The sequence below is a fragment of the Aeribacillus sp. FSL K6-8210 genome (assembly GCF_037963925.1).
Taxonomy (GTDB): domain Bacteria; phylum Bacillota; class Bacilli; order Bacillales; family Aeribacillaceae; genus Aeribacillus; species Aeribacillus composti.
Window position 1 is genome coordinate 2816593 of sequence record NZ_CP150172.1, and the last position, 57671, is coordinate 2874263.

At 39.9% G+C, this 57671-nt stretch carries 56 protein-coding genes, 1 other RNA gene and 2 other annotated features (1 of these 59 running past the window's edge); of the genes, 7 read left to right on the forward strand and 50 right to left on the reverse strand.

The genetic code is table 11. From position 1 onward, the window contains the following. The 5 genes from NSQ41_RS13665 to NSQ41_RS13685 form a co-directional block, all read right to left on the reverse strand. Positions 1 to 834, reverse strand: the 5' end (the start) of a protein-coding gene (locus NSQ41_RS13665) for an ATP-dependent RecD-like DNA helicase (RefSeq protein WP_130158151.1). It extends 1542 nt beyond the left edge of the window; 834 of the gene's 2376 nt are visible here — the first part of the coding sequence; it begins with the start codon at positions 832 to 834; its stop codon lies off the left edge, out of view. 21 nt (positions 835 to 855) lie between these two features. Continuing rightward, on the reverse strand, positions 856 to 1509 hold the full coding sequence (locus NSQ41_RS13670) for a tetratricopeptide repeat protein (RefSeq protein WP_063388167.1): 654 nt from the start codon (positions 1507 to 1509) through the stop codon (positions 856 to 858). 81 nt (positions 1510 to 1590) lie between these two features. Then, positions 1591 to 2706: a tRNA 2-thiouridine(34) synthase MnmA gene (mnmA, locus tag NSQ41_RS13675; protein WP_339210153.1), complete on the reverse strand. Its 1116-nt coding sequence runs from the start codon at positions 2704 to 2706 to the stop codon at positions 1591 to 1593. Positions 2707 to 2721: 15 nt separating this feature from the next. Continuing rightward, entirely contained in the window at positions 2722 to 3867 is a 1146-nt protein-coding gene (locus NSQ41_RS13680) for a cysteine desulfurase family protein (RefSeq protein WP_130158149.1), read from the reverse strand. A gap of 18 nt (positions 3868 to 3885) precedes the next feature. Further along, on the reverse strand, positions 3886 to 4305 hold the full coding sequence (locus NSQ41_RS13685) for an Rrf2 family transcriptional regulator (RefSeq protein WP_063387987.1): 420 nt from the start codon (positions 4303 to 4305) through the stop codon (positions 3886 to 3888). A 135-nt stretch (positions 4306 to 4440) separates the two neighbouring features. Between NSQ41_RS13685 and NSQ41_RS13690 the strand changes: the two genes are divergently transcribed. After that, positions 4441 to 5718 carry a replication-associated recombination protein A gene (locus NSQ41_RS13690; RefSeq protein WP_063387986.1) on the forward strand — a complete coding sequence of 426 codons (1278 nt, stop codon included), beginning with the start codon at positions 4441 to 4443 and terminating at the stop codon, positions 5716 to 5718. Between the two features lie 132 nt (positions 5719 to 5850). Here NSQ41_RS13690 and NSQ41_RS13695 read toward each other — a convergent pair whose 3' ends face one another. The 5 genes from NSQ41_RS13695 to NSQ41_RS13715 all read right to left on the reverse strand — a co-directional run bounded on the left by NSQ41_RS13695 (position 5851) and on the right by NSQ41_RS13715 (position 10486). After that, complete coding sequence (locus NSQ41_RS13695; RefSeq protein WP_063387985.1) at positions 5851 to 6618, reverse strand: tRNA threonylcarbamoyladenosine dehydratase; 768 nt, start codon at positions 6616 to 6618, stop codon at positions 5851 to 5853. 42 nt (positions 6619 to 6660) lie between these two features. Continuing rightward, positions 6661 to 6853, reverse strand: a non-coding RNA gene (gene ssrS / locus NSQ41_RS13700) — 6S RNA. Positions 6854 to 6919: 66 nt separating this feature from the next. Continuing rightward, entirely contained in the window at positions 6920 to 8695 is a 1776-nt protein-coding gene (gene aspS, locus NSQ41_RS13705; protein ID WP_066250519.1) for an aspartate--tRNA ligase, read from the reverse strand. 15 nt (positions 8696 to 8710) lie between these two features. After that, the gene (gene hisS / locus NSQ41_RS13710; RefSeq protein ID WP_063387983.1) at positions 8711 to 9979 is read right to left on the reverse strand and encodes a histidine--tRNA ligase; all 1269 of its coding nucleotides are present in this window, start codon (positions 9977 to 9979) and stop codon (positions 8711 to 8713) included. 61 nt (positions 9980 to 10040) lie between these two features. After that, positions 10041 to 10259: a binding site (T-box leader), on the reverse strand. A gap of 59 nt (positions 10260 to 10318) precedes the next feature. Next, on the reverse strand, positions 10319 to 10486 hold the full coding sequence (locus NSQ41_RS13715; RefSeq protein ID WP_158640147.1) for a hypothetical protein: 168 nt from the start codon (positions 10484 to 10486) through the stop codon (positions 10319 to 10321). 138 nt (positions 10487 to 10624) lie between these two features. Between NSQ41_RS13715 and NSQ41_RS13720 the strand changes: the two genes are divergently transcribed. Beyond that, positions 10625 to 12310 (forward strand): SH3 domain-containing protein, encoded by a 1686-nt coding sequence (locus NSQ41_RS13720; protein WP_339196918.1) that lies wholly within the window; start codon positions 10625 to 10627, stop codon positions 12308 to 12310. A gap of 31 nt (positions 12311 to 12341) precedes the next feature. Here the strand turns inward: NSQ41_RS13720 and dtd are convergent, their stop codons facing one another. From dtd to NSQ41_RS13750, 6 genes are all read right to left on the reverse strand, one after another. After that, complete coding sequence (dtd, locus tag NSQ41_RS13725) at positions 12342 to 12782, reverse strand: D-aminoacyl-tRNA deacylase (protein ID WP_063387981.1); 441 nt, start codon at positions 12780 to 12782, stop codon at positions 12342 to 12344. 15 nt (positions 12783 to 12797) lie between these two features. Next, positions 12798 to 14981, reverse strand: a complete 2184-nt coding sequence (locus NSQ41_RS13730; RefSeq protein WP_063387980.1) for a bifunctional (p)ppGpp synthetase/guanosine-3',5'-bis(diphosphate) 3'-pyrophosphohydrolase — start codon at positions 14979 to 14981, stop codon at positions 12798 to 12800. A gap of 224 nt (positions 14982 to 15205) precedes the next feature. Continuing rightward, positions 15206 to 15718: an adenine phosphoribosyltransferase gene (locus NSQ41_RS13735; protein ID WP_063387979.1), complete on the reverse strand. Its 513-nt coding sequence runs from the start codon at positions 15716 to 15718 to the stop codon at positions 15206 to 15208. Positions 15719 to 15738: 20 nt separating this feature from the next. After that, positions 15739 to 18117, reverse strand: a complete 2379-nt coding sequence (gene recJ, locus NSQ41_RS13740) for a single-stranded-DNA-specific exonuclease RecJ (protein ID WP_094246271.1) — start codon at positions 18115 to 18117, stop codon at positions 15739 to 15741. Between the two features lie 522 nt (positions 18118 to 18639). Then, entirely contained in the window at positions 18640 to 20862 is a 2223-nt protein-coding gene (secDF, locus tag NSQ41_RS13745) for a protein translocase subunit SecDF (protein WP_339210156.1), read from the reverse strand. 45 nt (positions 20863 to 20907) lie between these two features. After that, entirely contained in the window at positions 20908 to 21201 is a 294-nt protein-coding gene (locus NSQ41_RS13750) for a post-transcriptional regulator (protein ID WP_066249531.1), read from the reverse strand. 99 nt (positions 21202 to 21300) lie between these two features. On the opposite strand from NSQ41_RS13750, the gene spoVB reads away from it, so the two are divergent. Both spoVB and NSQ41_RS13760 read left to right on the forward strand, forming a co-directional pair. After that, complete coding sequence (gene spoVB, locus NSQ41_RS13755; RefSeq protein ID WP_339193163.1) at positions 21301 to 22881, forward strand: stage V sporulation protein B; 1581 nt, start codon at positions 21301 to 21303, stop codon at positions 22879 to 22881. Between the two features lie 123 nt (positions 22882 to 23004). Then, complete coding sequence (locus NSQ41_RS13760) at positions 23005 to 23394, forward strand: TIGR04086 family membrane protein (RefSeq protein WP_066249537.1); 390 nt, start codon at positions 23005 to 23007, stop codon at positions 23392 to 23394. A gap of 44 nt (positions 23395 to 23438) precedes the next feature. Here NSQ41_RS13760 and yajC read toward each other — a convergent pair whose 3' ends face one another. From yajC to nadB, 14 genes are all read right to left on the reverse strand, one after another. Next, positions 23439 to 23708, reverse strand: a complete 270-nt coding sequence (gene yajC / locus NSQ41_RS13765; RefSeq protein ID WP_063387973.1) for a preprotein translocase subunit YajC — start codon at positions 23706 to 23708, stop codon at positions 23439 to 23441. Between the two features lie 21 nt (positions 23709 to 23729). Beyond that, positions 23730 to 24875 carry a tRNA guanosine(34) transglycosylase Tgt gene (gene tgt, locus NSQ41_RS13770; RefSeq protein WP_063387972.1) on the reverse strand — a complete coding sequence of 382 codons (1146 nt, stop codon included), beginning with the start codon at positions 24873 to 24875 and terminating at the stop codon, positions 23730 to 23732. Between the two features lie 39 nt (positions 24876 to 24914). Next, positions 24915 to 25943, reverse strand: coding sequence for a tRNA preQ1(34) S-adenosylmethionine ribosyltransferase-isomerase QueA (gene queA, locus NSQ41_RS13775; protein ID WP_063387971.1), 1029 nt, complete (start codon positions 25941 to 25943; stop codon positions 24915 to 24917). A 23-nt stretch (positions 25944 to 25966) separates the two neighbouring features. After that, complete coding sequence (locus tag NSQ41_RS13780) at positions 25967 to 26167, reverse strand: DUF2905 domain-containing protein (protein ID WP_063387970.1); 201 nt, start codon at positions 26165 to 26167, stop codon at positions 25967 to 25969. Beyond that, entirely contained in the window at positions 26164 to 27165 is a 1002-nt protein-coding gene (gene ruvB, locus NSQ41_RS13785) for a Holliday junction branch migration DNA helicase RuvB (RefSeq protein ID WP_339210158.1), read from the reverse strand. The genes NSQ41_RS13780 and ruvB overlap by 4 nt, the downstream gene beginning before the upstream one ends. A gap of 10 nt (positions 27166 to 27175) precedes the next feature. Then, positions 27176 to 27784 carry a Holliday junction branch migration protein RuvA gene (gene ruvA / locus NSQ41_RS13790; protein WP_066249544.1) on the reverse strand — a complete coding sequence of 203 codons (609 nt, stop codon included), beginning with the start codon at positions 27782 to 27784 and terminating at the stop codon, positions 27176 to 27178. A 100-nt stretch (positions 27785 to 27884) separates the two neighbouring features. Beyond that, positions 27885 to 28394, reverse strand: coding sequence for a BofC C-terminal domain-containing protein (locus NSQ41_RS13795; RefSeq protein ID WP_235600442.1), 510 nt, complete (start codon positions 28392 to 28394; stop codon positions 27885 to 27887). 236 nt (positions 28395 to 28630) lie between these two features. Further along, positions 28631 to 29356 (reverse strand): YebC/PmpR family DNA-binding transcriptional regulator, encoded by a 726-nt coding sequence (locus NSQ41_RS13800; RefSeq protein WP_144597700.1) that lies wholly within the window; start codon positions 29354 to 29356, stop codon positions 28631 to 28633. Between the two features lie 110 nt (positions 29357 to 29466). Further along, positions 29467 to 30135: a YhcN/YlaJ family sporulation lipoprotein gene (locus NSQ41_RS13805; protein ID WP_066249549.1), complete on the reverse strand. Its 669-nt coding sequence runs from the start codon at positions 30133 to 30135 to the stop codon at positions 29467 to 29469. Between the two features lie 95 nt (positions 30136 to 30230). Beyond that, entirely contained in the window at positions 30231 to 30971 is a 741-nt protein-coding gene (nadE, locus tag NSQ41_RS13810) for an NAD(+) synthase (RefSeq protein WP_066249550.1), read from the reverse strand. A 133-nt stretch (positions 30972 to 31104) separates the two neighbouring features. Next, the gene (safA, locus tag NSQ41_RS13815; protein WP_339193169.1) at positions 31105 to 32277 is read right to left on the reverse strand and encodes a SafA/ExsA family spore coat assembly protein; all 1173 of its coding nucleotides are present in this window, start codon (positions 32275 to 32277) and stop codon (positions 31105 to 31107) included. 298 nt (positions 32278 to 32575) lie between these two features. Beyond that, positions 32576 to 33688: a quinolinate synthase NadA gene (gene nadA, locus NSQ41_RS13820; RefSeq protein WP_327847806.1), complete on the reverse strand. Its 1113-nt coding sequence runs from the start codon at positions 33686 to 33688 to the stop codon at positions 32576 to 32578. Beyond that, positions 33685 to 34530, reverse strand: coding sequence for a carboxylating nicotinate-nucleotide diphosphorylase (nadC, locus tag NSQ41_RS13825; RefSeq protein WP_117016761.1), 846 nt, complete (start codon positions 34528 to 34530; stop codon positions 33685 to 33687). Before nadC ends, nadA begins: the two co-directional genes overlap by 4 nt. Then, positions 34527 to 36068: an L-aspartate oxidase gene (gene nadB, locus NSQ41_RS13830; protein ID WP_339193170.1), complete on the reverse strand. Its 1542-nt coding sequence runs from the start codon at positions 36066 to 36068 to the stop codon at positions 34527 to 34529. Before nadB ends, nadC begins: the two co-directional genes overlap by 4 nt. A gap of 121 nt (positions 36069 to 36189) precedes the next feature. Between nadB and NSQ41_RS13835 the strand changes: the two genes are divergently transcribed. Together NSQ41_RS13835 and NSQ41_RS13840 are read left to right on the forward strand one after the other, a co-directional pair. Further along, the gene (locus NSQ41_RS13835; RefSeq protein ID WP_082830307.1) at positions 36190 to 37311 is read left to right on the forward strand and encodes an IscS subfamily cysteine desulfurase; all 1122 of its coding nucleotides are present in this window, start codon (positions 36190 to 36192) and stop codon (positions 37309 to 37311) included. Between the two features lie 22 nt (positions 37312 to 37333). Beyond that, positions 37334 to 37873 (forward strand): transcription repressor NadR, encoded by a 540-nt coding sequence (locus NSQ41_RS13840; protein ID WP_063387960.1) that lies wholly within the window; start codon positions 37334 to 37336, stop codon positions 37871 to 37873. Between the two features lie 41 nt (positions 37874 to 37914). Here NSQ41_RS13840 and pheA read toward each other — a convergent pair whose 3' ends face one another. From pheA to NSQ41_RS13895, 11 genes are all read right to left on the reverse strand, one after another. Next, a complete protein-coding gene (gene pheA, locus NSQ41_RS13845; protein WP_063387959.1) occupies positions 37915 to 38769 on the reverse strand; it encodes a prephenate dehydratase in 855 nt (284 codons plus the stop codon). 22 nt (positions 38770 to 38791) lie between these two features. Continuing rightward, positions 38792 to 39235 (reverse strand): ACT domain-containing protein, encoded by a 444-nt coding sequence (locus NSQ41_RS13850; protein WP_063387958.1) that lies wholly within the window; start codon positions 39233 to 39235, stop codon positions 38792 to 38794. 67 nt (positions 39236 to 39302) lie between these two features. Further along, positions 39303 to 40598 (reverse strand): GTPase ObgE, encoded by a 1296-nt coding sequence (gene obgE, locus NSQ41_RS13855; protein ID WP_063387957.1) that lies wholly within the window; start codon positions 40596 to 40598, stop codon positions 39303 to 39305. Positions 40599 to 40626: 28 nt separating this feature from the next. Continuing rightward, entirely contained in the window at positions 40627 to 41175 is a 549-nt protein-coding gene (locus NSQ41_RS13860) for a Spo0B C-terminal domain-containing protein (protein ID WP_339210160.1), read from the reverse strand. Between the two features lie 120 nt (positions 41176 to 41295). Beyond that, a complete protein-coding gene (rpmA, locus tag NSQ41_RS13865; RefSeq protein WP_063387955.1) occupies positions 41296 to 41586 on the reverse strand; it encodes a 50S ribosomal protein L27 in 291 nt (96 codons plus the stop codon). A 12-nt stretch (positions 41587 to 41598) separates the two neighbouring features. Beyond that, complete coding sequence (locus NSQ41_RS13870; RefSeq protein ID WP_063387954.1) at positions 41599 to 41937, reverse strand: ribosomal-processing cysteine protease Prp; 339 nt, start codon at positions 41935 to 41937, stop codon at positions 41599 to 41601. 15 nt (positions 41938 to 41952) lie between these two features. Further along, entirely contained in the window at positions 41953 to 42261 is a 309-nt protein-coding gene (gene rplU, locus NSQ41_RS13875; RefSeq protein ID WP_063387953.1) for a 50S ribosomal protein L21, read from the reverse strand. A gap of 13 nt (positions 42262 to 42274) precedes the next feature. Further along, positions 42275 to 42350 (reverse strand) — a sequence feature (ribosomal protein L21 leader region). A 51-nt stretch (positions 42351 to 42401) separates the two neighbouring features. Next, positions 42402 to 43868 carry an Rne/Rng family ribonuclease gene (locus NSQ41_RS13880; protein ID WP_339210161.1) on the reverse strand — a complete coding sequence of 489 codons (1467 nt, stop codon included), beginning with the start codon at positions 43866 to 43868 and terminating at the stop codon, positions 42402 to 42404. Between the two features lie 59 nt (positions 43869 to 43927). Continuing rightward, positions 43928 to 44794, reverse strand: a complete 867-nt coding sequence (locus NSQ41_RS13885; protein WP_117016766.1) for a M50 family metallopeptidase — start codon at positions 44792 to 44794, stop codon at positions 43928 to 43930. Continuing rightward, a complete protein-coding gene (locus tag NSQ41_RS13890; RefSeq protein WP_063387950.1) occupies positions 44787 to 45581 on the reverse strand; it encodes a M23 family metallopeptidase in 795 nt (264 codons plus the stop codon). The genes NSQ41_RS13885 and NSQ41_RS13890 overlap by 8 nt, the downstream gene beginning before the upstream one ends. A 334-nt stretch (positions 45582 to 45915) precedes the next feature. Beyond that, entirely contained in the window at positions 45916 to 47154 is a 1239-nt protein-coding gene (locus NSQ41_RS13895) for an Nramp family divalent metal transporter (RefSeq protein WP_339196949.1), read from the reverse strand. 406 nt (positions 47155 to 47560) lie between these two features. Between NSQ41_RS13895 and NSQ41_RS13900 the strand changes: the two genes are divergently transcribed. After that, complete coding sequence (locus NSQ41_RS13900) at positions 47561 to 48112, forward strand: nitroreductase (RefSeq protein ID WP_339210163.1); 552 nt, start codon at positions 47561 to 47563, stop codon at positions 48110 to 48112. Positions 48113 to 48296: 184 nt separating this feature from the next. Here the strand turns inward: NSQ41_RS13900 and minD are convergent, their stop codons facing one another. The 9 genes from minD to NSQ41_RS13945 all read right to left on the reverse strand — a co-directional run bounded on the left by minD (position 48297) and on the right by NSQ41_RS13945 (position 57602). Continuing rightward, positions 48297 to 49100, reverse strand: a complete 804-nt coding sequence (minD, locus tag NSQ41_RS13905) for a septum site-determining protein MinD (RefSeq protein ID WP_339210164.1) — start codon at positions 49098 to 49100, stop codon at positions 48297 to 48299. Further along, positions 49093 to 49797, reverse strand: coding sequence for a septum site-determining protein MinC (gene minC, locus NSQ41_RS13910; RefSeq protein ID WP_082829524.1), 705 nt, complete (start codon positions 49795 to 49797; stop codon positions 49093 to 49095). Before minC ends, minD begins: the two co-directional genes overlap by 8 nt. Positions 49798 to 49855: 58 nt before the next feature. Next, positions 49856 to 50374 carry a rod shape-determining protein MreD gene (gene mreD / locus NSQ41_RS13915; protein WP_339210165.1) on the reverse strand — a complete coding sequence of 173 codons (519 nt, stop codon included), beginning with the start codon at positions 50372 to 50374 and terminating at the stop codon, positions 49856 to 49858. Beyond that, positions 50371 to 51255, reverse strand: coding sequence for a rod shape-determining protein MreC (mreC, locus tag NSQ41_RS13920; protein ID WP_063387943.1), 885 nt, complete (start codon positions 51253 to 51255; stop codon positions 50371 to 50373). The genes mreD and mreC overlap by 4 nt, the downstream gene beginning before the upstream one ends. 16 nt (positions 51256 to 51271) lie before the next feature. Continuing rightward, positions 51272 to 52294, reverse strand: coding sequence for a rod shape-determining protein (locus tag NSQ41_RS13925; RefSeq protein WP_063387942.1), 1023 nt, complete (start codon positions 52292 to 52294; stop codon positions 51272 to 51274). 1502 nt (positions 52295 to 53796) lie between these two features. Continuing rightward, a complete protein-coding gene (radC, locus tag NSQ41_RS13930; protein ID WP_094246291.1) occupies positions 53797 to 54474 on the reverse strand; it encodes a DNA repair protein RadC in 678 nt (225 codons plus the stop codon). Between the two features lie 18 nt (positions 54475 to 54492). Next, on the reverse strand, positions 54493 to 55059 hold the full coding sequence (locus NSQ41_RS13935; RefSeq protein ID WP_339210168.1) for a Maf family protein: 567 nt from the start codon (positions 55057 to 55059) through the stop codon (positions 54493 to 54495). A gap of 199 nt (positions 55060 to 55258) precedes the next feature. Then, complete coding sequence (locus NSQ41_RS13940) at positions 55259 to 56194, reverse strand: SPOR domain-containing protein (RefSeq protein WP_339210170.1); 936 nt, start codon at positions 56192 to 56194, stop codon at positions 55259 to 55261. Between the two features lie 124 nt (positions 56195 to 56318). Then, entirely contained in the window at positions 56319 to 57602 is a 1284-nt protein-coding gene (locus NSQ41_RS13945; RefSeq protein ID WP_339210171.1) for a folylpolyglutamate synthase/dihydrofolate synthase family protein, read from the reverse strand. Positions 57603 to 57671: the final 69 nt, after the last annotated feature.

Below are 57671 nucleotides of genomic sequence, written 5' to 3' on the forward strand. Positions count from 1 at the left end.
GATTCTTTCAATATCCTGATCAGATATGTCTTCTCCATTTTGGGTGAGCAATTTTTTCGCTTTTTCCATCAGCTGAACTTTTGTAACATATACATGTCCTTCTTTTACAGCATCTTGTTCAATAGTGAACAAACAAGCCGCCTTCAGCCGGTCGGGATGATTGCCGGAGATCCCAAGCTCTCTCCCAATTTCATCCGCTCGAATAAAGCCGATCCCTTCAATATCTTCCACCAATTGATATGGGTTTTTTTGAATGATTTTAAGCGTATCCTCCCGATACAGCTGATAAATTTTCATCCCAAGTGCAGGCCCAATGCCAAGCTGATTTAATCCGATTAAAACCCCTTCTAAACCTTGATGTTCCTTCAGAGTTTCAGCCAGTATTTTGGCTTTTTCCTTTGAAAGCTTCTTCACTCTTTTTAATGAATCGGGATCCTCCAAAATAATCGAAATCGCATGTTCGCCCAGTTCATTCACGATCGCTTCCGCTGTTTTTTTGCCGATTCCTTTAAAAAGCCCGCTTGATAAATATTGAATAACTCCTTCTTTCGTAGTTGGAAGCTCCTTTTGAAAACGCTCGGCTTGAAATTGTACGCCGAATTTTGGATGGTATTTTTTCGCGCCAAAAAACGTATAGCTGTCATGTAATTGGAGAAGAGGAAAAAAACCCGTCACGGTCACTTGATCTTGCTCAAACTGTTCATTCGTCTCTTCAATTTTCACTTTAATAACAGTATAAAAATTTTGCTCATTCTGGAACACAATATGTTTAATGACTCCGCGAACAAAAGGAGTACTTTCCTCATGAAACAAACTCTCCTGTTGACCGCCCATCCTCTTTCCTCCTAATTTCGTTTAAATCATTTCTTCTAACAGCCTTTTCCCGTTGCCCGCAAGCAAATGATCCGGTTGAATGGAAAGCGCCATATCAAACATTTTTAAAGCTTCTTCTCTATTTTCTTCAAATGCGTACGCAACACCTAAATTATAATAAGCATCTGCGTGATGTTGATCGAGGTCGATCGTTTTTTCAAACTCTTTTTTTGCTTCTTGAATGTGGCCTGCTTGTGCTAAACATAAACCATATTGAAAGTGAGCGCTGGCGTCTTGTTCATCCAGCTCAACCGCCCGCAAAAAATATGGAAGTGCAAGACGGGGCTGTTCAAGCTGGTAAAGAGACATTCCAAGCATAAAATAGACATCTTTATGAGCAAGCCCATACTTTTCCGCCTGATCAAAAAATGTTTTCGCTTTATGATAATCTCCCGCATTATAATGAACGGTTCCAATGCCGTAATACGCAGTAGCCGTCCCTTTATCAATCTCAATCGCCTTTTCATAAAATTTCAATGCTCTTTCTGCATCACCTGAAGAGGCAAGCAAATTCCCAAAATTTACGTATAACACAGGGTCGTTTGGATTTTCTTCCAATGCTTCTGCAAAATATTTCGCTGCTTCTTCCCATTTCCCTTCTTTTATTGCTTCTAAAGCCAGTTGATTTTTATGCATCCATTTCATCCTTTCACATCCAAAGGCAAAGAGGCTGCGCCAAGTTAACAAATCTCATTCCGATCGGTACAGCTTAACTCTTTAACCGACATACCACAGTTTTTCGCCGTTGCGAAATACTTTATCGATAATGCCGCCTCCCAGACATTCCTCTCCATTATAAAAAACGACAGCTTGTCCTGGTGTAACGGCACGGACCGGCTGTTCAAACGAAATTTGTGCAGTTTGATCACCGATCATTTTCACTTTTACTGGCTGATCAGGCTGGCGGTAGCGAAATTTTGCGGTGCAAACAAGCTCATCTGTTGGTTTTACACCGGTTATCCAGTTTACATTTGTTGCGATAATGGAGTCTGAATATAAATGTTCATTATGAAATCCTTGTTCAACATATAAAATATTATTTTTTAAATTTTTTCCAACCACAAACCAAGGATCGCCATTTCCTCCTATTCCGAGTCCATGGCGTTGACCGATCGTATAATACATAAGCCCGTCATGCTTCCCTTTTACCTCACCAGACAACGTCTCCATTTTGCCGGGTTGAGCAGGTAAATACTGGCTTAAAAATTCTTTAAAGTTCCGCTCGCCAATAAAGCAGATGCCTGTTGAATCTTTTTTCTTTGCTGTTGCCAAGTTTGCTTTTTTCGCAATTTCTCTAACTTCTTTTTTTTCAAGATGCCCGATGGGGAACATGACCTTTGACAGCTGCTTCTGATTCAGCTGATTCAAAAAATACGTTTGATCTTTGTTTGGATCCTTTCCTCTGAGCAATTTGTACACACCATCGCGGTATTTTACCCGTGCATAATGACCTGTTGCGATATAGTCCGCGCCTAAGTCAGCTGCATGCTCCAAAAAAGCTTTAAATTTAATTTCTTTATTGCACATGACATCGGGATTTGGCGTTCTTCCAGCTTTATATTCCTCTAAAAAGTAAGTGAACACTTTATCCCAATACTCTTTTTCGAAATTCACTGCATAATAAGGAATCCCAAGCTGATTGCATACACGGATTACATCATCATAATCTTGCGTTGCCGTACATACGCCATTTTCATCCGTATCATCCCAATTTTTCATAAAGACCCCGATGACTTCGTACCCTTGTTCTTTTAGGAGCAAAGCAGTTACAGATGAATCTACTCCGCCAGACATCCCGACTACGACTCTTGTTTCATGCGGCGCCTTTTCCATCTCTCTCACCTCTTTCTATTTTGACGTTAACCTTTTAACAATCTCGGCTGTTTTTTTGGCAGCCGATTCAATTTGTGCCTCCGTATTTCCTAAGCCGAAGCTGAATCGAACCGATGAAGTTATTTCTTTTGAATTTTTGCCAAACATTGAAACGAGCACATGCGACGGTTCAACTGATCCTGCTGTACAAGCTGAGCCGCTTGATGCCGCAATTCCCGCCAAATCGAGGTTGACAAGAAGCGATTCAACATTTGTTCCCGGAAAGAAAACGTTTAATATATGAGGCAGGCTGTTGTCAATCGAGCCGTTCACAGCGAAGGAAATGCCCTCTTGTTCAAACACATCGATCATTATTTGTTTAAAATGCACATATTGCTCTGTTTTTTCCTTTCTTGTTTGTTCTGCAATTTTTGCGCTTTCCGCAAACCCGATAATCGCTGGAACATTTTCCGTTCCGGCTCTTCTCTTCAATTCCTGCTCACCGCCATGCATGCGCGGAGTGAATTTCACCCCAGCTTTTGCATATAAAAAACCGATCCCTTTCGGCCCATTTATTTTATGACCGGAAACCGACAGCAGATCGACATTCAGCTCGCGAACATCAATTGGAACGAGTCCGTATGCTTGAACTGCATCGGTATGAAAATACGCTTGATGGTTTTGTAATAAGCTTCCTATTTCTGAAATAGGCTGTAAGGCACCTACTTCATTATTTCCATACATGACTGTGACAAGAATCGTTTCATCTTTTAAAGCTTTTTTAAGATCATCGACAGAAATAACTCCCGATTGATTGACAGGCAAATACGTAACGTGAAATCCGTTTTTTTCTAGATAGCGGCAAGATTGGAGGACAGCCGGATGCTCAATTTCTGTTGTGATAATATGGTTTCCTTTTTCTTTATTAGCAAGCGCTGTTCCAATCACCGCTAAATTATCTGCTTCTGTTCCTCCGCTTGTAAATATGATTTCTTTTGGATCGGCATGAATACTTTTGGCAAGGAGCTCTCGAGCCTCATCCACTTCTCGTCTGCTTTCTCTGCCAAAAGAATGGATGCTAGACGGATTGCCGAAATAATCCTTCATAAAGGTTGTCATTTTATCCAAAACTGCGGGATGGACTGGCGATGTTGCCGCATGATCCAAATATATCCGTTCCAAAGTTAATTCCTCCCGACTTTAAATGTAAAACATGTAAGCGTCCTGCTCATTATCTCCTGTATGGCTTGCTAAATCATCAAGTGTCGTGTTGTCAAGAACGTCCTTCACCGCATCGCGGATTTTTAACCATAGATGCCTTTGAGCAGGCGGTTCATCTTCAATTCCTTCAACAGGGGTGATCGGTCCTTCCAACACACGGATAACGTCACCAGCCGTTATTTTGGACGGATCGTTCGCTAAAATATATCCGCCATAAGCTCCGCGAATGCTTTTGACAAGTCCGGCATTGCGGAGAGGAGCAATTAATTGTTCCAAATAATGCTCTGATAAATCATGAGATTGTGCAATACTTTTCAAAGATGTCGGTCCTTCTCCGTACTTTCGCGCCAATTCAATCATAATCGTTAAACCATAGCGTCCTTTCGTTGAAATTCTCACGTTTCTACACTCCTATTTTTTAGTTTTTTTCAAGATTTTCACCATCTTGGTTCTACTTTAAACTTTAGACATTATAGCATATTATTTTATTAGTGGGTAAATGAGATGATATGATTTTTATTTGGGAGCGATAAAATGGAACCTTTAGCGTATAGAATGCGTCCAACCAAAATAGAAGATATTATTGGACAAGAACATTTAGTTGGAAAAGGAAAGATTATTGAACGAATGGTGCGAGCTAAATATTTAAGCTCGATGATTTTATACGGACCTCCTGGAATCGGAAAAACATCTATTGCAACAGCAATAGCAGGCAGCACTAACACGCCTTTTCGAAAGCTGAATGCGGTTGTCCACAATAAAAAAGATATGGAAATTGTTGTAGAAGAAGCAAAAATGTCAGGGCAAATCATTCTCATTTTAGATGAAGTGCACAGACTTGATAAAGGGAAACAAGATTTTTTGCTTCCATATTTAGAAAACGGCATGATTATTTTAATCGGTGCAACGACAAGCAATCCGTATCATGCCATTAACCCGGCGATTCGGAGCCGCTGTCAAATTTTCGAATTGCACCCTCTTTCTCCAGATGACATTATGATTGCCCTGAAAAGAGCTCTTACAGACCCAAGAGGACTGAGCGACTTTCCTGTTCAAATCAGCGACGAAGCTCTAAGACATTTTGCCGAAAGCTCCGGCGGAGATGTGCGTGCGGCGTTAAATGGATTAGAACTCGCCGTTTTATCAACAAAGGAAGATGAGAATGGGAACATTTGCATTACGGTTGAAATTGCTGAAGAGTGCATGCAAAAAAAGAGCTTTTCCCACGATAAAGACGGAGATCATCATTACGATGTTTTATCTGCTTTTCAAAAGTCTATTCGCGGGTCCGATGTAAACGCAGCGCTTCACTATTTGGCCAGATTAATTGAGGCAGGGGATCTTTCTTCGATTGCAAGGCGTTTAACGGTCATCGCCTATGAAGATATTGGCCTTGCAAATCCGCAAGCGGGACCTAGAACTCTTTCGGCTATAGAAGCAGCTGAGCGCATCGGTTTTCCCGAAGCACGCATCCCTTTGGCCAATGCGGTGATTGAACTATGTTTATCCCCTAAATCAAACTCTGCTTATAAAGCGATTGATGCAGCTTTAGCCGACATTCGCTCAGGCGTGACAGGCGAGGTCCCTTCCCACTTGCGGGATGCTCATTATAAAGGAGCAAAGCAGCTTGGCAGAGGAGTGAACTATTTATATCCGCACGATTATGAATCAGGCTGGGTAAACCAGCAATATTTGCCTGACCCCATCAAGCATAAAAAATATTACAAGCCAAAAAGAACGGGCAAATTCGAGCAGGCTTTAGCGCAAATATATGAAAATATCGAGAAAAAGAAAAAAGAAAAGGACGAATAGGAAGCTGCGGTCATGTCCGCGTCATCTTGGAAATATAAATAGGATTGTCCAAAATGTCAAAACCCCATGGAAAACGTAAATAAAAGGGGGCGTCAATAAGCCGAAAAACGGCTTATTTGACACCCCCATTTTTTAATCGTCGTCGCCGACACGATAAATTTTTATATCCTTCAGCAATTCATTAATCACATGACCAGCCATAATCAATCCGGCTACGGATGGCACAAAGGCATTTGATGACGGGGGCATTTTTGCTTTGCGGATCGTTGATTCGTTATTGCCGACTTCTTTTCTGACATCTTCTCTAATAACAACAGGGCGTTCATCAGAAAATACGACTTGAATTCCCTTTCGGATCCCTTCTTTTCGCAGTTTCGTTCGAATCACTTTGGCAATCGGATCTGTATGTGTTTTTGAAATATCTGCTACTCGGAAACGGGTTGGATCCGTTTTGTTGGCTGCCCCCATGCTTGAAATAATAGGAATATTCCGTTTCAGGCATTCCTTCATTAAATGAATTTTATAGCTGATCGTATCGCTGGCGTCAATCACATAGTCAGGGTTTAGCTTAAAAAAGTCTTCATACGTCTCTTCCGTGTAAAACATTTTTAATGCAATTACTTCACAATCCGGATTAATGTCAGCAATTCTTGCTTTCATTAAATCCACTTTCGGTTTTCCAACTGTCGACAAAAGCGCATGGATTTGCCGGTTAATATTCGTAATATCGACATCATCTTTATCGATCAAAATCAATCGCCCGATGCCTGATCGTGCAAGAGCTTCGACGGCAAAAGATCCAACTCCGCCAACCCCTAAAACGGCTACGGAGCTGTTTTTCAATTTATGTAAACCTTCTTTTCCAATCGCTAGTTCATTTCGGGAAAACTGATGAAGCAAAAAAAATCACTCCAATTTGTCAAAATTCAGTGTACAAACTAAAAAAGTCCCAATTGTGCCGTCGCCGTTTCCTTCGTTTTGAACCCGCTCTCAGCAGGTGGGTGCCCTGTTCTAAAGCTTTGTAAGTCCTCGTGCCATATGCATATGAGGCATTTACTCACTTTAGAAACTCCGGGCTCCCATTTAAATCGTTGTTCGGTCAAAACTAGGTGTACGACGCACACATCAGGACTTAAATTTTGAATAAAGAATATCATAATTAGCATGAGATTTCAAGATAAAAAACAAATAATGGAAATTATTACCTTGAGCTATGTTTCACTTCAAGATGCAGTTCATCCAATTGCTCTTTGCTTACTTGGCTTGGTGCCTCCGTTAACAAACAGCTCGCACTTGCTGTTTTCGGAAAGGCAATCGTATCCCGTAAATTTGTTCTTCCTGCCAAAAGCATTACAATCCGATCCAATCCTAGTGCAATTCCACCATGCGGCGGCGTACCGTATTCGAAGGCTTCCAGCAAAAATCCGAACTGTTCTCTTGCTTGTTCCTCTGTAAAACCAAGAAGTTTGAACATCTTTTCTTGAACGTCTTTTTCAAAAATCCGAATCGACCCTCCGCCAAGTTCATATCCATTTAACACTAAGTCATATGCTTGAGCCCGCATTTTGAGAGGGTCTTTCTCAAAGTACTCCAAGTCCTCACGAAACGGCATAGTAAACGGATGATGCAATGCATAATAGCGGCCGTCTTCTTCATTATATTCAACGAGCGGCCAATCCGTAATCCATAAAAATTCAAGTTTATCTTCTTCGATCAGCCCTAAATCTTTTCCTAGTTTTAATCTGAGAGCCCCCAACGAATCAGCAACAACATTCGGCTTGTCGGCAACAAACAGAAGCAAGTCTCCATTCTGTCCTTCAGCTGCTTGCAAAATACTATTTTGTTCATTTTCTGATAGAAATTTTGCAATTGGGCCTTTTACTTCATTTTCTTCTACTTTAAGCCAAGCCAAACCTTTCGCTCCATAATTGTGAACATACTCTTGGAGAGCATCTAGATCTTTGCGTGAAAATTCGTCTTTTTTTCCTTTTACATTGATTAGCTTTACTTGCCCTCCACCTGCAACTGCTTGACTGAAAACTTTGAAAGCGGAGTTTTTCACAATTTCAGATACATCAACAAGCTCCAGGCCGAATCGAACGTCCGGCTTGTCCGACCCAAAGCGCGCCATCGCCTCATCATATGGCATGCGTTGGAATGGAAGAGTAAGCTCGATTCCTTTCACTTCTTTTAACACATGAGCCATCATCTTTTCGGTTAGATTCATAATATCTTCTTGGCTCATAAAAGAAGTTTCTATATCTATTTGGGTAAATTCCGGCTGTCTGTCTGCGCGCAAATCCTCATCGCGGAAGCATCTTGCAATTTGATAATATTTATCAAATCCTGAAACCATTAGAAGCTGTTTGAATATTTGCGGCGATTGCGGGAGCGCATAAAATTCCCCCTCATGGACGCGAGAAGGGACAAGATAGTCCCGTGCTCCTTCCGGTGTGCTTTTTGTTAAAATGGGGGTTTCCACATCAATAAATCCATTTTCATCCAAAAAGTTGCGAATCGCTCTCGTAATTTGATGCCGCATTTTTAACGTTTCAAACATGACTGGACGGCGCAAATCTAAATAACGGTATTTTAAACGAACCTCTTCCGAAATGTCCGCTTTTTGATCCGCAAGTGAAAAAGGAGGAGTTTTGGCGCTGTTTAAAATGGTTACCGATTGAACAACCACTTCCACTTTTCCTGTTCGAATGTTCGGATTAATCGTCTCTTCCGATCTTTTCACCACTTCGCCTTCAATGTCCAATACATACTCGCTGCGGATTTTTTCAGCTATTTCTAACGCTTCCTTTGAAACTTCAGGATTAAAAACAATTTGGACAACTCCTGTCCGGTCGCGCAAGTCGATAAAAATAAGTCCTCCTAAATCGCGGCGTCTTTGCACCCATCCTTTTAAAACGACCTTTTCGCCGATTGCTTTTTCGGAAATTTCTCCACAATAATACGAACGTCCAAACATCCTACATACTCTCCTTTACTTTCTCTCTTTTATATACTCTGCAAGTCGTTCAAATGCCACCGCATCTTGTTCGCCTGTTGCCATGTTTTTTACGTTCGCCACGCCTTTTTCTAATTCCTCATCACCTATGATGATGACAAATTTGGCTTGAAGCCTGTCCGCTTGCTTCAGTTGTGCTTTCATTTTCTTATTTTCATAATCTTTGTCTGCAGAAATGCCGGCTTTCCGCATTTCCTGCAATAGAGATACCGACCGTTCCTTCGCCCGATCTCCCAGTGCCACAATATAACAATCTAGACCTTTTTCAATCGGAAGAGCGATGTTTTCAGCATCAATTGCTGCTAACAGGCGTTCAATGCTTAAAGCAAAGCCGATCCCCGGCGTGCTTGGCCCTCCGGCTTCTTCGACCAAGCCGTTATATCTTCCGCCGCCGCATAAAGTCGTAATCGCCCCAAACCCTTCCGCATTGCTCATGATTTCAAATGCTGTATGGTTATAATAATCCAATCCGCGGACGAGATTTGGATCGATTTCATACTCAATGCCAAGCTCCGTTAAATATTTTAACACTTGATCAAAATATTGCTTTGATTCATCGTTTAAAAAGTCAATGATGGAAGGGGCGCTTTTCATCAATTCATGCTCGCGGTCTTGTTTACAATCAAGTATTCTTAACGGATTTTGCTCAAGCCGCTTTTGGCAATCAGAGCAAAATTCTCCAATTCTCGGCTTAAAATGGTTGACTAAAGCAGCACGATGTGCAGCTCTGCTCTCTTGATCTCCCAAACTGTTAATGGCAAGCTTCAATTTTTTTAAGCCGAGCGATTGATAAAACGCCATCGCCAAAGAAATAACTTCAGCATCCAGCGCAGGGTCGTCCGAGCCGAGAGCCTCCACACCGAATTGAACAAATTGCCGAAAACGCCCTGATTGCGGTCTTTCATACCGAAACATCGGACCGATGTAAAAAAGCTTTACAGGCTGGTTCGGATCGGCGTACATTTTCTTTTCAACAAAAGCGCGGACGACTGCTGCAGTTCCTTCCGGTCTTAATGTTAAACTTCTTCCTTTCCTGTCGGAAAAAGTGTACATTTCTTTTTGGACAATATCGGTTGATTCGCCTACACCCCTTTGAAATAATTCCGTATGTTCAAAAATGGGGGTTCGAATTTCTTGAAAGCGATAAAGACGGCATATTTCCCTAGCTTTTTTCTCAACATATTGCCATCTTGAAGCCTCCGACGGCAAAATATCCTGTGTACCTCGCGGGATTTGAAAAGCCATTGTCGATTCTCCTCCACTTATAAAATAAATTCCATAAAAAAACCCGTCCCCTGACGATTCCCGTAGGGACGGGAGAGTCTCCCGTGGTGCCACCCTAATTGAAGCAATGCTTCCACTTAAAAGTTAACGCCTATTTACGTTTCCTCCTACTTTTACACCTTTCAGAGGAAAACCTCCGGAGTGTTCTTCACTAAGCGATCATGGGGAAAGGCTTTCAGCCTAAGGCCTTTCCTCTCTGTCCATGTGCATCCCAGCTACTTGTCTCCGTCATCGGTTGTTTATGTACGTTATTTTTAAATCTAGAATTTTATATTATCATACGAACAATACTGTGTCATGTCAAGAACGGCTGAGCCGATCACGGAGCTTTTTCGCCTCCTCTTGATTTAAACCATGCTCAAACGAAACCTCTATTAAAATATCCTGCATCGTACGATCACTGAAAGAAATACCAAACTGGTCATGAAAAATTGATGCGGAGAAAGAATGTTTTTCACTGGACCGCATATTTTTCCCCTTTCTTTTTCATCAGAATTTGCGTCTTAGTCTTCCCGCAAAAAAATGAAAAAATACTCAATGTAAAAAAGGAAATGCCGAAATAAAATAGAAATAGTTTTTTGCATGAATGTGAAAGGAGCATGGCCATTGCGAAAAAAATGCTTTTTAATCGTTCTGTTGCTTTCACTGCTTTTTACTTCTACCGCTCCAGTTTTTCATTCAGCCCAAGCGGATACGCAAAATGCAGTCATTAAGCAAGATAAAGTAAATGTCCGGACAGGTCCCGGTTTAAGCTATCCCGTAATGAAAAGCGTTCGGTACGGTGAAAAATACCCGATTGTCGCAAGGAAAGGAGATTGGGTGAAAATTCAATTAAAACAGGGCTCTTCCGGGTGGGTAGCCGATTGGCTTCTTTCAGTAGAAACCGAGCTTCAAAAAAAGGATTATGTCGTTTCTACGACTACCGGGTTAAGAATCCGTTCTGGCCCCGGGACAAACTATAAAGTTGTTGGACAGTTTCCTAAAGGGGAAAAAGCGCATGTGTTGATGAAACAGGGAAAATGGGTGAAAATTTCCTATAATGGCCGGCAAGGATGGGTCTCTTCTGCATATGTAGCTCCAGCAGCAAGCAAAACTCCTTCGAATCAGAAGCATAGCCTCGGTACGGTTACAGCCACTATATTAAATGTTCGTTCAAAACCAAATGCACAATCATCAATTACCGGCAAGCTGACAAAAAACATGAAAGTTGAAATCATTTCGGAACAAGGCAATTGGTATAACATTCGCTACAACAATGTGACGGGGTGGGTGTCGAAGCAATATATTACCAAAGCAGCAGCTAAAAGCAGCAGCACTTCCCCGCAAAAAGGAAGGATTACAGCCAGTTCGTTAAATGTTAGAAGCGGTCCGTCTTTACACTCAAAAATTGTCGGTACCATTAAAAAAGGAACAGAGGTAGAAATCATAGGTGCAAACGGAGATTGGTATCAAATTAGATATGCGAAAAACAAAACAGGCTGGGCATCCAAAAGATATATCGAAGCTGGCTCAAAGAAAACAAACGGCGCTCAATCAGTTGTCCTTTTATACGACGGAACAAATTTGCGCAGTGCACCTTCCACTTCTGCAAAAATTGTTCAAAGAGGAAACAAAGGGCAGACTTTTCCAATTGTAGGGATTTATAATAATTGGTATAAAATTCAGCTCCGAAACGGTCAAACAGCTTATGTAGCAAGCTGGGTCGTCACAACAACAAGCGAAAACAATTCCAATAAAGGGACAAGCATACCGTCAAACGGTAAAAAAGTCATTATCGATCCGGGCCACGGAGGCTATGACAGCGGGACGATCGGTGTCAGAGGGACGCTGGAAAAACATTTAACCTTAAAAACAGCTAAACTTGTGTACAACAAATTAAAAAGAGCAGGTGTAAATGCAGTTTTAACTAGAAGCGACGATACATATATCAGCCTGCAATCCCGTGTAGGAATTTCTGTAAAAAACAACGCAAACGCCTTTGTGAGCATCCATTATAATAGCTCAATCATTCCAAGCGCAAATGGAATCACAACTTTTTATTACAATTCTGCAAAGGATAAAGCATTAGCAAATGTAATTCACAAAGAGATGGTGAGGCATGTCAATTTAAGAAACCGCGGTGTTCAATTTGGAAATTATTTTGTGCTGCGTGAAAATAAACGTCCTGCTGCTTTGCTTGAACTAGGTTTTTTGAGCAATCCTATGGAAGAGTGGACAGTCAGCACAAACGCTTACCAAGAAAAAATCTCACAAGCGATTTATAAAGCGGTCGTCAAATATGTAAACTCATAAAAAAATCGTGAGCAGCTCGCTCACGATTTTTTTATTTGCTTTCGATAATCAATGTTACTGGGCCAACGTTTGTAAATTCAACAGCCATCATCGCTCCGAAAGAACCCGTTTCAACACGTACGCCTTTTTCTCTCAGTTTGTCGTTGAAAGATTCATATAGTTTTTCAGCAATATCCGGTTTGGCTGCTTGCATAAAATTTGGCCTTCTTCCTTTCCGGCAATCGCCGTACAGAGTAAATTGGGAGACGGATAAAACTTCGCCCCCAACATCTAAAAGAGATAAATTCATTTTCCCTTCTTCATCCTCAAATATGCGCAAATTGGCCACTTTATCCGCTAAAAACTCTGCATCTTTTTCCGTATCCTCGTGTGTAACACCGACTAGCACCATTAAACCGAACTCAATCGAACCAACAACTTGTCCATCTACTTTGACATTTGCATTCCTTGCTCGTTGTACTACAACTTTCATCATGTATTTCCTTTCTTAATTCATAATTCTCCGCACTGAATATACATCCGGTATTTGCTTGATCCGATCCACAACTTTTTGAAGATGGCTGACATTTTGAATCGAAATTCCTAAATGGATGTTCGCTACTTTGTTACGGTCCGTTCTTCCCGAAATTGTCGTAATGTTTGTCTTCGTCTCTGTTACAGACTGGAGCACTTCATTTAATAAGCCGCGCCGGTCAAAACCTAAAATCTCAATTTCCACATTGTATTCCTTCCGGCCGTCCAGCTGATTTTCCCATTCCACTTCAATTAACCTGTCTTTTGCATCCTCTTTATTGACATTTGGACAATCAGACCGGTGAACAGATACCCCTCTTCCTTTTGTAATAAATCCGACAATATCATCGCCAGGGACTGGGTTGCAGCAGCGGGAAAGCCTGATTAACAAATTATCAATACCCTTTACAGACACTCCTGCATCACGGCGCTTCGGCCGCCTTGCACCTTGTTGAACCACCTTTTCCATCAATTTTTCCTGCTCTTCTATATCCCGCTGTTTGCGAATTTTTTCGACTAGGCGGTTTGCAACCTGTAAAGCAGTAATGCCGTTGAAGCCAACCGCCGCATACATATCGTCCTCATTTGAAAAATTAAATTTTTCCGCGACACGTTTTATATTTTCCTGAGTAAGGACTTCTTTCACATCAAAATCCATCGCTTTAATTTCTTTTTCAATTAATTCTTTTCCTTTTTCAACATTCTCCTCTCGGCGCTGCTTTTTGAAAAATTGGCGAATTTTATTTTTCGCTTGAGAGGTCTGCGTCAATTTAAGCCAATCTTGGCTCGGACCGTAAGAATGCTTCGACGTCAATATTTCCACTATATCTCCGGTTTTTAATTTATAATCAAGAGGCACTATTTTTCCGTTTACTTTTGCTCCGATCGTCTTATTGCCTATTTCAGAATGAATTCTGTAGGCGAAATCAATCGGAATCGACCCGGCGGGAAGCTCAATGACATCTCCTTTTGGAGTAAATACAAACACCATGTCAGAGAACAGATCAACTTTCAATGCCTCCATAAATTCTTCGGCGTTGGAAGAATCGTTTTGAAACTCCAATATTTCTCTAAACCAGCTCAGTTTTTTATCAAAAGATGTAATGCTTTTTCCTTCTTTATAAGCCCAATGGGCGGCAATCCCGTATTCAGCGATCGCATGCATTTCGTATGTGCGAATTTGAACCTCAAGGGGATCCCCCTTCGGACCGATGACAGTCGTGTGAATGGATTGATACATGTTTGTTTTCGGCATTGCAATATAATCTTTAAATCTGCCAGGCATCGGCTTCCAGCATGTGTGAATGATGCCAAGCACTGCGTAGCAGTCTTTTATGCTGTTCACAATAATTCGCACAGCCAGCAAATCATAAATTTCGTTAAATTGTTTATTTTGGAGAACCATTTTACGATAAATGGAATAAATATGCTTCGGCCGACCGTACAGCTCTGCCTTTATCTTTACTTCTTCAATTCGCTTCTTTAAATCTTCAATTACCTCTTCAACATACTTTTCCCGTTCTGCACGTTTCTTTTTCATCAAATTGACAATTCGGTAGTATTGCTGCGGATTTAAATACCGCAAGGCTGTATCTTCAAGTTCCCATTTGATTTTTGAGATTCCGAGGCGATGGGCGAGAGGAGCAAATATTTCCAACGTTTCATTGGCGATTCTTCGCTGCTTTTCCTGCGGCAAATGTTTTAACGTACGCATATTGTGAAGACGGTCTGCCAGTTTAATTAAAATGACCCGAATGTCCTTCGCCATAGCGACAAACATTTTCCGGTGATTCTCCGCCTGCTGCTCTTCTTTTGATTTATATTTAATTTTTCCCAGCTTTGTTACTCCATCCACAAGCATAGCGACTTCATCGTTAAATTCTTGTCGAAGCTCGTCTAATGTCACATCCGTATCTTCCACAACATCATGTAAAAAGCCGCCAGCAATCGTTGTAGGATCCAGCTCCAAGTCTACTAGAATCCCGGCAACCTGCACCGGATGCATAATATATGGTTCGCCTGATTTGCGATATTGCCCATGATGGGCGTTTTTTGCAAACTCGTATGCTTTTTTTATAAACTCTATATCGTCAGGCGGAAGATACTTTTCCGCTTTTTCGAAGATCTGTTCAGCTGTCAACATTTGTTCGTTTGCCATGGGATCACCTTTAATTGTATATACGTTATTGTTTTTATTATTAAATAAAATTAACAAACATGTAAAGAGAAGAATACGATCCTTTTGAAAAGGGGTAAAAAAAATAGAGCTGCTGCGGCTATTTTACGAGTGGATGGAAAATATTACAACTTCTAAAGTTTTTCATTTTATTGTTTAAAAAAAAAGCACCCATTAAGAGTGCTTCATTTATAGATTTGCGCCGATTAATATTTAATCAATGCTAATATATCATAGCCTTCAAGCCTTTTTCTGCCCTCAAGATAAGACAATTCAATTAAAAAGGCAATGCCGGCAACCTCTCCGCCAAGCTGTTCCACTAATTTAATGGTAGCTTCAATCGTTCCTCCAGTCGCCAGCAAATCATCGGTTATTAACACTCGCTGGCCAGGCTTAATCGCATCTTTATGAATGGTTAATGCATCTTTTCCGTACTCAAGCCCGTATTCCACCTTGATCGTTTCGCGCGGAAGCTTGCCTTCTTTTCGAACAGGTGCAAAACCAACTCCGAGAGAGTAAGCAACTGGGCAGCCGATGATAAACCCTCTTGCTTCTGGACCGACAACAATATCAATCTTCTTTTCACGCGCATATTGAACAATTTGGTCTGTTGCATATTTAAATGCTTCCCCGTTGTCCATTAATGTTGTGATATCTTTAAAAGAAATGCCCGGTTTTGGAAAATCTTCAACAATTGTCACGTATTTTTTTAAATCCATCACTCGTCCTCCTCGGTTGTTTACCATTCATGAACTTGTAAAAATTTATCGGCATCTCGTTTCAAGACTGCCTTTTCAAACCATTCCTTCAGTTCTTGATAAGAAGAATAGAGAAGCTGCTGTTCCAGTTTCATTTGATCCAGCTTCTGCTGATATGTTCCGGATTCTGATAAATCCCGTTTTTTCACCTTTTTGTTTAATGTAATCACACCATTGTTTATTGTAACAAATTCAAGTTCAAAAAACACCTTTGTCATAAAAAAGATCGTTTCTTTTGTCCAGCCACGGTATTTGGCTAAATCTTCCCCATATTTTTTGTAATCGAAAGAATTTTTTTTCGTTAAGAATGCGTAATACCATTTAAAATGCTCTCTTGTCGGCATTGTTTGAAAAAAGTGGTCTGCGTGCTGATAAAAAATAGCATAAATTCTTTCAGGCATTCCTTGCTCAAATGCTGAAACAAGAAATTCGATTGCCGGGGGCATATCGAGAAATACAACATACTTATTGGAAACATCTATATTTTTGTAATCCTTTATTTCTGATATTATATGAATTTCATGAATGTACGGTTGATCTTTATATAATTTTATAGATTCTTCATGAAAGGCGATCAGCAATCGTTTTTCAGCAGGAAGTTTAGAGAGCAAAGCCTCCGTTCCTCTTGAACCTCGCCAATCAAAAAGCTGCCACGCTGGCACGGCAAGGTCTTGAAGCAATAGCTGCGGCTTTTTTACATAATTCCATTCGTTGATCGCAAGCTCACCGACAATAGAAACGTTTGCGAAAGGAGATATTTCTTCTGCCAATTCTCCCTGTCCAAAGCCGACGACATCTAATTCAAATTCCTTCTCCTCAATCTTCATTTTCAAATGATTTCCGTTTACCCCAATTTTTCTAACATCTGCCGCATTGACATTCTCTAGTAAAAAGAGCGGCTTCGGATTATCGACTCCGAAAGGGGCAAGCTTCTCCAGCTCTTCGACTGCTTTTATTGTGACATGCTCCAATGAACAGGCACATTCAATGTTTTTTACAGGAATAAAATCTTCATCTGAAAGCTGACTATTTGCAAGATCGATCATTTTTTGGCGCAACTCGTCAATATGCTCTGCTTTCAGCGTCATGCCAGCAGCCATCGTATGGCCTCCAAAATGAGGGAGAAGCTCCCTGCATTCCGATAAGTTTTTAAATAGATCAAACCCTTGAATGCTTCGCGCAGACCCTTTGGCAAGACCTGTCTCACGATCAATGCTCAACACGATGGCAGGACGGTAAAATTTTTCGACCAATCTGGAAGCAACGATTCCGATCACTCCAGAATTCCAGTTTTCTTTTGCGACGACTAAAACAGGATTGTCTTCGATTGGAAAATTTTTTTCAATTTCCTTAATCGCTTCGTCCGTTATCTCTTGTACAAGCTTCTGCCTTTGTTTATTTAATTGATCGATTTCCTTAGCAAGCATATCAGCTTTTTCTTCATCATCTGTCAACAACAATTCAACGGCAGGATCGGCTTCTTTCAGCCTCCCTGCCGCATTGATTCTCGGTCCTAAAACAAATCCTATCGTTTCCTCATTTACGGAAGATTTGTCCACTCCAGCAATGGAAAGAAGCGAATTTATGCCAGGTCTTGTCGTCGTTTTTAATTTTTCAATCCCTTTTTTCGCAAGAAGCCGATTTTCTCCGTATAGAGGTACTAAATCAGCAATTGTTCCAATGGCTGCGATCTCTATCAGAGATTCTGGAACCTTTCCATAAAGGGCATGGGCCATTTTAAAAGCAACGCCTACACCTGCCAGCTCCTTAAAAGGATATGTTGAATTTGGCAATTTCGGATGAATGATCGCATACGCATCAGGCAAAACAGGCCCCGGTTCATGATGGTCTGTGATAATGAGGTCGATTCCAAGCCTTTTGGCTAAATCCGCTTCATTGATTGCCGCGATGCCGGTATCAACTGTTATAATCAGCCTGCATCCTTTTTCATGAATCATTCGGAAAGCATGTTCGTTTGGCCCGTATCCTTCTGAAAATCGATTCGGTATGTAAAAATCGACGTTTGCCCCCAATTCCTTTAATGCCGTCAACAGGACGGCAGTGCTGGAAACGCCGTCCGCATCATAATCACCGTATACGACAATCTTTTCACCAGCGCGGATTGCTGCAAAAATACGCTCACATGCCCGCTCCATCCCATCCAACAAAAAAGGATCATGAAATGAAGGTTCCTTTATATGTAAAAACTCTTTTGCTTCTTCAACATTTTGAATGCCGCGATTCACAAGTAATCGAGCAGTCAAATATGTAATATTCAAAGAGTCGATTAATGCTCGAACAGCCTCTTCGTTGGACTCATCCCTATATAAACGATTCCAACGAAATTTAGATCTCAGCATGATTTCACCCCTCAACTTCTCCTATTATACAGAACGAAATGAAATGTTTTCAAACACTATTTTTAAGGTTATGTTTCTTCATAAGAAAGAGAGGGGCTGTCCGATGAGTTCCTAAAATGAAGGAGTTTGGAGAAATACATTGTGAAGGACAAAAATAATCGAATAAAATTTGTAAATGTCCTTCATAGAAGCAATGAAGTCCAACTGGAATAAATTGTATGCGCTGAATGTCCATCATAAAACTTTTGGAGAACGTAATGAAGAAAGAGAGCATAAGAAGGGGGATGTCTAATAAGTCGTTTTTACGGCTTATTGACGCTCCCATTAATGTTTTAGAAATGTTGATATATCGGTGTTTATGATTTTTTGTTTTCAATGGCGATTTGACTTTCAAAGACAGCCCCTAAACACAAGATAGGAAAAATAGTCTGTCCGATAAATCCCTAAAATGAAGGAGCCCCAAAAAGTCAGTTAACCCTGACTTTTTGGACAGCCCCTTCGAACTTTTACAGCGGCTGTTCACTAGTTTTCTTTTACAGAACGTTTTTCAATTTGCTTCCATTTCCAAACGAGCCAAAGCTGGCTGGCGATAAACAAAGAGGAATAAACGCCTGCGATCAATCCAACCAACAAAGCAATCGAGAAATTTAAAATGGACGAGCTTCCGAATAAAATGAGAGCGACAACAGCAAAGATCACGGTTAAAACGGTGTTAATCGATCTTGTAAAGGTTTGCCGCAAGCTTTTGTTGACAATTTCCGCAAGCTGCTCAAATGTTTTTATTTTTTTCGCTTTTCCCATGTTTTCTTTTATACGGTCAAACGTAACAATCGTATCGTTGATCGAGTAACCAATAATCGTCAACACGGCCGCGATAAATGTAATGTCTACTTCAAGACGGGTAATGCTGAAAAAGGAAACGATAAAAAAGGCATCGTGCAATAGGGCAAGCACAGCTGCAAGCGCCATATAAAATTCAAAGCGGATGGATACATATATGATAATCCCAATGGAAGCAATTGCAACACCGATGAGAGCATTTCGCGCCAGCTCTTTTCCGACTGTTGGCGAAACCGTGCTTATATTTGGCTCTATCCCATACAGCTCTGTGAAATGTTCTTTTACATTTGAAATCGTTTCTTTATCAAATGCGCCTACAAATCGTACAACTGCTGTGCTTTTATCATTACCAGATAATACAATTTCATCCGGCTTAAGCCCGATTGATTTGAATTCTTTTTCGATTGTATCAGCCGATAGCGGCTCATTTGTCGCTAGCTCGACCCGCGTTCCACTCGTAAAATCGATGCTTAGATTCAATTTAGCAACAAAGAGGATGATGATGCCTGCGACAATTAATACACTTGATAAAACGAAAAACTTTTTCCGATGTTTAACAAAATCAATATGATCAAAGCGAGTTGGGACATCGGTATCTTTATTCGTTTTCGTAATATCCAAAATATCGCTTTTCCTCACGCCAAACCAATGCGGCTTTTTGTCAAATGCCCGGCTCTCCACGAGCAATCCGAGCAGCAATCTGCTTAAATAAATCGCCGTAAGGAAGGATATAATAATGCTGACAATGAGCATTGTCGCAAAGCCTTTTACAGAGCTTGTTCCAAAAATAAACAAAACAACAGCTGCGAGTATTGTCGTAACATTGGCATCAAAAATGGTTAAAAGCGATCTTTTGTTTCCTGCTTTAAAAGCAGATCGGACACTTTTTCCAAGCTTTAATTCATCCTTTATTCGTTCGTCTGTAATAATGTTCGCGTCAACTGCCATCCCAACCCCTAAAATAAGGGCGGCGATCCCCGGCAATGTAAGCACCGCATGCATCCAATTGTACACAACTAAAATGAGGTATATGTATGAAACAAGCGTGATAGATGCGATCAATCCCGGCAAGCGATAGTAAAAGATCATGAACAGCATAATGAGGCCTACGCCGACGTAACCCGCATAAATGGTTGATTGCATCGCTTCTTCCCCATATTTTGCCCCGACAGAAGTTGAATAAATTTCGTGCAGCTTCACTGGCAATGCACCAGCATTCAGCAAACTTGCTAATTGCTGCGCTTCTTCTACCGTAAATTGTCCTTCAATCGTGACGGTAGTCGTATCAAACACTTCATTTACGTACGGATCGGACAAAAATTTCGGATTCGCTTTTGCTGCTTCTTTTTTATACGAGTCGCCTTCTTCCCAATCAAGCCATATGATCAGCTTATTTTCAGGCGCCATTTTTACTATTTTCTCTGTCACTTCTTTAAATTTTTTCGCATCCTTTAGCTCAACGACAACGTTCGGTTTACCGTTTTGGTCAAATGATTGCTTGGCACCGCCTTGCACTAAGTCTGAACCGTTTAGTAATTCTTTGTCATTGACATCACGAAAGGTCAGCTCTGCCTGCGTCGACAAAATTTTCCGAGCTTCAGTCTGATCCGTCACGCCTGCAAGCTGAACGCGAATTCGGTCATTCCCTTCTATTTGGATATTTGGTTCGCTCACTCCAAGAGCATTCGCCCTTTTGTCCAGCGCTTCAACTGCACTTAAAAGGGCTTGACGGTCAATTTTATCTCCTTTATTTACCGGCTTCACTTCATATAAAACTTCAAAGCCGCCTTTTAAATCAAGACCAAGCGTAATGCCTTCTACGATTGGTTTTGTCGTTGCGCCAGTCAAACCTAAAAGGGCGAAAACAATGATAAAAAATGATATAATTCGGCCTTTTTTTGCCATGTTGATCCTCCTCAAGCTTATATGCGAAACATCGCCTTATCATCTTTAGGTTAATTCTTTTAATATTTCTTGTCCTTCTTTACTATCTAACCATTTTGCATCTTTCATAAACTCAATGGTCGTATAATTCATGAAATCGGACACTTTCACTGACATAATCCCTTCTACTAACCGATGTACTCTGACACCCTCAATTTTTTTCCATTTTTTTCTTTTCAAAAAAGCCCACAATTCATCCTCTGTCATTTTATCGTATCCATACAGCCGGAATTCTTCGAGCTTGCTTTTCAAAAACGGCCTTAAATACTTGCGATAGGCATCTACCGAATAGTTCTCCACTTTTATGCTCCTTTCTTAAAAGGTTGTCATGCCTGTACTTCGAGTCTGCATATAGTAATTGTATATGATATCAAGTTTTTTGAGAAGGCAGGGAGAAAAATGCCGAAGCAAACCTTTTTAAAAGGAATGCTCATTTTAATGACGGCAGGCCTCATCACAAGAATTCTCGGTTTTATTAATCGAATTGTCATAGCCAGAATGATTGGAGAAGAAGGGGTTGGCCTCTACATGATGGCGATGCCTACGTTTGGCCTTGTCGCAGCAGCTACACAGCTCGGTTTGCCGGTTGCCATCTCCAAGCTGGTCGCGGAAGCGGATGCAAAAGGAGACAGCAAAAAGGAAAAAAAAATACTGGTTGTATCTTTAACAATTACGTGCAGTTTAAGCATTATCATCGCACCGCTTGTGTTGTTTTCCGCCTCATATATTTCTGAAACATTGCTTACAGACCCAAGAACATTCTTTCCTTTGATTTCCATCACTCCTGTAATTCCTATTATTGCTGTATCCTCTGTTTTGAGAGGCTACTTTCAAGGAAAACAAAACATGACGCCTGCGGCATTCTCCCAGGTGCTTGAGCAAGCGGTCAGAATCGCCTTTATTGCCGTTTGTACAAAAGCTATGCTGCCTTACGGAATCGAATATGCAGCCGCTGGCGCCTTTGTTGCGGCAGCAATTGGAGAACTTGCTTCCTTACTTTACTTACTAATAGCGTTCCGTTTCAAAAAGCAAATTCGAGTGAGAAAATCGTTTTTCCGTTCGTTAAAAAAGGGAAAAGAAACATTCAGTCAGCTCATGAAAATTGCCCTGCCGACAACCGGCAGCCGATTTATCGGCAACATTTCATGGTTTCTCGAACCGATCGTTGTTTCACACAGTTTACTGATCGCCGGCGTTCATTCATCTTTAGCTACAAAACAATATGGGGAATTGACGGGGTATGCGCTTCCTTTATTAATGCTTCCCTCTTTCATCACTTTTTCGCTGTCAACATCATTAGTGCCCGCATTAAGCGAAGCGATTGCCCAAAAAAGGATTCGATTAGCAGAATATCGGCTGAGGCAAGCTTTAAGGCTCTCGCTTGTTACAGGCGGACTAGCAGTTGTTATTTTATACGTGTACGCTGAACCGATCATGATCTTTATGTATGGAAATGCTCAATCTGCCATCTATGTGAAAGTTATGGCTCCTTTTTTCATCTTTTATTATTTCCAAGGTCCACTGCAAGCAGCATTGCAAGCATTAAATTTAGCAAAAGCAGCGATGACCAACAGTTTAATTGGTTCCATTTTAAAAACAGCGCTCATTTTTGTTTTCGCAACTAGGCCGCAGCTCGGCATTATCGGCGCAGCTCTTGCCATTATAAGCGGGTTTATGATCGTTACTCTTCTTCATTATGCAACGGTGCTGAAAGTGTTTAAGTTCACAATTTATTTAAGAGACTATGTTCTATCTTTTGCAGCCATTTTCTTAACAGGTTGGATCTCCTATCATATTTACGATATCTTATTGGAACAACTGCATTTGCTGCCAAAGTTAATGTATGCATGCATGATCACAACAGTTATTTACAGTCTGTTTCTTATCATCTTTCGACTAGTCGAAAAGGAAGAAGTAAAGCGAATTCCCCTAATCGGTCCGTATATAGCAATCTTTATTCCGATGCAGAAAAATCGTTAAAATCTATCCGTTTCATTCCTTTCACCCTGATCTGGCAATTTTAATTCTAAATCTTTTTTTTATGAATATGCTTGTATAAAAGTGATTACCCTTGTACGGGTGAACATGGGAGGAGATGAATGGATGATTGAAGCAAAGCGGTGGGGGAAAGCTGTATTTTACGGTGTTTTTACCATTTTGATCATTGCTTTGATTTCCAGTTTTCTTTTATCTATTTTATTACGATTTACTAGTTTAACAGAAGATTCGCTCTTTTGGGTCATCACATCTATAAGTTTTTTAGCCGTTTTTATCGGAGGTTTTATAGCTGGCGGAAAAGGTAAAGAAAAAGGGTGGCTTTTAGGCGGTGCGACAGCGGTTGCTTACACGGGAATTGTGTTGTTGTTTCAATTTTTAGGTTACGGAAAAACGCTTTCGCTAGAATCGCTATTATATCACGGTGGATTTTTAATCACTTCAATAGTTGGAGGAATGCTGGGAGTCAATATTTCGTCGCCAAAACGGCAGGCTTAAAAAGAAAAAGGCTGACATTTAAGTCAGCCCTGTTTTTTGTAGAACTATGATTGTTCTACGACTTCTCTCACAGCATTTCGGTCAAAAGTTAAGCGGGAGCCGTCTCCCGTACGGATGACGATTTTATCTTCATCCAATGAATCAACCGTCCCATGCAAACCGCCAATCGTTACGATTTTATCACCCTTCTTCAAGTTTGCCTGCATGTCACGGATTTGCTTTTGCCTTTTTTGCTGAGGTCTGATCAACAAAAAGTAAAAAATAGCAATCATCAGCACAAAAGGCAGCACTGTTGCTACAAAATTCTCCGACATTTCTTCACCCCTTTCTAAGCATTAAAAGTTTTTCGCATTTGGTTTATTGAATCCGTACCGTTCAAAAAATTCTTCTCGGAAATCTCCTAAACGGTCTTCACGGATTGATTCCCTAATCTGCTCCATTAATTTTATCAAAAAATAGAGATTATGGTAAGATGTTAATCGAATCCCAAATGTTTCATTGCTTTTAATTAAATGTCTGATATAAGCACGTGAATAATTTCGGCAAACGTAGCAATCACAAGATTCATCCAATGGACCGAAATCGCGCGCATATTTCGCATTTTTTACGACAAGCCGACCTGTTGATGTCATTAAGGTGCCGTTGCGCGCAATTCTAGTAGGAAGCACGCAATCAAACATATCAATGCCCCGAATCGCTCCATCTATCAGTGAATCTGGAGAACCGACCCCCATCAAATAACGAGGTTTGTCACTTGGCAATAAAGGCACGGTAAATTCTAGCACACGATTCATCACTTCTTTCGGTTCACCGACAGAAAGACCACCAACCGCATATCCCGAAAAATCAAGCGAGACAAGATCGCGTGCGCTTTGCTTCCGCAAGTTTTCATATTCGCCGCCTTGTACAATTCCAAACATCCCTTGTTCATTTTCTCTTTTATGAGCTGCTAGACAGCGTTCAGCCCATCTGGAGGTTCGTTCTACAGATTGTTTCATATAATCAAATGATGCCGGGTAAGGCGGGCATTCGTCAAATGCCATTATAATATCTGATCCGAGAGCATTTTGGATTTCAGTTGCTTTTTCTGGAGATAAAAACAGCTTGTCCCCGTTTAAATGATTGCGAAAATATACTCCCTCTTCTTCAATTCGCCGGAATTCGCTTAAGCTGAACACTTGAAATCCGCCGGAGTCGGTTAAAATCGCTCCATCCCAATTCATAAAAGAATGGAGACCTCCTGCCTCCTTAACGATATCTTCCCCTGGTCTGAGCCATAAATGGTATGTATTGCTCAAAATGATTTTTGCGCCAATTTCTTTTAATTCCTCCGGTGACATAGTTTTGACGGTCGCCAATGTTCCCACAGGCATAAACACCGGAGTTTCAAACGAACCGTGAGGTGTATGTACGATTCCAAGGCGGGCGCCTGTTTGTTTGCATGTTTTGATCAATTCATATCGAATAGGTGGCTTATTCAATGATAGCCCCTCCTTTATTCAGTGTACCTCTATTCTGTTTCAAATAATCAGCATGGCATCTCCAAAGCTGAAAAAACGGTATTTTTCCTTTATAGCCTCCTCATACGCGCGAAGAATTGTTTCTCTTCCAGCCAGCGCACTGACAAGCATGATCAGAGAAGACTTAGGAAGATGAAAATTTGTAACGAGTCCGTCTATTCCTTTAAAATTGTAGCCCGGATAAATAAAAATGTCTGTCCAACCGCTTTCTTCGACAAATTTGCCTCCATGTTTTCCAGCAATTGTTTCCAGCGTTCTTGTTGAAGTCGTACCGACTGCGATAATACGTCCTCCCTTTTCTCTTACTTCATTTAATAAGCGGGCCGTTCCCTCTGTCATTTGATAAAATTCCGCATGCATTTTATGTTCTGTAATGTTTGTGCTGCTGACTGGACGAAATGTCCCAAGCCCAACATGCAGCGTTATAAAAGCGATATGAATCCCTTTATTTTTTATATTTTCGAGTATTTCATCCGTGAAATGCAAACCTGCAGTCGGTGCAGCTGCTGAACCAATTTCTCGGGAATAAACGGTTTGATATCGTTCTTTATTATCAAGCTGCTCTTTAATGTATGGCGGCAATGGCATTTCCCCAAGCTGATCCAAAATTTCCAAAAAAATGCCTTCATATTGAAATTCAATGATTCTACCGCCGTGTTCAAGAGTTCCTACACATGTTCCTTTTAAAAGGCCGTTTCCGAAATTTAATGTTGTCCCTACTTTGACTCGCTTTGAAGGTTTTACAAGGGTTTCCCAAACATTCCCTTCTTTTTCTTTTAGCAATAAAACTTCCACTTTGGCCCCGGTTTCTTCTTTCACCCCGTACAATCTGGCCGGCATGACCCGCGTATCATTTAAAACAAGGCAATCACCCGGAGATACATACTCAATTAAGCTTTTAAATCTGCTGTGCGTAATATCTCCGCTTTTTTTATCAACAATCATTAATCTTGAAGCATCCCTCTCCTTCAACGGAGTTTGAGCAATCAGTTCCTCTGGCAATTCGAAGTCAAATAATTCGATATTCATCCTGTTCACCTAGCTTCTGTCCATTATTTAAACCGTCCTAAAAAAGAAAAAATGAACGTTAAAAGCAAACTAATGACAATGCATGTGACAATCGGAAAGAAGAAGGTGAAATTTCCTTTTTTTACTACGATATCTCCTGGCAGTCTTCCGACAACTTGCATAAATAAGCCGATAAAAAGCAAAATACCGCCAAGCACCATCAATAGCTTTGGAAATTCCGTCATCTTTTCGGCACCTCCATTTGAAAATGTTTATACACAAGATCTGTTACTATTCTTCCCCTCGGTGTTCGCCGAATAAAACCGATTTGCAATAAATACGGTTCATAAACATCTTCAATTGTGTGCGCTTCTTCACCGATTGTCGCTGAAATGGTCTCAATTCCAACGGGTCCTCCTTGGAATTTTTCAATGATCCCTAAAAGAAGTTTATGATCGATATGATCCAATCCAAGTTTATCCACTTGCAAACGCTCCAAGGCGTCTTCAGCAAGATGGGCGCTGATTTTTTCAAATCCGAGCACTTGCGCAAAATCCCTGACCCTTTTAAGAAGTCTGTTCGCAATTCTTGGCGTTCCCCGCGATCTTCTGGCTATTTCAACGGCTGCCTCCTCTTCAATCTCGATATTTAACAGATTGGCCGTTCGTTTGACTATCTTTGAGAGCTCGTGCTCTTGATAATATTCCAAGCGGCTTAACACACCAAATCGATCCCTTAAAGGAGCAGTTAATAAGCCAACTCTAGTTGTTGCACCAACAAGTGTAAACGGTGGCAGATCCAACCTGAGCGTGCGGGCGCTTGATCCTTTTCCAATGACGATATCTATACAAAAATCTTCCATCGCTGGGTACAAGACTTCTTCGATCGAACGATGCAGCCGGTGAATTTCATCAATAAATAAAACATCCCCCGGTTCTAAAGAAGTGAGAATAGCCGCTAATTCTCCCGGCCGTTCAATCGCGGGCCCTGAAGTATGGCGGATATTCGTCCCCATCTCATTTGCGATAATCGTTGCAAGTGTTGTTTTCCCGAGCCCTGGAGGTCCATATAAAAGAACATGATCCAACGTTTCTTCTCTAAGCTTTGCCGCTTCAATAAATATTTTTAAGTTTTCCTTAATCTTTGATTGACCGATATATTGATCGAAAGATTGAGGACGAAGGCTGAATTCAAAATCTTTTTCTCCCGCTTCAGCTTCGCCTGCAACAATTCTTTCCTCCATTGCTATCACCTTATTTCAAAAGCAGTTTCAATGCTTTTTTCACATATTGATCAGTTGAGAGCGATTCACCTTCCAATGACGGCTTGATTTTTGCTATCTCTTTCTCACTGTATCCTAAAACTTTCAGAGCATCGATCGCTTCCATAAGCGAATGATTGCTATGTTTTTGGTCTGTTTGCACCTGATTAGCTAACATGTTGGAAGACGGTTCTGAAACGAATTCGACGAGCTTCCCTTTTAAATCTAAGATGATTTGCCTCGCTGTTTTCTTTCCGACACCAGGAAATTTTACTAAAAATGCTTCATCTTCATTTTCAATGGCCTCCACTACTTGCTTTGCATCCCCATAAGCCAGGATCGCCAGAGCACCCTTCGGACCGATTCCTGTTACGTTTAAAAGCTTGGAAAAGAGAGTCTTTTCTTCACGGCTTGAAAATCCGTACAGAGCGAGGAGATCCTCCCTTACATATTGATATGTATAAACTGTCACTTCTTTTTTTATATGTTTTTGATAGCTGAAAGGATTGGGAGTGAAAATTTGAAAGCCGATTCCGTTCCGATCGATCACAATTGAATCTATTGATATATGATCTACAACTCCGCGGATAAACTCAATCACTGCGTTCACCTCTCATCACTTAACCTATTTTAACATAAAGAACTCGCTCCGTCAGGGATAGAACTGCAAAAATAAACCGATGCAAAAAGCATCGGTCCTTTTATTTGAATTCATCAGCAGAATAAGCTTTAAAGGTATTGATGACATTTAAATAATTCTCTTTATTTTTTACGGGAATTCCTCTTTTTAGTTGCAGGTGGCGATAGCTTTCCAGTTTTTTTATATCGATCTGGAAAAAAGACTGAATGACTTCATTGTCTGCGTCAGGCTTCCCGTTAAAAATCGACAAAGTCCCGTCTTCCATAATACCGAAAAAACCATTTGTTTTTAATAAAGGAGAGAGGTCATCAATTTGCTTTTGAAAGACAATTTCGTCGCCATCCTGACGAACAACCTGCCAATCTTGATATTTCGCAATTACATCTGCGATAGAATGATGATGTTCTGTTTTGACCTCTTCGCTCACTTCGCCATCAAGATAAACTCTTCTCAAGATGACTTCAACTGTCGAGGAATGATGATTCGCATTTGCGAAAGATGCTTCAGGATGGAAATGACAAAAAGCTAAGATCATCAAAGTATAACAAAAGAGGCAAAATACCTTTTTCACATGCCACCACTCCTGAACTTATAACACATTTGTTTTTATTTATTGTAGCCATCATGAGAAGTTTTAACCCTTAGTCCTGATTCTTCATCTTATTACATATTATGGCAACTACCTTGTATATCATGGCATGCTTGTATATTAATACGTTTCAATTAGAAAAAGTAAAATGGATAACTTAACAATTTCATTTTTTCGGCTGTTAGATTTTTTAATCGTTAATATCAATAAATTTTCAATCACTCATCTTCCTGCATATTATGGAAGACTTCTTGGACATCGTCGTCATCTTCAAGGACATCGATTAATTTGTACATTTTTTCAGCTGTTGTTTCATCTAGTTGCGTGTACGTTTGAGGAATCCATGTGATTTCCGCTGTTTCCAGTTTATATCCTTTTTCTTCTAAAGCGGTTTTTACATTATTCAAATTTTCAGGAGCGGTATAAATTTCAAACGCCTCACCAGACGCTTCTAATTCTTCTGCTCCAGCGTCAATTGCTTCAAGAAACAAGTCATCCTCTTCAATTCCGTTACCATCAATAACAATATATCCCTTTCGTTCGAACATATAGGATACACAACCAGTTTCTCCTAAGTTTCCTCCGTTTTTATTAAAGGCAGTGCGAACACTTGTTGCTGTACGGTTTTTATTGTCCGTCAGACATTTTACCATTACAGCGACACCGCCGGGGCCATATCCTTCATATGTAATTTCTTCATAGTTGGCTCCATCTTGGCTGCCGGTCGCTTTTTTAATTGCTCGTTCTATATTATCGTTCGGCATGTTGGCAGCTTTAGCCTTGTCAATGGCAAGTCTGAGGCTAGGATTCGCGTCAGGATCTCCTCCGCCTTGTTTAGCCGCAACATAAATTTCTTTTGCCAATTTCATAAAAATTTTGCCCCGCTTCGCATCTTGGGCATTTTTTCTTCTTTGAATATTTTTCCATTTAGAATGTCCTGCCATTCTAAAAATCCCCTCTCATAAACAAATCTCGATTTTTAATATAACATATTTTATTTAGCGGGAAAAATTGTTCTTCACAAAAGAAACAGGGAGGAGTTCTCCCTGTCTCGTTAGCGGTTATTTCCGTCAAAAGGCTCTGTTACTGCTTCTCCAATATCATTGAATAGACGTTGGATATCTTCCCCTACATCCGTACCGTTATTCAAGTTATTATTAATGTTTCGCACGCGAGTAAAAGTTTCCTCGTCTGTTACAATATGGATGCTTTTATTTCCAGCCAGTCTTGATACAACTCGTTTGGCTCGATTTTTTACGTTCTGTTCGTTTCGATCAGTTGTATTGATCGCTACTACAACCCTGTCATTTGTTACGAGCGTATCAACATCCTGCACGTTTTTCAGCCGGCTTACCTGATCAGAAATTCGTTCGGCTAATTGAGCATTATTCGAGCCCACATCTCGTAAATGATTATGATAATTGACATCGCTTCTTTGGAAGCCGTTGTTTCTTCTATCGTTGACTGTCAGCGAGCGGTCTCTATTGCGGTCATTTGCATCGCGGAGCATATCATTGTCATCCATTCCGCCGTCAAACATTTCAGTGATCGGTCCATCATTATCAACGTAATCAAAATTGCGATCCCGATCAGCTGAATAGTAGCCAATTGGTGCTGCACCATTTCGATCACGGTCATCCAATGCACCATTATTGTTGTTGCACGCCGCAAGACCAATTGTCATAAAAGAAAGGGCAATAGCTGCGGAAACTGATTTTCTCAATGAAAAAACCCCCTGAAAAACAATTTGAGCATAATAGCTCATCAATAGCTTGTTCTATCAGGGGAGGTTTATTGCTGTTAGTTCCCGGCAATTAATTAAAATTTTGGCGGTGCTGCCGCTAAATTTCGTTTATGCTCAGAACGTCTATGCAGCGCTTCAATGATTTCTTTATCTTTCTCAGGAATTTCCTCTCCCTTTAAAAATCTGTCAATCATATCATATGTTGTTCCCATTTCGTTTTCATCCGTTTGTCCTTCCCACAAACCGGCGCTTGGAGCTTTATTAATAATTTCATCCGGAACTCCTAAAATTTTTGCCATTTCCCTTACTTCGCCTTTTGTAAAATGTACAAGAGGAACAAGGTCTACACCGCCGTCTCCGTATTTCGTAAAATAGCCCGTATACCATTCAGCTGCATTATCTGTGCCAACAACCATGTAACGATAATTGTTTGCCACAGCGTATAATGTTGTCATTCTGAGCCGCGCGCGCGTATTCGCGTCGCCTAATCTTGCTGCTTCTTCATTCCAATCGTTTTTAGCTTGAATATTTTTTTGAATGGCGTGAAAAAGCGTTTCATGAGTTTCGGTCAAGTCGATCACCATATAATCAATGTTGCAGCTTTTTACTACTTTTAAAGCATCTTCTTGATCTTTCGGATTGCTTTTACATGGCATGATTAGGCCAAGCGAATGCTCAGGAAACGCTCGCTTAATGAGATGAGCAACTACGGCGGAATCTATTCCCCCGCTTATTCCGACAATTGCACCGTTTAATCCTGCGTTTTTTACTTGATTTTGAAGCCATTCGATTAATTTTGCAATTTTTTCCTGCATTATGTCATGCACCTTCCTTAGCATCATTTCTTTTTATTATCCATTGTATCATATTGTGTTTTACGAAAAATAAATCATGTCATGAAATTTTCAAAGAAAAAAGAGACGATTTTTATCATCGTCTCCAATAAAATTAATCTTCATCTTCTTCATCTTGCGGTGCAACGAACTGGTTATAATCATAGTAAGGCACAGCATAAGGGTAATGCGGTATTCCATATGGTACAAATGGAGCCGCTCGATATCCATAAGGTACAGGACCTCCGCAGCCGCAGTCATCCTGATGACTCGGAAAAGCTCCAGTATGAGGTATATTCTCTGCAAATTCTTGATTTTCCGCCGCCTCCGGGCTTACCCATTGACCGTGCGGCATTCCATAAGGTGCAGCATAAGGTGTCGGCGCCAATCCTGATCCTGGATATACAGGAGATACCGGATGGCATCCTAAGAATGGAAACGGTGGACAAAGAACAGGATATGGTACATATGGAACTACGGGTTGCGGACTGTATTGTATTGGTGAAACGTTTGGCGGAATGTTAGGTGCAACATTAGGCGGAATATTGGGCGGAATATTAGGTGCAACGTTTTCGTAACCATACGCTTCATCATATTCATCATCATCAAAATCTTCGCCATATTGTTGTGGGCTTACAAATTGATTCGGGGCAGGGTTCGGAATATTTGGCCAGACAGGCGCGTAATAAGGCTGCCATTGGGCTCCATAATATGGATTGACATTCGAAAATTGCGGATTCGTCATATCTTTGTTGTCCTCCTCTTTATTTTCTTCTCCTTTACCCAAAACTTCATGAAACACATTTTCAGGCTTTTTCGGAAGCTGCGGTTTGGAATCTTTTGAAGCATAGGGATGCGTTGGAGCCTTTTCCGCTTCTTCATGGATATTCATCATCGGCATATTGAGCATAAAATAATTGCTTACATCAGTTTTTTTCGGATAGTAAGGCTGATAAACTTTTGGAACGGGAGGCACATATGGCTTAGACGGCTTCTCCTTTGCTTCCGGTTCCTCAGTCTCAATAGGAGCAACAGGTTTTTCCTCTGCAAAAGGATGTTCCTTTGCTTCCTTTTTAAAAGCTACTTTTGGCACTTCTTTCTTTAATTCATGTTTCACTTCCTTTTTAATTGGCACATCGCCAGTTGGAATTTTTATTTTCATTCCTGGCATAATAAGATCAGGATTGCTCAATTGGGAATTCAACTTTTTTAACTCCTGGAAATCGACTCCATATTTTTGAGCAATTTTCCATAGTGTATCGCCTTTTTGAACAATGTGGATTTTCACTGTTTCCCCCTCCTGTGAAAACGTACTGCCTATACAACTTTCGAATCAAAACATTCATAAATCTTCTTCATCACAACTTATGCAAATTTTAGTGGGATTATGATTTAAAAATGAAGGCTAAGAAAAACGATCCTCTTTTTTAAAAGCCAATTGATATCGATATCAGTACACAGCTGCTGATTTATGCTGCAAAAATTACAAAAATAAAAAAACCCGGGGAGGGACCCCAGGCATTCAAATTGTTCTTCGTACTTTTGCTATCCCGCATGCATATGGGCGATTTCAATATTTTTCCTTTTTATGAGCTATGATCCAGCATGCGATTTAATGCAAGAACTGCATACTCTTTAATTGCTTCATCCACAATGATTTGATTAATTATTTTTCCTTTATCGATTGATTCCAGCGCCCAAACTAAGTGGGGCAGATCAATTCGATTCATTGTTAAACACGGACACATATATGGATTTAAAGAAACGATCTCTTTGTCGGGATTATTTTGTATTAACCGATTCACTAGATTCATTTCTGTTCCGATTGCCCACTTGCTTCCTTTCGGGGAGTTTTGAATCGTATCAATAATATATTTCGTGGATCCCGAATAATCGGCCATCTGAACAACCTCAAATGTACATTCAGGATGAACGATAATTTTCATATCGGGATATTTGCTGCGAATATGTTCAATATTTTTTACTGTAAATTTCTCATGCACTGAGCAATGGCCTTTCCATAAGATGATGGCGACATCTTCCCTTGTTCCATCATAATGCAGCTTTTGTTCAATCGGATCCCAGACAGCCATCTTATTAAGGGGAATACCCAGTTTAAAGGCAGTATTTCTCCCTAAGTGCTGATCAGGTAAAAACAAAATTCTCTTTTTTTGCTTCAGCGCCCAAGCCAGCATCGTTTCAGCATTTGAGGAGGTTACCGTTGCTCCGCCATTTTTACCGACAAAAGCTTTAATCTCTGCTGATGAATTGACATATGTTAATGGCAAAATCGTGTCGTCAAAAAGCTCTTGCAGCTTGCTCCAAGCGGCTTCTGTTTGTTTGATATTTGCCATATCCGCCATCGAACAGCCAGCTCTCATATCCGGAAGAATCACCTTTTGATAAGGCGATGTCAGCATGTCTGCTGTTTCTGCCATAAAATGAACACCACAAAAGACAATATATTCGGCATCTTTTGTTTCTTGCGCTATTTGTGCCAGCTTTAACGAATCTCCTGTTACATCTGCAAATTGGATCACTTCGTCTTTTTGATAATGATGACCTGGGATCATCAGTCTTGTTCCGAATTTCTTTTTAATTTCTATCACACGGTTTTCCAATTCTTCCACAGATCGATGTTTATAATCTTCAGGCATCATTTCTGTTTTTGAAGCATCCAACAATTCAAAAAGATTCATAGCTCATTCCTCCCCGAAAAAGATAAACTAATGTCTATTGAAGGTGCTGAATGGGTAATAAACCCAAGCGATATGAAATCAACATTTGTATCTTTGTAATCCGCTAAATTTTTTAACGTAATTCCGCCTGAAGCTTCTGTAATAATGTCAGGCGGAGTCATATCAACAAATTTTTTCACTTGTTCAGGCGGGCAATTGTCAAACATGATAATATCGGGATGTACTGAAATTGCTTCTTTCAATTGCTCTTCCGTTTCAACCTCCACCTCAATTTTTACCATGTGGCCGACTCGATTTCTTACCCTTTCAACTGCTTTTGTAATCGAACCGCAAAAGGCAATATGGTTGTCTTTAATCATCACCCCGTCATATAAACCAAATCTGTGATTATATCCTCCCCCTATGCGGACAGCATACTTTTCAAACATTCTAAGCCCAGGTGTTGTTTTTCTTGTATCACAAATTTTTGTATGCGTTGAATTTAACGTCAGCACCGCTTGTTTTGTCAAAGTTGCGATCCCGCTCATTCGCTGCAGCAAATTTAACACTACGCGCTCTCCTTGTAAGATGGAACGAATAGAACCTTTTATGACGGCAATCTCTTCCCCCGCTGTCAGCTCATGTCCATCTTTTACAAACATGTGAACTTCAAGGTTGGGGTTTAACATCGAAAAAGCGGTTTTCACCACGTTTTCTCCACAAAAAACTCCGCTTTGTTTTGCTTTTATGACGCCCGATCCTCGGTCGTTTTCTGAGAAAATCGCATCGCTGGACAAATCATTGTCTCCTATGTCTTCCATAAAAAATTGCTTCAATGCCTGCTCGAGTTTTATTTGATTCATGTTTCAACCGCCCCTATCCTTTGCTCGTTTGTTTGTACAATTCGTTTTTCCAGCCATTCAGGTTTTTCCCCTGGATAATCGATCCTGAAATGGCCGCCGCGGCTTTCCTTTCGTAAAAGAGCTCCTTTAGCTATTAAATATCCGGCTGTGATCATGTTAATCCGTTCGATTTCTTCAATTGAATAACTTATAGCATTTAATGGAAAATATTTGACATATCGCTTCAGCCATGAAACAGCCCATGCCAGTTCTCCATGCGTCCGTTCGATTCCAACCCATTTTGTCAATATTTTGCGTATTTCTCCTTTTTCTGGAACCTCTGTTTTTTCATGTTCGTTCCAATGGAAATCCCCAAAACTCTCCTGTGAAGACAGCCGCTGATCCAGTATAAATTTTGCAATCCTTTTTCCGAATACAAGACCTTCTAAAAGAGAATTTGATGCTAGACGATTTGCCCCGTGGACACCGGTACACGCCAATTCGCCTACAGCATAAAGCCGATCGATATTCGTTCTGCCGACTAAATCGGTTTCAATTCCGCCCATTAAAAAATGCATGCCAGGCACTACAGGAATTTTCTTCTCGCTCAAATTTACCCGATTTTGCCGACACATCTCAGCAATCGTCGGAAAACGTTCGGAAAAAAATTGAATTTCTGAAATATCCAAATACACTTGATGTCCATCCCGATATTTACGATAAATTGCGCGGGCAACAACATCTCGAGGAGCCAAATCACCTAATGGGTGAATTTCGCTCATAAATCTTTGCCCCGTTTCATCGATCAATACAGCGCCTTCACCCCTGACCGCTTCAGAAATCAATCCTCTGCATGTCCCGTTTATATAAAGCATTGTTGGATGAAACTGTGTAAACTCCATATCGATCAGCCTGCATCCAGCCCGAAAAGCAATGGCAAGTCCGTCTCCCGTTGCGTTCGGATGATTGGATGTCCATTCATAAGCTTGACCGCAGCCGCCGGTTGCCAAAATAATATGGGGGGCTGTATAGACATGTATATTTTCATCTGCTGTTTTGGTAATAATGCCAACTGCCCTTCCGTCCTTTACAACGACATCACAAACAAACTGATATTCATTGATTGTTATCCGGTTTGTTATTTTTTTCAAAAAATGCTCTACCATTTTCCTTCCCGTCGCATCTCCTCCTGCATGGAGAATGCGGCGAAAGGAGTGCGCCCCTTCATTTCCTAAATCCACATTTCCTTGCTCGTCCTTGTCAAATGGAAAGCCCTCATCCATAAGGGATGAAATAATTTCCTTTCCTTCTTGTACGAGCAGCTCAACTGCTTCCTTTTTATTGTGGTAGCGCCCAGCATATAATGTATCTTCATAATGAAGGCAGCTATGATCATTTTCATGTATGGCACATGCAATTCCACCTTGAGCTAAATGAGAATTAGAACTAGTTTTCATCGTTTTTGTAATCATTAATATGTTCATTTTTTCACATAATTCGCTTGCAACCGTTAATGCGGCAATACCGCTTCCGACGATGATGACATCATAATGGGTCATCAACAACCCCCCTTGTAAATTTACACATGTCTTGACACATATATTTACACAAAAATACAATATTGACAAGAGGAATTTTTCACAAAATTTTTAAGGCTTGAATAGAGAGGGGCGAAAACAATTGATATACTTTGATTTTGCAGCAACGACCCCCATGAGTGAAAAAGCGATTGCTTCATACACCGAAGCGGCAAAATTTGCTTACGGAAACTCAAGCAGTCTGCATGATATCGGCGGCAAAGCGTATGAACTATTGACAGCGTCAAGGAAAGCATTTGCAGCGTTATTAGGAGGAGATCCAAACGGTGTTTATTTTACTAGCGGCGGTTCTGAAGGCAACATACTGGCCATCCAATCATTATTAAATAGCACGCCAAACAAAAAGCATATTATTGCTTCTTCACTTGAACATGCATCCATTGACCATTATTTGTCTTTATTGCGTGCGAAAGGATATGACATTACATTTTTAAAGCATGATCAAAATGGAAATATTTTAATGGAGCATCTTGAAGAAGAAATCCGTGAAGATACGGCCCTTGTCACCATCCAGCACGGCAATTCCGAAATCGGAACAATTCAAAATATAAAGGAAATTGGCTTGTTTTTAAAAAAGAGGAAAATATACTTTCATACCGATTGTGTGCAAACGTTTGGAAAACTGTTGATTCCCGTCGATGAGATGAATGCTGATGCCTATACATTTTCTTCACATAAAATTTACGGTCCAAAGGGCGTAGGAGCAGTGTATATTCATCCAGCAGCAAGCTGGTCGCCAGTGATTCCCGGAACAACACATGAGGACGGATTTCGTCCAGGCACTGTCAACGTTCCAGGCATTTTTTCCTTTGTCACTGCCGCAAATGAGTTTTATAATCAAAGAGAGAAGCATTTTAACCATTTCATCAAGCTCAAGCAGCATTTGATCAGCCAATTAAAGACACAGCTGCCCACGATAACGATTGTCAATGAAACGAAAAAAGAGGTTCTCCCAAATATTGTTGGTGTTGTCACAAACAGTTTAGAAGGTCAATTTGTAATGCTCGAATTGAACCGAAAAGGATTTGCGGTCTCAACTGGAAGCGCCTGTCAAGCTGGAAATAGTCATCCTTCTAAAACCCTTCTTTCAATCGGCTTTGACAAAGATTCCGCTCATCAATTTATTCGTATTTCCTTTGGAATTACAAATACAATCTCGGAAGTCGATGAGCTTATCAATGCGATTCTATCCATCGTTCGATAAGAGTTTTGAAAGGTTGGTGTTTATGGAAAAAATATTAGGGGACAAGCGGAGGGAAGTGATTCTCGAATGGTTAAAAAATGAAAATCGGCCGATCACGGGAGGGGAATTGGCCTCACGGACGAATGTCAGCCGTCAAGTCATCGTTCAAGATATTTCTCTTTTAAAAGCACTCGGAGAACCGATTTTAGCCACAAGTCAGGGATATATGTATTTAAAAGAAAGAACGAATGAGGCAAAAAAAGCGAAACGTCTTATTGCCTGCAAGCACGCTCCGGAAAAAACAAAGGAGGAATTGAACATTATTGTTGATTACGGAGCGACCGTAAAAGATGTAATCGTTGAACATCCAGTGTACGGGGACTTGACCGCATCGATTATGGTAAGCAATCGAAAAGAAGTAGATGAGTTCATAAAAAAAATCGAAACAACAAACGCCTCTTATTTGTCGGAATTAACGAACGGCATTCATTTGCACACCATTCTTGCCGACAATGAAAAAACTTTAAATGAAGTTTGTGCAGCTCTTGATCAAGCAGGATTTTTAATTCGTGACGATCATTGATTAATCAAGCCAGGCATCCTGCAATGGATGCTCGGCTTTTTTTATAGTTTATAAGCCGGAAAGCTTCCGAGAATCTTGACGCCGCAGCCTAAAGCCTCCAGTTCTTGGATTGCCCCGGGTATTAAAACATCATCCATTTTTGATTCTATATCTATAATAAACAAGTAATCTCCTAATCCCGTTTTCATTGGACGAGATTCAATTTTTGATAAATTCAGTTTTCTCCATGCAAATGCAGACAATACTTGATGCAGGGCGCCTACATGGTCTGTCGGCAACGTTACAACTAATGTCGTCTTTTCACCGACTTTATTATGGTGGTTATTTTCTATTTGAAAATCTTGATCCGGATGTAAAATAACAAATCGTGTATGGTTGTAATCATAATCGTGAATATTATATTTCACAATAGCTAAATCATACTCTTTTGCCGCCAACTCATTGGCAATGACAGCCATATTTTCTTCCGGATGTTGATGGATATATTCTGCAGCGGCTCCTGTCGATGTGGCATATTCGATCGAAACATCCGGCATATGCTCATGTAAAAATTTATGGCATTGTGCAATAGCATGTGAATGAGAAAATACTTTTTCGATTTTTTTCCAATCATCCTTCCTGCAAGGATGAACCATTAAATGCTGCTTGATTGGAACAACAATTTCACCGACAATATGCAGTGTATTTTCATGAATTAAATAATCAATTGTAAGATTGACCGACCCCTCAAGCGCGTTTTCAAGCGGAACAACGGCAATGTTTGTTTCTTGCTTGACGACTGCATCCATGACATGTGGAATCGTTCGGTAAGGGACTAGTTTTACATCGTTTTCAAAAAATTTTGAGACGGCCAAATGAGTAAATGTTGCTTTCGGTCCCAAATAGCTGATTTTCATCTGTATATCTTCCTTCCTAATTCTATGCACCTGAACTTAATAGTTCGACCTTTTCTACAAATTCTAGCTTCCGCAATTTTAATAATAAAACGTTCATATCTTCTTTCATTCCGTTCGTGTTTAATGATAAAGTCACATTGGCTCTTCCTTGAATTGGAATGGTTTGGTGAATTGTCAGCACATTGCAGCCTGCTTCAGCCACAACTTTAAGCAAATGCGACAGCGTTCCGGAACGATCTTCTAAATGGAAAAACAACGTAATGATTTTTTCTTTGACAACAGTATGAAAAGGAAAAACCGCGTCTCTGTATTTATAAAACGCACTTCGGCTCAAGTCAACGAGCTGCACTGCTTCTTGAACGGACGAGACTTTGCCTCGTTCAAGAAGCTTTTTCACTTCGAGCGTTTTTTTCATTGCTTCCGGCAGCACATCTTCCCTTACCAAATAAAAAATTTCGTCTTTCATCTACCGTCTCCTTTCCCACCCATATGCGATGAAGCATGAAGGACACAGATTTTATGTGCAAAATGTTTTATTCAATGAATTCAAATTCAAATTCCAGCAGCCTTACTGTATCCCCATCTTTTGCACCGCGCTCTCTTAATGCGTCGTCTACCCCCATTTTGCGAAGCTGTCTTGCAAAACGGCGAACGGATTCGTCTCTTGAAAAATCGGTCATTTTAAACAGCTTTTCAACCTTTTCACCTGATAAAATAAACGCTCCATCGCTGTCACGGCTGATGGTAAAGCTCGGCTTTTCATCCTTTAATGTATACACGACACGATTCGGAGCAGATGTTTCCGTTTCGTCAAAGTAAAGAGGGAATTCCGGCGTTTTTTCCAATAAATCGGCAATAGCAAATAACAGCTCGCGAATTCCTTGGCGTGTAACGGCTGATATTGGAAAAATGCTGACATTTTTGTCTTGCAGCTTTCTTTTAAATTGTGAAAGATTTTCAGCAGCATTTGGCATATCCATTTTGTTGGCGACAACAATTTGCGGCCGCTCCGTCAGCCTTAAATTATATTGTTTTAATTCTTCATTGATCGTCAGGTAATCCTCATACGGATCACGGCCTTCCATTGCGGACATATCAATGACATGAACGATGACTCTTGTTCTTTCAATATGACGCAAAAATTGATGTCCAAGACCTACTCCTTGATGAGCGCCTTCAATAAGACCCGGTAAATCTGCCATCACAAAACTGCGTCCGTCTTCGGTCTCAACAACACCTAAATTCGGCACTATCGTTGTAAAATGGTAGGCAGCGATTTTTGGTTTAGCACTTGATACAACTGATAAAAGAGTGGACTTTCCAACGCTCGGAAATCCGACAAGCCCGACATCAGCCAAAAGCTTTAATTCCAATGTTACATATCGTTCTTCGCCCGGCTCTCCTTTTTCGCATATTTCGGGCGCCGGATTCGTTGGCGAGGCAAATCGGGTGTTTCCTCTGCCGCCCCGTCCTCCTTTGGCAATCACGCTTCTTTGCCCGTGCTCGGTTAAATCTGCGATCACTTCTTTTGTATCATCATCTATTACAACAGTACCGGGAGGAACTTTCACAACAAGGGGTTCGGCATTTTTCCCGTGCTGATTTTTAGACATCCCGTTTTCGCCTTTTGGAGCTTTAAAATGTTTTTTATAGCGAAAATCCATTAACGTCCGAAGACCTTCATCCACTTCAAAAATCACATCTCCGCCCTTTCCGCCGTCTCCCCCTGCAGGGCCTCCTTTCGGAACATATTTTTCACGGCGGAAAGCAACCATGCCGTTCCCGCCATCTCCGCCCTTCACATATACCTTCACTTGATCGACAAACATTGAGCTTCAGCCTCCTTTCATTGTTTCATCACGACTTACTGACCATCAATGTAAATTCATATGTATCAAAATGTATTTGTTGAATGGTGATTGCATCTGATTGGTACTGCTCTAAAAATGTTAAAAGAGTCTTATCATCCGTTAGTATACCATTAAAATCATAAAAGAACCGGACATTGTTTTCTGTTTTAAAGAGTTCTAATGTAATGGTTATATGATTTTCTTGTTTTTTATCAATATTTTGATTAAGGATTTGAAAAAGATCTGTTGTAAAATGGAACATTTCCTCATCTAGACTAGAACAATCCATCGCTTCCCCTAGCACTTCATAATCCAAAATGAGAAGGTGTCCTTTCCAGTTATATGTTAAAAGCAGCTCTGCAAAACTGGGCATGTTTAAATTGCAAAGTTTTGATTCTTGCTTTGCTTCCACGACAATTTCATCAATAATTTCCTTCACCCGATCGTATTTTTTTAATGATAAATGGCCTTTAATTAATTGCAATTTATTCATCCAATCATGTCTGGAGTGGCTTAATGCGTCAACAATACTCCATCTCTCTCTTTGATCAGCCATGGTTCCACTCCCATCAAGCTATCTTTTTAAACATGTACAAAAATTATATCAACTTTCCATTAAAAAAACACCGAAAAAGAAAACTCTAACCAAAAAGGCTAGAGTTTTTCAAGTGTTTGCTTATGCTTCTTTTGCTATCGGATACACGCTGACTTTTTTCTTGTCGCGTCCATATCGTTCAAAACGGACGATGCCGTCTACTTTCGCATAAAGCGTATCATCCCCGCCGCGGCCAACATTCAAACCAGGATAAACTTTTGTACCTCTTTGACGATAAAGAATGGAGCCGCCTGTAACAAATTGGCCGTCCGCACGTTTTGCACCTAATCGTTTTGCGATGGAATCACGTCCGTTTTTCGTGGACCCAACTCCTTTTTTCGATGCGAAAAATTGAAGATCCAATTTTAGCATGAGTGCCACCTCCTAATCTTTTTTTGTAACGATTCGAATAAACTTTCCATACCCTCGCTCGATCGTTTGTAATGAAACAAGCATTCCTTCAAGCAATAATTGGATTTTTTCAAATGAATCCGTGTCAACTTGATCAGGAACCTGTACGTGCAAAAATCCGCCTTCTTCCGATTGTTCAACATTCATATCGACATTGGCTAAAGCTTTGATCGCATTTACTGCTCCAAAAGAAACAGCTGAAGCGCCTGCACATACGATGTCCTTCCCGTGCTCTGCGAAGTCCGCATGCCCTTTCATTGTAAACGACCGGATGAATCCTTCTTTCGAACGATGGATGGTCACATGTATCATATGAAACAGCCTTTATTATGCATTAATTTTTTCAATGACAACTTTTGTGTACGGTTGGCGATGACCTTGTTTTCTACGGTAATTTTTTTTCGGTTTATATTTAAAAACGATAATTTTCTTACCTCGGCCATGCTTTTCAACTTTTGCCGTAACCGTAGCTCCTTCTACCAGCGGGTTACCTACCTTTACGTTGTCTCCTCCAACGAAAAGCACCTTGTCAAAAGTAACTGTTTCACCTTCTTGAGCGTCTAATTTTTCCACATAAATGGCTTGACCCTCTTCAACTTTCACTTGTTTCCCGCCAGTTTCAATGATTGCGTACATATTCTGCACCTCCTATTTAACTAAGACTCGCCAGATTAGGGTGTCGGATAACCGAGCTTCTAACCCAAACTGAGCGGTTGTAGCACGGGTGCTACAAAAAACAATAACAAATTGATCTTAACAAAATATGAATGTATATGTCAATACATTTTGGAGATCCGTAAAGCCACTTCCTCTTTTGTTCCCCATTGGCGAATTTCGAATCCTTTTACATGATCGGAAGGACTGAAGAAAATCTTCATGCCTATTAGTTCTTCAAGCTTTTTTAAATGTTTCTCATATTCACATGTAAAAAAATCGCAAACTTCTGGGGCCGCTTCTACAAGGACGGCTTCGTCATCTGATCCAGCATGTTCAAGAAGGGTTCTTTCAAGTTCAAAAGCAATGCTTTCAACCGTCCTTTTTCTTCCTGTTCCGCCGCATGCTGGACATGGTTCGAGCAAAAGCTCGGAAAGAGATTTTCGAGTTTTTTTCCTTGTTAATTGCAATATATTTAATTCGGTAAAACCGATGACTTTTGTGAAAATGCGGTCCTTTTCCAATTCTTTTTGAAACAATCTCAAAATCCGGCTTCGATCTTCCTTCTCCATATCAATAAAATCGATCAAAATGATTCCGCTCAAATTTCTTAATCTTAACTGCCGGGCAATTTCTTTTGCCGCTTCCTCATTGGTTTTTAAAACCGTATCTCGGTACGTATTTTTCCCCGAAAATTTCCCTGTATTAACATCAATGACAATCATTGCTTCCGTTTCTTCAATTACGATAAACGCGCCGTTTTTTAGCCAAACAATTTTTTTCAGCGCCTTTTCGATTTCATGTTCGATTGCATAATAAGAAAAAATATTTTCGTTTTCGGAATAAAAATCAATGGAAAATGGGAACAAATCTCCGTAATTTTTTTTCAATTCTTTTACAGTGCTTATGTCATCAATGACAATTTCATCCAATACATGCGGTGAAATTTCAGCGATAATTTGCTCTACAAAACTTTCTGAACCGAATAATAAGCTTGGCACTTTTTTGCTTTTCAGCTGTTGTTCAAAACTGCTCAGCATGTCATCGAACCATTTTTTTATTGTTTGGTCATCCGCTCTTTCAGCAGCAGTTCGGAAAACGATGCCCCCTTTGTTTGAGCATAACGTTTCCCCGAGAAGCTGCAATCTTTTTCTTTCTTCCTGGGAAATAATTTTTTTGGAAATTGCCACCGTGCGGCCAAAGGGCTGATATACAAAAAAAGGGGATCGCAATTCAATATTCATTGTGACTTTAGGGCCTTTAAATTCTCCTGATTCTTTTACAACTTGAACGATTACCTCTTCACCTTGAGAAATAAAATGTCGGACATTTTTATTTTTTAATGCCTCATTCGTTCGGGACGTCTCAAAATATGACATAATGTCATTCCGGTGAAGATAGCCGTTTCTTCCCTGACCTAAATCAACAAAAACAGCCTCCATACCAGGAAGGACTTTTGTTACTTTTCCTTTATAAATGTTGCCGACAATCGTGTTTTTTTCTTTTATCCATACTTCCGCCAGTCGTCCGTTTTCCAACAATGCAATGCGTTCATCATCCGTTTTTTTATTTATAATTAATTGCCGCAACCCAACAACCTCTTTTCATGTATTGTTTCCTATTTCAATATCATGTTTTCCTGCAGGCGTCAATAAACGTACTGTAAATCGCCCATTTTTCTGTCCGTCTTTTTTTCCGAAAAAAAACTGTGCAGCAGCTCATTTTCATCAAGCTGAAAAAGTTTTTTTCCATCGTCCTCCACAATAATAGGGTGCTTGCAACCCCGCTGAAATTTCAGCAGCACGTGGTAAATCAAATCATCGCGATCAACAATGATCGGCTTTAACACTGTAAACGCTTGATGATTTCCATAATACCTTTCCATCAAGAAGCGAATATATACAAATTGTCTTTGTTTATATTCCGTATAAATGGAGTGGACGATAAAGGCTGCGATAATCCACCCGCTTAAAAGAGTAGGGTTAAAAAAAAGCAAAAAAAGGAACAAACATGAAAAAACAACTGCAGATATGCGAAGCATTTCCTTATGAGCAACTGAAAAAGGTTTTTGTTTGCTCAGCAAAATAAAAAGAAGCTTTCCTCCATCAAGGGGCCAAATGGGAACAAGATTAAAAAGGAAAATAGACATATTAAAAAAAATAAACATTTCATATGTAGAGTCGTTTATGAAATTCGCTTCCCAAAAAATCCATGCAGCTATTTGCATCCATAAATGCTGAATCGGTCCAGATATAACAACAAACAGATCTTCTTTCAAGGGACGATTTCCATGCTCCTCCATTTCCACTACACCGCCAAAAGGAAGAAGCTGAATGGACTTGATCCTCCATGAAAAAAAACTGGCGCAAACAGCATGCCCCATTTCATGAATAAAAACTATTGAGAAAAGGATGCAAAGAGCTTTAAATTGCGCTGTCATTGCTCCGATTGCAATCAACACCCAAAAGATAGGATGAATATGTATTTTCGACAATAAGGAAAAATATTTATTCAAATGAGATCACCTGACTCGGGTCAATAAATGTGTCGCCCTTTTTTATGGCAAAATAGTATGTTCCATGCTGGTTTTGGCTTTGCTTTACTTTGCCTACAGGTTTTCCTGTTTCGACAAAGTCATACAGCGCTACATTTAGCTCTTCCAGGTTCCCATACCAGGTTTCTATTCCATCAGCATGTTGAATCACCACAGTCAGACCAGTATCCTCCTTCTTTCCAGCTTCAATAACAATTCCTTCATTCATGGCCTCTACCGTTTTATTATTTGTTTCGATCATCACGCCTTGCCCGGTATCTTTAAAGCTCTGAAGCACCTTTCCTGATGCCGGAACCGCATATTGACTTTCTTTAGATCCACTTTCTTCTTTCGATTGTTTTTTCAAAAACGCTAATGGATTCCCAAATTGTTCTTCGTACCATTTGGAAACATATGCAAAGTTAAACTCCTTTTCCATCACATGGCTGACGAAATCTCTAGCTTTCAGAAATTCTGCCCGGTCATTTTTAAAAATAATACCGATCATCAGGACGATGCAGGCAGAGATTAGCAATTTTGTTATAAAAACGTCCGAACGGAACAATGGATGAAAATTTTTACTTCCTTCTGCCTCTACATAAAGAGGGGAGTCCGCGTCAACTTGCACGTTTTCTTGTGTGATTTGATTGATAAATGGAACAGATATATCATCACTGCTGCTTGAACTGCTCGAAAGCATGCTGTTCATTCTTTTTCGTTTACGCTTTGCTATTCGTTTTTTTATTTCTTTTGCTCGACGATTCATCATCCATCATCCTTTTGCAATTTTGTACAAGTTTATGCCCTGTCCTTACCGTTTATGACAATAAAGCCATTTTGCATTTCTTAAAGCGATATCTAGGCAAATGTTTATCTTTGACCTTGATAAAGAACTTTTACCTACAACCTAGTAAGTAGGTTCTTCACTGTTTTCTGGTTCAAAGGAATACTGGATGAAGCAAAATAAAATATGGCGCTATCCGAGAAAAGCAAAATTTTGAAATCAAAAAGAAGACCACAAAATGCTTTTGTCGTCTTCTTTTTGAAATAGTAGTATATGGTGAATTAACACAAAAGCTAGACTGCCTTTTATTTGAAGCCGCTTAACGAAATAGGTTGACTAGTTCATTGATCGATAAAATGAAAAATAAAACAATATTTAAACTCAAAAGTACATTGAAAAACCATTTATTTCGATCTTCCTTATGAGGAAGATGCTTTTTACTATTAAGCAAATAGATAAGGGTCAGCGCCAGAAAGGGCATAAATAGCGCACCAAGGGCACCATACAAAATAATGAGGCTCACAGGTTTTCCTATAAAATGCAAGAGCATTGGCGGGAATGTTAACCAAAAAACAAAAAATTTATAAGCTTTTGTCTTACTTAATTGTTCTTTATTCACATCATGTTTTTTAACTGTATAGACAAAATCAGCAAATAAATAAGAGACGCCATTCCAAACACCTAATACTGATGTAAAGGAAGCTGACCAAAAACCGATGAGAAATAAGATACGTACAGTTGGGGACAGCTCGTTTCCTAAAATGGTAGCAAATGATACGAGACCTTGCTCACCGTTAATGTTTGTATTCGTTCCATATAGTAATGCAGCACCCAAAATTAATAAAGAAATTGTAAAAACTGCTGTAGTAATATAGGCAATCATGGAGTCAAATCTAACGTAGCGGAGGTAGGATCGATCCTTCCAATTGTTTTCCTGCAGCCAATAGCCATAAGACGCCATGGTAATGGATCCGCCAACTCCCCCAATTAATCCGAGTGCGTAAAGCAGTGACCCTTTCGGCAACGCCGGAACAGCAGTGTCCATGATATCAGAAAGTTCCGGCAAAACAATAACAGCTGAGCCGACAACCGAAATAAACATAAGTAGAATTAAAAGATTCATAACTTTTTCAAATAGCTTATATTGCCCCATCCATGTTAATAAAAAACCTAACAAACCGCTTATAACCGCCCATACCCATAAAGGCAAGACAGGAAATAATGCAGACAGAGCCAATGCACAAGATGAAGTCGCAGCCGCTCCATAAACAAATCCCCAAATAACCGAATAAACGCCAAAATAGCTTGTTGCCCATAATCCCATAGAATGCCAGCCTTCTAAAATAGTTTTTCCAGTCAGCAAATGATATCGGCCAACACCCTCATTTAAGGCAAATTTTAAAATAGCCCCGATAATGATTGCCCATAAAAAGACAAGCCCAAAATTTGTACCGGCAACTAAGGCAGCAACTAGATCACCGGCTCCGACGCCCGTTGCTGCGACAATTAACCCCGGACCAACGGCCGGCCACTTTTTTGTGGATTTGCCATGTTCCATCACTGTCACCTTCCATCTGAGATTTGAACGTAGAAATGAGTCATCTAATATTTCTTATGAATGATCTTTCTCATTAGGGAATATAAATGTGCATGAATCAATTGCTGGATGAACATATTTTCGCATCATGCTGTTATATCTAGTTTTAGCAATTGTTCATCCATGCGAAACTTTCTCATTTATAGTTCTTATGTAAAGAATTCATATTTTATTAATTGAATATTCTGTATTTTTAAGTCGATCGTTTTCATTGCTCTTGTATCAGCTGTTTGAAATGATTTCTCGCACCTGTCTCCTTCCCTTTGTAAACGATTACGACTGTAAAAATAAACATTTACATATCGCCTCAATTTTGAAATAATTCTAATTGAAAATCATTATTATTAAGGAGGCATCAGAAATACCAATGGAAACATACAAAGTAGCCAATATAATTAAAGAGCGTCGATCGATTAAAGAATTTAAGAAAGATCCAATCCCTAAAGAAGTAATATGTGAATTATTAAATACGGCTGTTTGGGCTCCTAATCATGGATTAAGAGAGCCATGGCGGTTCGTGCTGTTTATGAATGAAGGAAAAGAAAAATTAGTTGCTGCTATTGCACAAGAAACGAACAATGGAAAAAATATCGATCGATTACGAGAAAAGCTGCTGCCGATTCCAGCACATTTATTGGTAATCATGAAAGAGGATCCGCGTCAAAAGCAGTGGGAGGAGGATTTAAAAGCGACAAGTGCATTAATCCAAAATTTTCAACTAGCTGCATGGGAAAAAGGTATTGGCGTTATATGGAAAACAGGTGCTTATATTTATTCACCATCTTTCCGACAAAAAGTTGGAGTAGAACCAGGAGAAAAAATTGTCGGCCTTCTACATATTGGCTATCCTGCCTCAATCCCAGACCCAAAACAGCGGACAAACGCAGAAGAAAAATTGACGATTATTGAATCATATTGAAAGGGAAAAGATTCAAGAGGAAATATTTTGTACAGCCTTCAAAAAATCTCCCACCTCAAGAGATAGAAGAAAAAACCGATCAGCAGGTGGGAGATATATCAGTGTGATGGCAGTGATTCTAATGTGTGCAAAGAAAAAAGCTAATGCCTTATTCAAGGAAGTGTGATTTTTAAATTGATTAGGATTAAGCACGTACTCCAAAAAATTTTTTGATTTTTGCGATAACACCTTTTTCAGGCTCATCTAATGATTGAAGCGGAACCGCTTCACCTAAAATTCTTCTCGCAATATTGCGGTAGGCAATGGAAGCACGATTGTCAGGGTTCATTACAATCGGTTCACCATTATTAGACGCTTTTATTACCTCATCATCATCAATTACAATCCCCACCAAATCAATAGAAAGATGGCTGACAATTTCATCGACATCCAGCATATCACCGTTTTTCATTAAATGATTTCGGATCCGATTAATAATTAATCGTGGCGGCTCAATATCTTCCTTCTCCAGCAAACCGATAATTCGATCCGCATCTCTCACAGCGGAAACTTCTGGTGTTGTCACGACAATCGCTTGATCCGCACCGGATACGGCATTTTTATATCCTTGTTCAATCCCGGCAGGACAGTCGATAATAATATAATCAAAATCTTGTTTTAGCTGGTCAATTAATTTTTTCATCTGCTCAGGTGTTACGGCAGTTTTATCGCTAGTTTGCGCTGCAGGCAGCAAATAAAGAAAATCATTAAAGCGTTTATCTTTTACGAGAGCTTGATGAATTTTGCATCGTTCTTGGACAACATCAACTAAATCATAAATAATCCTGTTTTCCAATCCCATGACAACATCGAGGTTCCGCAAGCCGATATCTGTATCAACTAGACAAACTTTCTTTCCCATAATGGCAAGGGCTGTACCAACATTTGCAGACGTTGTTGTTTTGCCGACCCCGCCCTTGCCAGAAGTGACCACAATTGCCTCACCCATTCATTATTCCCCCTTCAAGCCTAGTTAAATTGGGTCTCAGATGAGCTAATTGTTGAATCCGTTCAATAATGATTGTCCCATTTTCATCAATATATGCGCATTCCATATCATTTCGAAATGATGGCTCCTTCTGATCGGGTGGCCTACTTAAAATATCGGAGATCCTCAGCTGTGTCGGCTTCATCAAGGAGGCGGCAATCACTGCATTTCGATTCCCTTCAAAACCAGCATGAGCTATGCCTTTTAAAGCCCCCATGACAAAAATATTGCCCGTTGCCATGACTGTCCCGCCAGGATTGACATCTCCTATCAGCAACAAATCCCCTCTAATTTTCAACACTTGCCCAGAACGGACGACTTTAGCAACTGAGATAACATCTGCTTCCTCTTTCCACTTCAACGCCTCTTCCTTTGAGATGACATTTGAATCAATTGCATCGACAATTAAATTTCTTTTTTTTCTTATTACGTCTTTTATTTTCTCCTCTTGTTCCTCCGTCAAAAAACGATTTCCAGCCTTTATCGTCACCCTGATCATCGGTTCATTTTCCTGAACATACTGCCTTTTGGAGAGCATCGAATCCAGTTCATTCACAATATCATGAAACGAACAGGAATCATCTAAATATAATGTCAATCCATCCTTTGTGCCTTTTATCGTTACATAATATGGTCTTTGAGCTTTCACGAAGTTCACCCCAACAAAAATCTATTTCGACAGCAATAACAAAAACTCCTCTATCAAACTTTAAAACCTAATCGTTGTGTTCACCTATTTTCAAGCCCAAAACGAATTTCTTTAAAGGATAGATTAACACACAAGCTAATACAAAATTCAGAGCAAGTGTCGGTAGCAGGCGTTCAATTGTAAACAATTGCAGAGGAACAGCTGTCATCCCGATTAGTAAATAAATACCGTATGTGAAAAATTCAAGCAATGCAACGGAAAGCTCAGTTAAAAAAATTAAAACAAAAATATTGGGATTGAGCACCCGCAAAGCTTGTATCACTAAATATGCCAAGGTCGGAAATGCGAAAGCATATATGCCGATAACTTGCGTGTAAACAACATCGAACAATAAACCGAAAACAATTCCATAAATGACGGCAATTTTCCGAGAGCCGTACGCCGCCAAGATGACAATCATCAATAGTAAAAGATGGGGAACTGCCACTTGATGATCTGAAAGAAAAGGGATCGGAACAAGATCAACGATGATGCTTTCCAATACGAAAATAAACATAACCATTACGGGGAGGAAAAATGTTCTCAAGAGTCTTCCTCCTCTTCCAATTGATTGATATCAACTGTTGGAAGAACCCGCTCGATGATCATGACACGATCTATATCATAAAAGTCAGCTGATGGGGTTATATAAGCTATCTTTGTTAATCCGTACGAATCAAGTTCGACTTTTTTTACTTTTCCGATCACTAAACCTTCAGGAAACACTCCGCCAAGGCCAGAAGTCGCTACAATTTGATTTTCTTTTATTTGGGCATTTGATTCAATGATGTTCATTTCAAGAGCATTTTCCTGCTCACTGTAGCCGACAATGAGGCCGAATACCTTTCCGTTATTCGTATGAACCATTGCTGAAATCCGGTTTTTTCTGTCGGAAGCACTTAAAAGCTGAACGGTGGACGTAAATTCAGAAGTATTTTTCACTTTCCCGATCAATCCTTTTGCCGTTATAACCGCCATGTCTTTTTTGATTCCGTGCTGTTCGCCTTTATCAATTTTGATATAATCATGCCAACGATCAGGATTTCTTGCGATGACTGTCCCTTGGATCGACTTATATTTTCTTATATCGTTATCAGCAGATAATTTTAATTCTTCTTTTAATTGTTTGTTTTCCTGTTCTAATTCCTGCAGCTTTTCCTCCAATTGAATATAATTATTCAGTTGTTTGCGAAGCAGCTCGTTTTCTTCGTATGTATTTTTTAAATGATTCAAATTCTCAAAGAAGCCCGCAATATATTGTGCGGGCTGATGAAATACCTTCTGGACTAGTCCAACCGAATCTTGAATAAACTTCTCCTGCCACGAAAGATTGCGGTCTTCCTTTAGGGAAAAACCAATCAATGCCACCAAAATAATGATCCCGACAAGGAGCACAATTAATCGTTTATTTAGAAAAAATTGTGGCATGATTTACACCTCTAACTTATCTGTGGTCTTTTGTACGATTTTTGAATAGGTGGATATGTTCAAGAGCTTTTCCTGTTCCGACCGCTACACAATCAAGAGGATTTTCCGCAATGATTACAGGCATTTTCGTTTCGTCGCTTATAACTTTGTCTAAATTGCGAAGAAGGGCGCCCCCACCAGTTAAAACAATTCCTCGATCCATAATATCCGCCGCAAGTTCAGGCGGAGTTTTTTCCAAAGTAATTTTTACAGCATCTACGATCGCATAGACAGTATCGCGTAATGCCTCTGAAATTTCTGTCGCAGTAATTTCAATCGTTTTCGGAAGGCCTGTTAACAAATCTCTTCCGCGAATTTCCATGTTTTCAACACCTTCCGGAGCGCTTGCAGAACCGATTTCAAGCTTCACCGCTTCCGCTGTCCGATCACCAATCATTAAGTTGTAGGTTTTACGGATATAGTTAATGATGGCTTCATCCATTTCATCACCGGCAACACGGATAGATTGGCTTGTCACAATTCCGCCGAGAGAAATGATGGCAACTTCCGTTGTTCCCCCGCCGATGTCTACAACCATGCTTCCGGTCGGTTCCCAAACTGGAAGGTTGGCTCCAATAGCAGCCGCAAATGGCTCTTCGATCGTATACGCATCTCTAGCGCCTGCTTGTCTCGTTGCATCAATGACCGCACGTTCTTCAACCGCAGTTATTCCCGAAGGAACACAAACCATCACATAAGGTTTTCGCGAAAAAATACCTGCATTTTTTGTTGCCTGTTTTATGTAGTATTTCATCATCGTAGCAGTCGTTTCATAATCAGCAATCACTCCGTCTTTCATTGGTCGAAGTGCTACAACATTTCCAGGCGTACGCCCGATCATATTTTTTGCATCATTACCAACTGCAACAATTTGCTTTGTATCAGTTTGCAAAGCAACAACAGATGGTTCACGCACTACAATACCTTTTCCTTTCACAAACACTAACGTATTGGCTGTCCCTAAATCTATTCCAAGGTCTCTCGTACCAATTCCAAACATATCTGTTGTATCTCCCTTTCTTCCAAAATAAATACGTTTTTATATTCATGTAAATGTCTAATCATTATTGAAAAAACCCATAAATTATATTATAACGTAATTTTTCAAAAAAAAAAGTGCTATCAATACCCTGCGTAAAATAAAAATTTGCGAGGTATTTTTCATGAAACTTGATGAAAAGCTGATCATTGTGTTGGACGCCTCAAAAATTTTTACTAAAAAATTTTCCTAGTGGAGAATAGAGGATGAAAAATAGATGTCACAGCAAATACCGCCCGTATGAAAGCCTTGATTTAATTTATCCATTGAGAATAATAACTTAAAAATATTACAAGTCCATACAAAAAATATTATTTTATGTTTACAAATCCCCCCTTTGCACTCTTTATTAGCAATGGTTTAGAATGTCATAAAAAATAATGGTTTTTTCAGTTGATTGTGTTTCAATTCAAATGACTCCAATAAAGTATTACATAACAATTCTGCCGAAGTTTCAAGTTCATCTATTATTGAAATATGAGATTTTTCTCCAACTTTGGCTCTTCTTAAGTCGCAAACCCTTTGTAAATGCGGACATCATTTGGAGCTCGCGAGGCCGTGCAAATGTTTTTTTGAAATTCCTTCTATCATGCACTTATGTGTTGTAATAACGTTACTGCCCTGCTTCAAGCAGCTTTTTATCGTGCTTTGCGAGGCTGGTCAGTATGTTATATACCGTTGTGCTGTCTCCCATCAGTCCCCCTGCAAATTCAGCAAAACGGTGGTTGTTCGCATTACGTGTCTAGAAGCGCAAAAATCTGTCCGAAAAAGCGCTAGCAGTTCAGAATCCAAAGCTATTAACTGTAATACGTGTTAGGATTGATTTTAAATGAAGGCATACTTTTTCACCCATTTATAACTCGGGAAAATGAGTTTTTTAATCATATAAAGTGTGTAAAAATAACTCCTTTTTCGCAATGACAAAATTTTGGGTGAAATGTAATGATTATACATATAAGTGGTTTTCATAAAACTTTGTTGCTGGAACTGAGGTAGAATGACTAGAGTAAAATGAATTGTTATTTTTCAATAATAAGTTAGCTGGTCTGATGCAGTTGCCAAAAAAAGAACATCAATACAAATTCAAGTGCACAATCACTTAGGCAGCAGTGCGACGAGGATCTTAACTTCAGAAGTCTGTAATCTTAAATGAAAACATGCTTCCTCACAATTCATTATAAAAGACAGGAGCATCATATGAGTAATATAAAATAGAACCTTATATATGGAAGTTTTCCAATAAAGTAAAGGGATGCTATTGATTATATATCAAGCCATTCTCCATCAGCAATAGATATTCAAAGATAAAAATTCATAAAACTGCGAATGTCATTTTTAAGCTCAAAAAATATGGAATTCATTTAACAATAATTTCATAGATCTAATCTTCACACATCATAAAAAGAGGTGCACTTCATATCCAGTGCACCCCAACAATTGACATAAAACCTTTTAAAAAAACGTTATAAATATCCCTTTTCTTTTAAACTGACGTATTTACGCTCTCCGATTATGATATGATCTAAAAGTTCAATCCCGATCAGCTTTCCGCATTCGGACAAGCGCCTCGTGACTTCGATATCCTCTTTGCTTGGGGAGGGATCTCCTGATGGATGATTATGGATACAAATAAAAGATGCAGCTGAACATTTCAATGCCTCCTTGAAGACTTCTCTTGGGTGAACAATTGATGTATTTAAACTGCCGATGAAAATCGTTTGCTTATGCAGCACTTGGTTTTTAGTGTTTAAATATAAACCTACGAAATGCTCTTGTTTTAAAAAGCGCATTTCTTCCATGACATAATTGGAGGCATCTTGTGGAGAACGAATGACATACCGATCTTTGTATGCGAGCTGATGAATTCTTTTTCCCAATTCTAATGCTGCTATAATTTGCACCGCTTTTGCTTTTCCAATGCCGGGTATGCCCATAATTTCCTGAACTGACGCCTCTTTTAACATTCTAAGACCCCCGAAAGTTTTTAAAAGCTTATTCGCCAGTTCAAGCACTGATTCTCCCTTTGTCCCTGTTCTCAATAAAATTGCCAGCAGCTCATGGTTGGAAAGGCCTTTTGGTCCGTTGTGTATCAATCGTTCCCTTGGTCTTTCTTCTTCTGGAAAATCTCGAATAGCGAGCATATCTTTCCCCCTTGTTTGTTACCAGTGAAATCCAAAATTTTTTAATTCTCTGTACAGTCTTGAAACAGGAAGACCGACAACTGTAAAATAATCGCCATCAATTTTTTTCACTAGCAATGAGCCGAAATGTTGAATTCCATAAGCACCCGCCTTGTCCATCGGTTCGTTTGTCTCAATGTATTCTAGGATTTCATCGTCTGAAAGCGGCCAAAAAGTAACTTTTGTTGATTCAGAAAATGTCGTATGCTTTTCACCATGAATAATCGAAACTGCTGTTAAAACAGTATGTGTTTTCCCAGAAAGTGATTTTAACATGTAATAGGCGTCACGGTGGTCTTTTGGCTTTCCTAGTATTCGATTTTCGAGGATCACCGCCGTATCTGCTCCGATAACATATGCATCTTTATACCTTTCAGCTACATGAAAGGCTTTTTGAAAGGCAAGTTTTTGAATGGCTTTTTCGGGTTCAGCTTCTTCGTCCAGCCTCTCTTCCAAATTGCTTTCAATCACAGCAAATGGTATTCCTAACAGCTTGAGGAGTTCTTTTCTTCGCGGAGAGCTTGATGCAAGTATGAGGCGTTCCATTTTTATTTCATCCTTTCAACCAATACTATCCGTATGTTATCAAAAAAGGCTTTTGCAAACAATTTTTCAAAAAGGAATTATCTAATCGCCATTAATAAAAACATTTATTCAATTTACAGAAAAAACTACATTATCTAAGGAAAACTGCTTGTGAAAATAAAAAAAGAAAACGTATGCTCGAGCAAACGCTTTCCCGTTATCAAGAAAGTTTTTCAAAAAAATCTAGCAGCGACTGCTGCAGGCTCCATAGCTGTTCATTTGCCGATTTTTCTGTTTGCAGTTTTTTTACTGCTGCCAAAATTGAATCGTCTTTTATTTGACCAGCCTCATTTAATAATGACTCTACTTTCTCTTGTTCCGGGGCGGTTCCATTCACAAAAGACGAAGACAGCTTCAGCATCTCCTCAACGACCGTTTTTGTTTTTTCGTTTTCCACCTTTCCTTCCCATTTCATCTTTTTCACAAACGTTTCAATTTGATGTGATTCAGCCATGTTTTTCAACTCTTCTGCTGTCTTTTTATCCAACGCTGCCCCAATGAATACGTAATGATCGCCGCCTTGTGAAACGATAACAGAAGGCAATCCTTTAGCCTTTATCTGCCCGCTGACGGTTTCCGCCCCTTCTTTTTTTGTAAATTTTCCGGCTTGTACCATATAAACTTCAAAAACGATGTTTTCCGCACCGCTTGGCGCTGAAGCATTGCTAACGTTCTGTCTGTGAGGAGACTTTGACACATCCCTCAATTCAGATGATACAGGCATTGAATCGTTTGAAATAAATTGCAGGGCTAAAACCCCAAAACTCAGTCCAAGAATAACAGCAAATATGATCGATATCACATAATTTTTTATTTTAGGAGGCAGCGTTCTGCTATGGTTCTTTGAGAAGGCTATTTTCGGGTTTTCTTTCTTATCCTCCTCATCATCCGGCAAAATCCAAGGAAAAGATGTCTCCTCTTCGTTCTTATCCTCTGATGCTGCCATTTCTTTTTCAGCCTTCACCTTTTCCTCCCAGCTGGATACTTTTAATTGTTTGCCAGTTTCACTTGTTTCAGCAGAAACATTCGTATCGTTGGAAAAATTGTTTTCCTGACCGTTGATTTTAATGGTTATTTTCGATGATGGCTTGTCCAAAATGATCACCGCCCTTTTTTGCTGGACAAACTTTTTTTTATGCTAACATATGTAAAATAAAAAAGAACGAGACATTTGTCGCCTCGTTCATAATTGTTGTCGTTATTTTTCGACATCCTCGTACTCATGAGCTATGTTTTATATGTTTTCTCACTTCACCGATAAAATAAAGGGAACCTGTAATAATGAGAACCGTTTCGTCATCCATTGTGTTGATAATCTTTTCATAGGCAAGCTCCCAATTGTCTTCATACTCTTTATCCTTCATGTCGCAAGCCTCGTATAATTCTTTCGCATCAGCTGCTTTCGGGAAATGAAAGGTTGTAAAAATGATTCGATTTGCCGTTTGTGCAGCCTGCTTGATCATTTCTTTATATTGCTTGTCCTTCACACACGAAAATAACATGATGATTTTCTTATCAGGGTAAAACTTTTGTACAGTTTCTTTCAACGCTGCCATTCCTTCCGGATTATGTGCTCCGTCCAAAATGACTCTCGGTTTTTCCTTTACTTCTTCAAACCGCCCTTTCCAAAAAGTGCGCTTCAGTCCTTCCTGTATATGCTCTTCCTCAATGATAAACGAATAATAAACTCTTAAATAATCAAGCGTCATGACACTCAGTGCAGCATTGATCGCTTGATGGTTTCCTTTCATCTGTAATGAAAGGCTGTTATATCGTTTAAAGGGGGTTTGTACAAAAAATTCATCAAAATCTCCTGCGTGAAAATCCCTAGTGAGCCAATAATGCTTTGCTTTTTTTTCTTTTGCAACACGCTCAATGACATCAAGGGCTTCCTTTTGTTCCACAGCTGTAATGACAGGAACTCCGTTTTTAATAATGCCTGCCTTTTGCTCTGCAATCTCTTCTATCGTTGAGCCAAGGATGTTTAAATGATCATGTCCAATCATTGTAATCACTGAAAGAATAGGATTCGCAATATTCGTAGAATCCCATTTTCCCCCGAGTCCTGTTTCTAATAAAACAACATCCGGCACGTTGATTTTACCAAAATAATAAAACATCATCGCAGTAATGACTTCAAACTCTGTCGGTGCTCCAAGCTCCGTTTTCTCAAGCTCGTCAACAACCGGTTTGATCACATTGGATAGCTGCAATATTTCCTCTTCAGAAATGGGATTGCCATCTATCGTAATTCGTTCATTGAATGATTCCAAATAAGGCGAGGTGAAAGCACCTACTTTATATTCAGCGGCTTTTAACACCTCTTGCATAAAAGCAATCGTTGATCCTTTCCCGTTTGTTCCGGCTACATGAATGAAGCGGCATCTTCTTTCCGGATGATCAAGCTTTTCCATCATCCATTCCATTCGCTGGAGACCAGGCTTTATTCCAAAGGTTAGGCGGGAATGTATCCACTTGAGTGCTTCTTCATATGTTTGAAACATATAAATTCCCCTCCTTGAACTCTCGAACATTTTCAATGAATTTGAATGACCGGATGTATCATAAACGTT

Excerpts from the sequence above, each read along its gene's own strand:
- NSQ41_RS13670 (WP_063388167.1), bottom strand. The coding sequence starts at position 1,509 with ATGCATAAAAATCAACTGGCTTTAGAAGCAATAAAAGAAGGGAAATGG.
- mnmA (WP_339210153.1), bottom strand. The coding sequence starts at position 2,706 with ATGGAAAAGGCGCCGCATGAAACAAGAGTCGTAGTCGGGATGTCTGGC.
- NSQ41_RS13690 (WP_063387986.1), top strand. The coding sequence starts at position 4,441 with ATGGAACCTTTAGCGTATAGAATGCGTCCAACCAAAATAGAAGATATT.
- aspS (WP_066250519.1), bottom strand. The coding sequence starts at position 8,695 with ATGTTTGGACGTTCGTATTATTGTGGAGAAATTTCCGAAAAAGCAATC.
- hisS (WP_063387983.1), bottom strand. The coding sequence starts at position 9,979 with ATGGCTTTTCAAATCCCGCGAGGTACACAGGATATTTTGCCGTCGGAG.
- NSQ41_RS13715 (WP_158640147.1), bottom strand. The coding sequence starts at position 10,486 with ATGCGGTCCAGTGAAAAACATTCTTTCTCCGCATCAATTTTTCATGAC.
- dtd (WP_063387981.1), bottom strand. The coding sequence starts at position 12,782 with ATGAAAGTTGTAGTACAACGAGCAAGGAATGCAAATGTCAAAGTAGAT.
- NSQ41_RS13730 (WP_063387980.1), bottom strand. The coding sequence starts at position 14,981 with ATGGCAAACGAACAAATGTTGACAGCTGAACAGATCTTCGAAAAAGCG.
- NSQ41_RS13735 (WP_063387979.1), bottom strand. The coding sequence starts at position 15,718 with ATGGATTTAAAAAAATACGTGACAATTGTTGAAGATTTTCCAAAACCG.
- recJ (WP_094246271.1), bottom strand. The coding sequence starts at position 18,117 with ATGCTGAGATCTAAATTTCGTTGGAATCGTTTATATAGGGATGAGTCC.
- secDF (WP_339210156.1), bottom strand. The coding sequence starts at position 20,862 with ATGGCAAAAAAAGGCCGAATTATATCATTTTTTATCATTGTTTTCGCC.
- spoVB (WP_339193163.1), top strand. The coding sequence starts at position 21,301 with ATGCCGAAGCAAACCTTTTTAAAAGGAATGCTCATTTTAATGACGGCA.
- NSQ41_RS13760 (WP_066249537.1), top strand. The coding sequence starts at position 23,005 with ATGATTGAAGCAAAGCGGTGGGGGAAAGCTGTATTTTACGGTGTTTTT.
- yajC (WP_063387973.1), bottom strand. The coding sequence starts at position 23,708 with ATGTCGGAGAATTTTGTAGCAACAGTGCTGCCTTTTGTGCTGATGATT.
- queA (WP_063387971.1), bottom strand. The coding sequence starts at position 25,943 with ATGAATATCGAATTATTTGACTTCGAATTGCCAGAGGAACTGATTGCT.
- NSQ41_RS13780 (WP_063387970.1), bottom strand. The coding sequence starts at position 26,167 with ATGACGGAATTTCCAAAGCTATTGATGGTGCTTGGCGGTATTTTGCTT.
- ruvB (WP_339210158.1), bottom strand. The coding sequence starts at position 27,165 with ATGGAGGAAAGAATTGTTGCAGGCGAAGCTGAAGCGGGAGAAAAAGAT.
- NSQ41_RS13800 (WP_144597700.1), bottom strand. The coding sequence starts at position 29,356 with ATGGCAGGACATTCTAAATGGAAAAATATTCAAAGAAGAAAAAATGCC.
- nadE (WP_066249550.1), bottom strand. The coding sequence starts at position 30,971 with ATGCAGGAAAAAATTGCAAAATTAATCGAATGGCTTCAAAATCAAGTA.
- nadA (WP_327847806.1), bottom strand. The coding sequence starts at position 33,688 with ATGAATCTTTTTGAATTGTTGGATGCTTCAAAAACAGAAATGATGCCT.
- nadC (WP_117016761.1), bottom strand. The coding sequence starts at position 34,530 with ATGAATCAAATAAAACTCGAGCAGGCATTGAAGCAATTTTTTATGGAA.
- nadB (WP_339193170.1), bottom strand. The coding sequence starts at position 36,068 with ATGACCCATTATGATGTCATCATCGTCGGAAGCGGTATTGCCGCATTA.
- NSQ41_RS13840 (WP_063387960.1), top strand. The coding sequence starts at position 37,334 with ATGGAAAAAATATTAGGGGACAAGCGGAGGGAAGTGATTCTCGAATGG.
- pheA (WP_063387959.1), bottom strand. The coding sequence starts at position 38,769 with ATGAAAATCAGCTATTTGGGACCGAAAGCAACATTTACTCATTTGGCC.
- NSQ41_RS13850 (WP_063387958.1), bottom strand. The coding sequence starts at position 39,235 with ATGAAAGACGAAATTTTTTATTTGGTAAGGGAAGATGTGCTGCCGGAA.
- obgE (WP_063387957.1), bottom strand. The coding sequence starts at position 40,598 with ATGTTTGTCGATCAAGTGAAGGTATATGTGAAGGGCGGAGATGGCGGG.
- NSQ41_RS13860 (WP_339210160.1), bottom strand. The coding sequence starts at position 41,175 with ATGGCTGATCAAAGAGAGAGATGGAGTATTGTTGACGCATTAAGCCAC.
- rpmA (WP_063387955.1), bottom strand. The coding sequence starts at position 41,586 with ATGCTAAAATTGGATCTTCAATTTTTCGCATCGAAAAAAGGAGTTGGG.
- NSQ41_RS13870 (WP_063387954.1), bottom strand. The coding sequence starts at position 41,937 with ATGATACATGTGACCATCCATCGTTCGAAAGAAGGATTCATCCGGTCG.
- rplU (WP_063387953.1), bottom strand. The coding sequence starts at position 42,261 with ATGTACGCAATCATTGAAACTGGCGGGAAACAAGTGAAAGTTGAAGAG.
- NSQ41_RS13890 (WP_063387950.1), bottom strand. The coding sequence starts at position 45,581 with ATGATGAATCGTCGAGCAAAAGAAATAAAAAAACGAATAGCAAAGCGT.
- NSQ41_RS13895 (WP_339196949.1), bottom strand. The coding sequence starts at position 47,154 with ATGGAACATGGCAAATCCACAAAAAAGTGGCCGGCCGTTGGTCCGGGG.
- NSQ41_RS13900 (WP_339210163.1), top strand. The coding sequence starts at position 47,561 with ATGGAAACATACAAAGTAGCCAATATAATTAAAGAGCGTCGATCGATT.
- minD (WP_339210164.1), bottom strand. The coding sequence starts at position 49,100 with ATGGGTGAGGCAATTGTGGTCACTTCTGGCAAGGGCGGGGTCGGCAAA.
- mreC (WP_063387943.1), bottom strand. The coding sequence starts at position 51,255 with ATGCCACAATTTTTTCTAAATAAACGATTAATTGTGCTCCTTGTCGGG.
- NSQ41_RS13925 (WP_063387942.1), bottom strand. The coding sequence starts at position 52,294 with ATGTTTGGAATTGGTACGAGAGACCTTGGAATAGATTTAGGGACAGCC.
- radC (WP_094246291.1), bottom strand. The coding sequence starts at position 54,474 with ATGCTCGCTATTCGAGATTTTCCAGAAGAAGAAAGACCAAGGGAACGA.
- NSQ41_RS13935 (WP_339210168.1), bottom strand. The coding sequence starts at position 55,059 with ATGGAACGCCTCATACTTGCATCAAGCTCTCCGCGAAGAAAAGAACTC.
- NSQ41_RS13945 (WP_339210171.1), bottom strand. The coding sequence starts at position 57,602 with ATGTTTCAAACATATGAAGAAGCACTCAAGTGGATACATTCCCGCCTA.